A 57,671-nucleotide genomic window follows, 5' to 3' on the forward strand; every position below is an offset into this window, starting at 1 on the left:
GCAGGGGCCGGATGAATGGAGCGAGGATTTTTTGGTGACTTTTTGATCCTTCAAAAAGTTACCCGCCGTAAGGGCGGAAAGGTGAATAAGCGTCAATACAAATAATGAATACGCATACACTTTCAATACAAACAAACAAACAAACAAACCTCAAATCCCAAGAAACTGACACAACTCCCGCTTCTTGGCCAACGCATCCCGCCGCCCCAACTCAATCAACTCACTGCAATAACTCGCCTCGAACAGCAAATAACTCAACACCCCCGCCCCACTGGTCCTGGTAGCCCCCGGCCCACGCAAAAACATGCGCAAGGCAGCCGGCAACTCCCGCCGGTGCCGCGCGGCAATCTCGTCCAGCGGCTGGCTGGGCGCCACCACGAGCACCTCGATCGGCGCCAGCCCCAAGCGCCGCGTATCCAGGTGCGCCGGCAGCAGATGGCTCAGGTGATTGAGCCGCTGCAGCAACTCGATATCGTCCTCGAGGCTGTCGATGAAGGTGCTGTTGAGCATGTGCCCGCCAATCTGCGCCAGGCTCGGCTGCTTGCCACTGAACACCCGCTGGGTCGGCAAGGGCGCCGCCGGGCGCTGCGGGTTGCCACTGACCCCCACCACCAGCACCCGGCTGGCGCCAAGGTGCAACGCCGGGCTGATCGGCGCCGACTGGCGCACCGCACCATCGCCGAAATACTCCTCGCCCAGCAGCACCGGAGCGAACAGCAACGGGATGGCCGAGCTGGCCAGCAAGTGGTCGACCGTCAGTGGCGTCGGCATGCCTATGCGCCGGTGGCGCAGCCAGGGCTCGATGGCGCCCTGGCCCTGGTAGAAGGTCACCGCTTGCCCCGACTCATAGCCGAACGCAGTCACGGCCACGGCGCGCAGCTGGTTGGCCGCCAGCGAGTGGGCGATGCCGTCCAGGTTCAGGTGTTCATGCAACAGGCCGCGCAACGGGCGGCTGTCGAGCAAGGCCACCGGCACCTGGCTGCCCAGCCCCAGCAGGCTGTGGCCGAAGAAGCGGCTGGCCTGGCGAATGACCCCGGGCCAGTCGCTGCGCAGTACCAGGTGGCTCTGAAAGTTCTGCCAGAAGGCCGTGAGCTGGTGTATCGAATCGGCGAAGCGGGTGGCGCCACTGGCCAGCTTGACCGCATTGATCGCCCCGGCAGAGGTGCCGACGATCACCGGGAAGGGGTTGGCAGCGCCGGCGGGCAGCAGGTCGGCGATGCCGGCGAGCACGCCGACCTGGTAGGCGGCGCGGGCACCGCCGCCAGAGAGGATCAGGCCGGTGGTTGGGGTCATGCTTCCTTCCTGGATCATGGTTGACAGGGCCGGCCTCTTTGCGGGTAAACCCGCTCCCACAGTTACAGCGCCGGGCTCAGGGTGTACACGCCCCCTGTGGGAGCGGGTTTACCCGCGAAGAGGCCGGCCCCGCAATAGAAACCGTCAGCGTTTTTTCTTGTCGTACAGCCGCGGTTCACCTTCGGGGCGCGACTTGAAGCGCCGGTGTGCCCACAGGTACTGCTCCGGGCACTCGCGCAGCACGCCTTCGACCCACTGGTTGATGCGCAGGCAATCGGCTTCTTCGGTTTCACCGGGGAAGCCCTCCAGCGGCGGGTGCACCACCAGCCGGTAGCCGCTGCCGTCTTCCAGGCGCTTTTGGGTGAACGGGATCACCCGCGCCTTGCCCAGACGGGCGAATTTGCTGGTGGCAGTGACCGTGGCCGCCTGGATGCCGAACAGCGGCACGAAGATGCTCTGCTTGACGCCATAGTCCTGGTCCGGTGCGTACCAGATTGCCCGGCCCTTGCGCAGCAGCTTGAGCATGCCGCGCACATCGTCACGCTCCACCGCCAGCGAGTCGGGGTTATGGCGTTCACGGCCACGGCGCTGGATGAAATCGAACACCGCGTTGCCATGCTCGCGGTACATGCCGTCGATGGTGTGGGCCTGGCCCAGCAGCGCGGCGCCGATTTCCAGGGTGGTGAAGTGCACCGCCATCAGGATCGCGCCCTCGCCTTCGCGCTGGGCGGCCTGCAGGTGCTCGATGCCCTCGATGTGCGCCAGGCGCGCCAGCCGGGCCTTTGGCCACCACCAGCTCATGGCCATCTCGAAGAAGGCGATGCCGGTAGAGGCGAAGTTTTCTTTCAGCAGGCGCTGCCGTTCGTCGTCGCAAAGCTCCGGGAAGCACAGCTCCAGGTTACGTGCGGCAATACGCCGGCGCTCGCCGGCCAGCCGGTACATCACCGCGCCCAGGGCGCGCCCCAGCCCCAGCAGTGCGCGGTAGGGCAACTGGGCGATCAGCCACAGCAGACCCAGGCCGAGCCACAGGGCCCAGAATCGCGGGTGGAGGTAAAGGGTACGAAAACGCGGGCGTTCCATTGAAGCTTCCGGCAAGACAAGGGCCGGGCATTCTACATCGGTTGCGGGCAATCGGTCTTATCGCTATAAGTCAGGGCACTTTTTTCGCAACAAGCCGTCTATGCAGACCATGAGCCTCAACCAGACACCCGACACCGCCCCCGTGTTCCAGCTCAAGGGCAGCATGCTTGCCATCACCGTGCTGGAACTGGCGCGCAACGACCTCGAGTCCCTCGACCGCCAACTGGCGGCCAAGGTCGTGCAGGCGCCGAACTTCTTCAGCAATACGCCGCTGGTGCTGGCGTTGGACAAGCTGCCTGCAGACGAAGGCGCCATCGACCTGCCCGGGCTGATGCGCATCTGCCGCCACCATGGCCTGCGCACCCTGGCGATCCGTGCCAGCCGCATCGAGGACATCGCTGCAGCGATCGCCATCGACCTGCCGGTGCTGCCGCCTTCCGGCGCCCGCGAGCGCCCGCTGGAGCCCGAGCCCGAGGTGAAAAAGCCAGAACCCGCGCCGCCACCACCCCCTGCCCCGGCCGAACCCGAGGTGCGCCCGACGCGCATCATCACCTCGCCGGTGCGCGGCGGCCAGCAGATCTACGCCCAGGGCGGCGACCTGATCGTCACAGGCTCCGTAAGCCCGGGCGCGGAACTTCTGGCCGACGGCAACATCCATGTGTACGGCGCCATGCGCGGCCGTGCCCTGGCCGGCATCAAGGGCAACACCAAGGCGCGCATCTTCTGCCAGCAAATGACCGCCGAAATGGTCTCCATCGCCGGCCAGTACAGGGTTTGCGAAGACCTGCGCCGCGACCCGCTATGGGGGGCGCCGGTACAGGTCAGCCTGTCCGGCGATGTGTTGAACATCACCCGTCTTTAACGGATACTTGCCGGCATTTTTAGCGCAACTTTCATTACCGTTGCCGTTTTTTGTATTTGCAGGGACGCCTGTCCCGATTATTTAGGGGTGAAACACCTTGGCCAAGATTCTCGTGGTTACTTCCGGCAAGGGGGGTGTGGGCAAGACCACCACCAGCGCCGCCATCGGTACCGGCCTCGCGTTGCGCGGCCACAAGACGGTCATCGTCGACTTCGACGTCGGCCTGCGTAACCTCGACCTGATCATGGGCTGCGAACGCCGCGTGGTGTACGACTTCGTCAACGTGGTCAACGGCGAAGCCAACCTGCAACAGGCCCTGATCAAGGACAAGCGCCTCGAGAACCTGTTCGTACTGGCCGCCAGCCAAACCCGCGACAAGGACGCCCTCACCCAGGAAGGCGTCGAAAAAGTCCTGATGGAACTGAAAGAACAGTTCGACTACGTCATCTGCGACTCCCCGGCCGGTATCGAGAAAGGCGCGCACCTGGCGATGTACTTCGCCGACGAAGCCATCGTCGTGACCAACCCCGAAGTGTCGTCGGTACGTGACTCGGACCGCATGCTGGGCATCCTGTCGAGCAAGTCGCGCCGCTCCGAGAACGGCGAGGAGCCGATCAAGGAACACCTGCTGATCACCCGTTACCACCCAGAGCGCGTCGAAAAGGGCGAAATGCTCAGCATCGCCGACGTCGAAGAAATCCTGGCGATCAAGCTCAAGGGCGTGATCCCGGAATCGCAAGCCGTACTGAAGGCCTCCAACCAGGGCATCCCGGTCATCCTTGACGACCAGAGCGATGCCGGCCAGGCGTACAGTGATACCGTTGACCGTCTGCTGGGCAAAGAAAAGCCCCTGCGGTTCATTGAAGTGCCGAAGCAAGGATTCTTCGCGCGACTGTTTGGAGGCAAGTAAACCATGAACCTTTTTGACTTCTTTCGTGGCAGGCAGAAACAGACCAGCGCGTCGGTAGCGAAAGAGCGTCTACAGATCATCGTGGCGCACGAGCGCGGCCAGCGCAGCACCCCGGACTACCTGCCCGCCTTGCAGAAGGAACTGGTCGAGGTGATCCGCAAGTACGTCAACATCGGCAACGACGATGTGCAGGTGGCACTGGAAAACCAGGGCAGCTGCTCGATCCTGGAGCTGAACATCACCCTGCCGGAACGCTGATTCGCGCCACCGGCCGGGGTCATTGGGGCTGCTTTGCAGCCCATCGCCGGCAAGCCGGCTCCTACAGGTAGCGCATTCCCCTGTAGGAGCCGGCTTGCCGGCGATGGGCCGCAAGGCGGCCCCAGTGTTTTGCAAACGCTAAAAGAGAACCTGCAATGCCGCTGTCGAACATCCAGATCCTTCACGAAGACGCCGCCATCCTGGTGATCAACAAGCCGACCCTGCTGCTGTCGGTGCCGGGCCGCGCCGAGGACAACAAGGACTGCCTGATCACCCGCCTGCAGGAAAACGGCTACCCCGACGCGCTGATCGTGCACCGCCTGGACTGGGAAACCTCCGGCATCATCCTGCTGGCCCGTGACGCCGACAGCCACCGCGAGCTGTCGCGCCAGTTCCACGACCGCGAGACAGAAAAGGCCTACACCGCGCTGTGCTGGGGGCAACCGGCCCTGGACAGCGGCAGCATCGACCTGCCGCTGCGCTACGACCCGCCCACCAAGCCGCGCCACGTGGTGGACCACGAGCAAGGCAAGCACGCCCTGACCTTCTGGCGCATCGTCGAGCGCTGCGGCGATCACTGCCGGGTGGAGCTGACGCCGATCACCGGCCGTTCGCACCAGTTGCGCGTGCACATGCTGTCGATCGGCCACCCGTTGCTGGGCGACCGACTGTATGCCAACCCCGAGGCACTGGCCGCCCATGAGCGGCTGTGCCTGCATGCCTCGATGCTGAGCTTCACTCACCCTGTGAGCGGGGAGCGGTTGAAGTTCGAGTGCCCCGCACCCTTTTAAGCTGCAAGCTGCAAGCTACCAGTTGCAAGAAAAAGCCAGGATAGACCGCTGAGGCGCTTGCCCCGCGGGCTGCCTTTGCTTGAAGCTTGCAGCTTGTGGCTTGAAGCTCGAATTTGGAGTGAGTTATGCGCGAAGCACTGAATACCGGCCTGATCGAATTCCTCAAGGCCTCCCCGACGCCCTTCCATGCCACCGCAAGCCTGGCGCAGCGCCTCGAAGCCGCCGGCTACCAGCGCCTGGACGAGCGCGACAGCTGGGCCACAGTGCCCGGCGGGCGCTACTACGTCACCCGCAACGACTCCTCGATCATCGCCATCAAGCTGGGCAAGCATTCGCCGCTGATCGGCGGTATCCGCATGGTCGGCGCCCACACCGACAGCCCGTGCCTGCGGGTCAAGCCGCAGCCCGAGCTGCAACGCCAGGGCTTTTTACAGCTGGGCGTCGAGGTGTACGGCGGCGCGCTGCTGGCGCCCTGGTTCGACCGCGACCTGTCGCTGGCCGGGCGGGTCACCTTCCGCCGTGACGGCAAGGTCGAAAGCCAGCTGGTGGACTTCAAGCTGCCGATCGCGATCATCCCCAACCTGGCCATCCACCTGAACCGCACCGCCAACGAAGGCTGGCAGATCAACCCGCAGACCGAGCTGCCGCCGATTCTTGCCCAGGTGGCCGGCGACGAGCGCATCGACTTCCGCGCCTTGCTCACCGAGCAACTGGCCCGCGAGCACGAGCTCAACGCCGACGTGGTGCTGGACTACGAGCTGAGCTTCTACGATACGCAAGACGCTGCGCAGATCGGCCTGAACGGCGACTTCATCGCCGGCGCCCGCCTGGACAACCTGCTGTCGTGCTACGCGGGCCTACAGGCCCTGCTGGCCGCCGAAGGCGATGAAACCTGCGTGCTGGTGTGCACCGACCACGAAGAGGTCGGCAGTTGCTCGGCCTGCGGCGCCGACGGCCCGATGCTCGAGCAAACCCTGCAGCGCCTGCTGCCGGATGGCGACGAGTACGTGCGCAGCATCCAGCGCTCGCTGATGGTCTCGGCCGACAATGCCCACGGCGTGCACCCCAACTACGCCGACAAGCACGACGGCAACCACGGCCCCAAGCTCAACGCCGGGCCGGTGATCAAGGTCAACAACAACCAGCGCTACGCCACCAACAGCGAAACCGCCGGCTTCTTCCGCCACCTGTGCATGGCCGAAGAAGTCCCGGTGCAGAGCTTCGTGGTGCGCAGCGACATGGGTTGCGGCTCGACCATCGGCCCGATCACCGCCAGCCACCTGGGCGTGCGCACCGTGGACATCGGCCTGCCGACCTTTGCCATGCATTCGATCCGCGAGCTGTGCGGCAGCCATGACCTGGCACACCTGGTGAAGGTGCTCGGGGCGTTCTACCGCAGCCGCGAGTTGCCTTGATGTAGGCAAGCCCGGCCTCTTCGCGGGTAAACCCGCTCCCACAGGGTCTCCACAGACCCAGGCATTGAGGGAACCTGTGGGAGCGGGTTCACCCGCGAAGAGGCCGGACCTGCTCAAGGTCAATCCGCTTCGCCGGCTACCCGCTATGCTTGTTACATGGCCCCCACGCAGAAGGACCTCTGCCCATGTCCCCGTTCCTCTCGCTGTTCGTCCCGGTGTTCCTGTTCCTCATGCTGCTGACCATCGGCTTCAGCCTGCGCGAGCGCAACATCGGCGTGCTGATGATGTGGATCGGCACCCTGGGCATCTTCGGCCTCACCTGCTGGAAGATCCTGGAGAAACTGCCCACATAAACCTCTACACTCGGTCAATCGTTTGACCTGAGGTAGATTTCCCGGTGCCTGCCCTCCTGCGTTGCCTGACCCTCCTGCTGTTGCTGTTCGTCACCCCGCTGCATGCCGCCGGCCTGCCGGGGCTGCTGGGCAGCAGCGCCCCCGCCCAGCCCGAAGCGACAGAACCGCTGGGCAAGTCGCTGGACGAGGTGATCAAGAACCTCGAGAACGACCAGCAACGGGCCAAGCTGCTGGCCGACCTGAAAAAGCTGCGCGACGCCACCAAGCAATCGCAACCTACCGTCGAACAGGGCGTGCTTGGCCTGATCGGCGGCGCCCTGCATGACTTCGAAAAGCAGTTCAGCGGCGAGGCCAGCCCGTTCATCCGCTGGTCCGCAGAAATCGACCAGGCCCGCGACGAGCTGGCTGCGCTGGTGGTGCCGGTGCACCAGTGGCCGGCGATCCTGTTCGGTTTTGCCGCGATCATTGCGGTGTGGAGCCTGCTGGCCTACGCCTTCAACTGGATCGGCCACCGCGTGCGGGTGCGTTTCGGCCTCACCGAAGAGCTGCCCCAACACCCACGCACCTGGGACCTGGTGCGCTTCGCCCTGCGCAAGCTCGGGCCCTGGCTGGTGGCGCTGGTGTTCACCGTGTACCTGAGCTTCGCCCTGCCCTCCTCGCTGGGCAAGTCGATGGCCATGGTGCTGGCCTACGCGCTGGTGGTCGGCACGCTGTTCTCGGCCATCTGCGTGATTGCCTTCTCGCTGCTCGACGGCCCGCACCGCCACCGCGCCCTGCACATCCTGCGCCACCAGGCGTTCCGCCCGCTGTGGCTGATCGGCAGCTTCGCAGCCTTTGGCGAGGCGATGAGCGACCCACGCCTGACCGCCGCCCTGGGCAGCCACCTGGCCCACGCCCTGGCCACCCTGGCCAACGTCATCGCCGCGCTGTGCACCGGGCTGTTCATCCTGCGTTTTCGCCGCCCCATCGCCCATCTTATTCGCAACCAGCCGCTGTCCCGGCGCCTGACCCGGCGCACCTTGAGCGACACCATCGAGATCCTCGGCAGCTTCTGGTTCATCCCGGCGTTGATCCTGGTGGCGATTTCGCTGTTCGCCACCTTCGTCTCCGCCGGCGACACCAGCACCGCCCTGCGCCAGTCGCTGATGTGCACGGTGCTGGTGGTGGTGTGCATGGTGCTCAACGGCCTGGTCCGGCGCCACGCCGCCAACCCCAAGCGCGCCAACAAGCGCCAGGCGGTGTACGCCGAACGCTTGCGCAACTTCGGCTACCTGCTGCTGCACCTGTTCATCTGGCTGGTATTCATCGAGCTGGGCCTGCGCGTGTGGGGCCAGTCGATGATCAGCTTCGCCGAAGGTGACGGCCACGAGATCAGCCTGCGCCTGCTGGGCCTGGCCGGCACCCTGATCGTCGCCTGGCTGGTGTGGATTCTCGCTGACACCGCCGTGCACCACGCCCTGGTGCGCTCGCGCCGCGGGCTGGCCAACGCCCGGGCGCAGACCATGATGCCGCTCATCCGCAACGTGATGTTCGTGGTGATTTTCATCATTGCGGTGATCGTCGCCCTGGCCAACATGGGCATGAACGTCACCCCGCTGCTGGCCGGTGCCGGCGTGATCGGCCTGGCCATCGGCTTTGGCGCGCAGTCGCTGGTGGCCGACCTGATTACCGGGCTGTTCATCATCATCGAGGACAGCCTGGCCATCGACGACTACGTCGATGTGGGCGGCCACCTGGGCACGGTCGAGGGCCTGACCATCCGCACCGTGCGCCTGCGCGACATCGACGGCATCGTGCACACCATCCCGTTCAGCGAGATCAAGAGCATCAAGAACTACTCCCGCGAGTTCGGCTACGCGATCTTCCGGGTGGCGATCCCCCACAGCATGAACATCGACCAGGCCATCACGCTGATCCGCGAAGTGGGCCAGAAGCTGCGCAGCGACCCGCTGATGCGTCGCAACATCTGGTCGCCGCTGGAGCTGCAGGGGGTGGAGAGCTTCGAGTCGGGCTCGGCAATCTTGCGCGCCCGCTTCAAGACCGCGCCGATCAAGCAGTGGGAAGTGTCGCGGGCGTTCAACCTGGCGCTCAAGCGCCAACTGGACGAGGCCGGGCTGGACCTGGCGACGCCGAGGTTGTCGGTGCAGGTGGTGACGGCGGGTGGTGCCACAACAGCCGAAAAAGATTCCCTGTAGGAGCCGGCTTGCCGGCGATAGGGCCGGCACAGGCGACACCTTTGCTGAGCTGTTACTCCCAGGCCCGGCCTCATCGCCGACAAGCCGGCTCCTACAGGTATAGTGCAGGCCTGGGACTTATGCGATCAGGCCCTAGCCCGCCTGCGCCTGAATGCAGATCGCATCGTGGCGCCAATACGCCAGATCACAGGTGATCAAGCGCCTATGACGGTAAAACTTCCTACTTAATAATATTATTTTTCGCACAAACTTAGAACTTGTACATCTTTCAACCACATCTATCATTGAGACGAACCACGACAGCGCAACAACATTAGATAATAAAGTGAAAAACACTCACCACTTGCACAGCAAACCCCACCTTCAGAACCACAGTTAAAACCGAGTCGCCAAAAACTAACCATCACTTAAAATACTTCAGACGTAGTGACGTAGCCCCATGAGTCGAAATTATCCTCACACAGATAATGCAATGCGAGTAACGTTGCTCTTGCTCATGTGCCTGCTCGGCGTTTTCCCCCTGGACGTCATTCTTCCCTCCTTCCCTGCAATCGCCTCTTCCTTCCACGTTGCAACCAGTAGCGTTGCGTACTCCGTGAGTCTCTTTGCTATCGGCGTGGCGCTTTCACAATTATTCATCGGCCCTCTGTCCGATGCCATTGGCCGAAAGCGGCTCTTGCTGGCCGGTCTCTTGATCTCTGCTCTCGGTGCCACTGGATGCCTGTTGTCATCCAGCTTCGAGGCTTTTATCTTCTTCCGTTTGCTACAGGCGATCGGATGTGGCTGCTTCGTGCTCAGCCATGCGTTGGTGCAGGATCTGTATACAGGCAAACAGCAAAACAACATGCGCATTCTACTGACCGGCGCAAGTGGCGTTTTTATTTCACTATCCCCCCTTGCCGGCAGCATTCTTCAACACCACTTCAACTGGCAAGGCAGCTTCATTCTATTTACGTCATTAAGCGCATGCTGCGCACTCATCACCGTCGTCTTTCTCCAGGAGAAAGCTGGTAATTTCAGCCCAAGGGGTACTCTTTCAAGCTACCAAGTATTAATGAAAGATTCTGGCTTTCTAACACTTACGTCGTTTTCGTGCTTGGCCTTTACCTGCCATTTCTCATTTATCGTCAGTTCTCCTTTACTTTTCATGGACCGCCTGGGCCTCTCAGCAAAAACCTTCGGCCTGGTATTCACAGGCTATGGCCTGGCCTATGTTCTGGGCGGCGTGGTAGCCCATTGGCTAAATGAACGCATCCCTCCAAGGAAACAGATCGGATTGGGCTTCACCTTGATCGGCACCTCCGGCATCGCGTCGTTCATCTGGGGACTGCTTGCAGAGCCCTCCATTGCGAGCACCTTGCTGCCGATGATCATCTGCACGATGGGCATCACGATCATTCGCCCTACAGCGACCACTCAGGCATTGGCCAGGCATCCAACCCGGGCGGGAGCTGCGGCAGCTTTGAACAACACGTTGCTGTTCGCTTGCGCAGGGTTGGCCAGCGCTTTGATCGCGGCTACCGGCAGCCTGTTATCCGTAACGCTAGCCGCATCGTTCATCCTTACAGGCTTCCTGGGCTGGGTGCTGCTTGCCCGGATGCCGCAATTGGGTGAGGAGACTCACTAGGTTTTAAGGGCATCCCTTTCAAGGTGTTCGTGTCAGGGCTGACAGGTGTTCGCCACAAACCTTGCAGCGCCTATGAGATCGAGCGCCGCCCGCGCGGCGCATCGCGGCGCAAGGCCGCTCCTACATCTGTTTCGGGCCAGTCTGTTCTGTGCCATTACCTGGTCCGCCTTGTTGGCTCGACGCGGTTTCAGCGTGGGCGTTGCTGCCGCCCCACATGACTCAAGGCATGCACCAAGGCAGGCGCTGGTACCGGCACAGGAATAACTGGCCCGAAACAGACGGTAGGAGCGGCCTTGCGCCGCGATGCGCCGCGCGGGCGGCGCTCGATCTGATAGGCGCTGCAAAACCTTCGGCGAACACTTGGCAGCCCGGACGCGAACACCTCGAAAGGGATGGGTTTTAAGGGGGGAGGTGAAACCAGATCATCGTCTAGCCCGCCTCAGCGCGAATTCGTATCGCATCATGCCGCCAATACTCCAGGTCACAGTCGATCAAGTGCCCATGCTGGTCGCTGTTGACCCGAGTGATATGCAGCCCGGGGCTGCCCGCCGAGACCTTCAGCGCACTGGCGGCCTCGGCCGGCAAGGCGGTGGGCAGGATCTCGAAGCACACCTGGCCGTATTGAATGCGGTATTCCCGGGCGTAGATCTCGGTCAGTGACTGGGCCAGGTCCAACTCCAGAATGCCCGGGAAGTACTTCGGGTTGAGGTAGTGCTCGGCATACAGCACCGCGCGCCCGTCGATGCGCCGTAAACGGCAGATGCGCACCACGCTGGACAGCGCCGGCAGGCGCAGCCGTGCGCAGATGGCCGCCGAGGCTGGTTGCAGGCGCGCCGACAGCAGCTCGGTAGTGGGCACCCGCCCCTGGTCGCGCACCATGGCATGGAAGTGGCTACGCTCGATCAGGTCGTAGGTCAGGCGCTGGGGCGCAACGAACCAGCCACGCCGTTCCTCGCGGTAGATCAGGCCCTGGGCCTCCAGCTGCACCAGCGCTTCGCGCAGGGTGATGCGCGTGGTGTCGAACACCTCGCTGAGCTTGCGCTCGGCCGGCAGCTTGCCGCCGGGGGCCAGCAGGCCGTGTTCGATCTGCTCCTGCAGGGCATGGCAGATGGCTGTTACCGCGCGCGGTGGCGTCGCTTGCATCAAAGGTTACCTATCTGGACTAGTCCAGCCCTATAACAGGGCAGGTGGAGAATAGAGCAAGCCTAGGCAGGGCTGATGAACATCCTGTGACAAAGGCCTTTGCCAGTGCCTGCCAGATCCGGGCCAAGGCCCGGAGTTCAAGGCCTTGCCCGTGGTCTACGCTGTATCTTCAGGGCCTGCGCGGCCCGCCCCTTACATCAAATTGTCACGCAACCGGCCTACCTTGGCTCAAGGTTTGCTGACCTAGACCAACGTCAGGCAGGCACGGCTCACTCTCATAACAACGAATGCAAGGCACCCACCAAAGGAGCTTCGGATGAAAAAGTTGTTCATGGCGTCACTGCTCGGTTCGGCCATCGCTTTTTGCACCTCGGCCATGGCCGCCCAAGACCTCAACGCCCTCAAGGCCCTTGAAGACGCCGCCCGCAAGGAAGGCACGGTCAACAGCGTGGGCATGCCCGATGCCTGGGCCAACTGGAAAGGCACCTGGGAAGACCTTGCGAAGAAGTACGGCCTCAAGCACAGCGACACCGACATGAGCTCGGCCCAGGAAATCGCCAAGTTCGATGCCGAAAAAGACAACGCCAGCGCCGACATCGGCGACGTCGGCGCAGCCTTCGGCCCGATCGCGGTAACCAAAGGCGTCACCCAGCCGTACAAGCCCAGCACCTGGGACCAGGTACCGACCTGGGCCAAGGACCAGGACGGCCACTGGGCCCTGGCCTATACCGGCACCATCGCCTTCATCATCAACAAGGACCTGGTCAAGGAAGGCGAGCGCCCGAAAACCTGGCACGACCTGGAAAAGGGCAAGTACAAGGTTGCCATCGGTGACGTCGGCACTGCGGCCCAGGCCGCCAATGGCGTGCTGGCCGCGGCCATCGCCTACAAGGGCGACGAAAGCAACATCGAGCCGGGCCTGCAGCTGTTCACCAAGCTGGCCCAGCAAAAGCGCCTGTCGCTGGCTAACCCGACCATCCAGACCCTTGAGAAGGGCGAGGTGGAAGTGGGCGTGGTGTGGGACTTCAACGGCCTGAGCTACCGTGACCAGATCGACCCGAAACGCTTCGAGGTGCTGATCCCCTCGGACGGCTCGATCACCTCGGGCTACACCACCATCATCAACAAGTACGCCAAGCACCCGAACGCCGCCAAGCTGGCCCGTGAGTACATCTTCAGCGACGCCGGGCAGACCAACCTGGCCATCGGCCACGCCCGCCCGATCCGCGCCGAGCACCTGAAACTGCCGGCCGACGTGCAGGCCAAGCTGCTGCCCAACGAGCAGTACAAGGCCGCCCAGCCGATCAAGAACGCCGAAGCCTGGGAAGCGACCTCCAAGGCCCTGCCGCAGAAGTGGCAGGAGCAGGTGATCATCGAGATGGAATAAAGGGCTGGCTTTTGTAGCGCCTGATCCGGCCCTTTCGCGGGTAAACCCGCTCCCACAAATGCATCACAGGTATTAAGACTTGTACCGCCCCTGTGGGAGCGGGTTTACCCGCGAAGAAAGCAACGCGGTTTTTGACTGGAGCCACCATGCAACACAACGTCATCCTGGTCCTGCTCGACGGCCTCAACCACCAGGTCGCGCACCACGCCATGGGCCACCTGCACGCCTATGTCGAAGCCGACCGCGCTGCGCTGTACCGAATGGAATGCGAGCTGCCGTCGCTGTCGCGGCCCTTGTACGAATGCATCCTCACCGGCGTGCCGCCGATCGACAGCGGCATCGTGCACAACAACGTCAACCGCCTGTCCAACCAGCGCAGCGTATTCCACTACGCCCGCGAGGCCGGGCTGGGCACCGCTGCCGCGGCGTACCACTGGATGAGCGAGCTGTACAACCGCTCGCCGTTCGACCCGCAGCGCGACCGCCACACCCATGCCCCCAAGCTGCCGATCCAGCATGCCTTGTTCTACTGGGACGACCGCTACCCCGATTCGCACCTGCTGGCCGACGCCGAATACCTGCGCCGCCGCCATGCCCCCAACTTCCTGTTGGTGCACCCGATGAGCATCGACGACATCGGCCACCGCCACGGCCTGGACAGCAGCCAGTACCGCAACGCCGCACGCAGCGCCGACATCCTGCTGGCCGACTACCTGCCGCGCTGGCTCGAAGAGGGTTACCAGGTACTGGTGACCGCCGACCACGGCATGAACAACGACCGCTCGCACAATGGCCTGCTGGCCGAGGAGCGCGAAGTGCCGCTGTTCGTATTCGGCGACGCATTCAGCCTGGACCCGGCAGCCAAACCGCTGCAGACCGAACTGTGCGGCACCATTTGCGAGCTGCTCGGCGCGGCCCACGACAAGGCGGTTTGCCGGGAGCTGCTCAAGTGAGTTCGAAACCCCGTGGCCGCTACCTGGCCCTGCTCTGCCTGCTGCCGTTCGCCGTGTTCTTCATCATCTTCCAGATCGCCCCGCTGGCCTGGGTTGCCCTCAACAGCCTGCAGAGTGACGGCGGCTGGGGCCTGGCCAACTTCGCCAAGGTGTTCGCCTCCAAGTTCTACCTGCAAGCGCTGGAACGCAGCCTTGAGATCAGCTTCTGGTCGAGCCTGTTCGGCATCGTCATCGCAACCCTGGGCGCCTACTCGCTGCGCCAGGTGGACTCGAGGCTGCGCGACTTCGTCAGCGCCTTTGCCAACATGACCAGCAACTTCGCAGGTGTGCCCCTGGCCTTCGCCTTCATCATCCTGCTGGGCTTCAACGGCGCGCTGACCCTGCTGCTCAAGCAAATGGGCCTGCTGGGGGATTTCAGCATCTACTCCAAGACCGGGTTGATCCTGGTGTACACCTACTTCCAGATCCCCCTTGGCGTGCTGCTGCTGTACCCGGCCTTCGATGCCCTGCGCGAAGACTGGCGCGAGTCCGCCGCATTGCTTGGGGCCAGCCACTGGCAGTTCTGGCGGCATATCGGCCTGCCGGTGCTCACCCCTGCCCTGCTCGGCACCTTCGTCATTCTGCTGGCCAACGCCCTGGGCGCCTACGCCACGGTCTACGCCCTGACCACCGGCAACTTCAACGTGCTGCCGATCCGCATTGCCGCGCTGGTGGCCGGCGACATCACCCTCGACCCGAACCTGGCCAGCGCCCTGGCCATGGTGCTGGTGGGGCTGATGACGGTGGTCACGGTGGTCCATCAATGGCTGCTCAAGAGGAGCTACCATGCGCGCTGAAAAAACCTCGGCCAGCCTCTACCACCGGGTGGTGGTGTACCTGCTGTTTCTCATCCTGCTGCTGCCGCTGGCCGGCACCCTGCTGTACTCGTTTGCCACCAGTTGGTCGGCGACCCTGCTGCCCAGCGGCCTGACCTTCAAGTGGTACGTCGCGCTGTGGAGCGAGCCGCGCTTTCTGGCCGCCTTCGGCCAGTCGCTGCTGGTGTGCGTGGGCGCGCTGGTGCTTTCAGTAGTGCTGATCCTGCCGCTTTTGTTCGTGGTGCACTACCACTTCCCCAAGCTCGACGCGCTGATGAACGTGCTGATTCTGCTGCCGTTCGCAGTGCCGCCGGTGGTGTCGTCGGTGGGGCTGCTGCAACTGTACGGCAGCGGGCCGATGGCCATGGTCGGCACGCCGTGGATCCTCATCGGCTGCTACTTCACCATCGCCCTGCCGTTCATGTACCGGGCGATCACCAACAACCTGCAGGCGATCAACCTGCGCGACCTGATGGACGCCGCCCAACTGCTCGGTGCCAGCACCTGGCAGGCGGCGTTGCTGGTGGTGCTGCCCAACCTGCGCAAGGGCTTGCTGGTGGCGCTGCTGCTGTCGTTCTCGTTCCTGTTCGGCGAGTTCGTCTTTGCCAACCTGCTGGTGGGCACCCGCTACGAAACCCTGCAGGTGTACCTGAACAACATGCGCAACAGCAGCGGCCACTTCAACAGCGCACTGGTGATCTCCTACTTCGCCTTCGTGCTGGTACTGACCTGGGTCGCCAACCGCCTGAACAAGGACAAAACCTGACATGAGCTTCGTCAGCGTACAGAACCTGCAAAAAAGCTACGCCGGCAGCCCGGTGTTCGAGAACATCGACTGCCAGATCGAACGCGGCGAGTTCGTCACCCTGCTCGGCCCTTCGGGCTGCGGCAAGTCCACCCTGCTGCGCTGCATCGCCGGGCTGACCCCGGTGGACGCCGGGCAGATCCTGCTGGATGGCCAGGACATCGTGCCGGTAAGCCCGCAAAAACGCGGCATCGGCATGGTGTTCCAAAGCTACGCGCTGTTCCCCAACATGACCGTGGAGCAGAACGTCGCCTTCGGCCTGCGCATGCAGAAGGTCAAGAGTGATGAAAGCCAAGCACGGGTGCGTGAAGTGCTGGAGCTGGTAGAGCTGGCCAGCTTCGCCGCACGCTACCCGCACCAGTTGTCCGGTGGCCAGTGCCAGCGCGTGGCCCTGGCCCGCTCGCTGGTCACCCGCCCGCGCCTGCTGCTGCTCGACGAGCCGCTGTCGGCGCTGGATGCGCGCATTCGCAAGCACCTGCGCGAACAGATCCGCGCCATCCAGCGCGAGCTGGGGCTGACCACCATCTTCGTCACCCACGACCAGGAAGAGGCGCTGACCATGTCGGATCGCATCGTCCTGATGAACCAGGGGCGCATCGTGCAAAGTGGCGATGCCGAAACCCTCTACACCGCCCCGGTCGACCTGTTCGCCGCGGGTTTTATCGGCAACTACAACCTGCTCGACGCCGACAGCGCCAGCCGCCTGCTGCAACGCCCGGTGGCCAGCCGCCTGGCGATCCGCCCGGAGTCGATCACCCTGGGGCTGAACGGCGAACTGGACGCCGAGGTGCGCAGCCACAGCCTGCTCGGCAACGTGATCCGCTACCGGGTGCAGGTGCGCGACGTGGAACTGGTGGTGGACGTGCTCAACCGCTCGGCGGCCGACCTGCACGCCGACGGCCAGCGGGTATCCTTGTCGATCGACCCCACGGCGCTACGGGAAGTGGCCTAAGGAGAAGCAACACATGGCACTGGCAATTTTCGATCTGGACGAAACCCTGATCCACGGCGACTGCGCGTCGCTGTGGAGCGAGCAGATGGCCCGGCTGGGCTGGGTCGATGGCAAAAGCTTCCTCAAGCGCGACCACGAGCTGATGGAGGCCTACGGCAAGGGCCACCTGCAGATGGAGGACTACATGGCTTTCAGCCTGGAACCGATCGCCGGGCGCACGCTCGAGGAGGTCGAGCACCTGGTGGAGCCTTGGGTTGAGGACGTGATCGAGCCGATCATCTTCGGCGACGCCTGCCGCTGCATCGCCGAGCACCGCAAGCAAGGCGACCGCATCCTGATCATCTCGGCCAGCGGCACCCACCTGGTGGGGCCGATCGCGGCGCGGCTGGGGGTGGACGAGTACCTGGCCATCGAGCTGGAGGCAGTGAACGGGGTGTACACCGGCAGGACCCACGGGGTGCTGACCTACCGCGAAGGCAAGATCACCCGGCTGCTGGAATGGCTGGATCAGGAGCAGGAAAACCTGGAGGGGGCGAGTTTCTATTCCGACTCGCGCAATGACTTGCCGTTGCTGCTGAAGGTGGATCGCCCGTTTGCGGTGAACCCGGATGCGGTGTTGCGTGAACATGCCCAGACCAATGGCTGGCCCGTTTTGAACTGGAGCTGAGCTGGAGCTGAGGGCCTCATCGCCGGCAAGCCGGCTCCTACAGGGTGGGCAGGTATCCCTGTAGGAGCCGGCTTGCCGGCGATGAGGCCAGGCCTGCTTACACCAGGCTCGAATCGATCACCATCACCAGCTTGCCCGACACCTGGTTGCTCTCAAGCTCGGCATACGCCGCCTGGGCAAACTCGACGGGGTAAGTGTCGACCAGTTGCGCCGACAACCGCCCTTCACTGAACAGCGGCCATACCTGCTGCTTCAGGTCACGCAAAAGTTCAGCCTTGAAGCCATCGTCACGGTTGCGCAGGGTGGAGCCGGTAATCTGCAGGCGCTTGCCCATCACCACCGCCAGGTCCAGCTCGAACTTGCGCCCGCCCATCAGGCCGATGATCACCCAGCGCCCGTCACGGGCCAGCAGTTCAAGGTTCAGCGGGCCGTAACCGGCGCCCACCGGGTCGAGGATCACATCGAACGGCCCCAGCGCCTTGAGCGCATCGAGGTTCTCGTTGCGCACCACGCCACCGGCCGCACCCAGCGCCTCACAGTAAGCCAGGCGCTCCTGCGAACCGACGCTGACCCACACCGGGCTGCCGAACGCCTTGCACAGCTGGATGGCCGCCGAGCCAACGCCGCTGGCACCGGCATGCACCAGCACCTTCTCGCCGGCCTTCACCCCACCCAGCTGGAAGATGTTCAGCCAGGCCGTGGCATACACCTCGGGCAGCGCCGCCGCCTCGTGCAGGCTCAGGCCCTCGGGCACCGGCAGCACATGGCGGGCATCGACCACCACCTGTTCGGCCATGGCGCCGCTGGCCAGCAGCGCGCAAACCCGGTCGCCAACGCGCCAGTCGGCGCCTGCGCCCACCTCCTCGACTATGCCTGCGCACTCCAGGCCCATGTACGGGCTGGCACCCGGCGGTGGCGGGTACAAACCCTTCATTTGCAGCAGGTCCGCACGGTTCAGCCCCGCGGCGGCCACTCGAATGCGTACCTGCCCTGCGTCGCAGGCCGGGCGTTCGGCTTCGACCCAGGCCACATGTCCGTCAACGCCTTGCAATGCCTTCACAGTGCCTCCATAGTGATTCACATGACTGAGCCTGGGATCCCATGTCCCAGGCTTTTTGCAGTATTTGCCCGGCTCCATGGAACCGGCGAACGGAAAAGACGGCCTACTATGCGTGATCAATTGCCCCCACGTCGAATCAGCATGAAGCATTTCACTAGCAGCACCGCCCTCGCCCTCGTCATCGGGCTCGGCAGCCTCACGCTCGGTGGCAATGCGGCCGCCGCCAACAAGTGGGACAGCCTGCAGCCAGACCGTGACGAGATCGTCGCCAGCCTGAACGTGGTCGAGTTGCTCAAGCGCCACCACTACAGCAAGCCGCCGTTGGACGACGCCCGTTCGATCATCATCTACGACAGCTACATCAAGCTGCTCGACCCCTCGCGCAGCTACTTCACCGCAGCCGACATCGCCGAGTTCGACAAGTGGAAGACCCAGTTCGACGATTTTCTCAAAAGCGGCAACCTCGACCCCGGCTTCACCATCTACAAACGCTACCTTGACCGCGTGAAGCAGCGCCTGGACTACGCCTTGGGCGAGTTGAACAAAGGCGTCGACAAGATCGACTTCAGCGTCAAGGAAGACCTGCTGGTCGACCGCAAGGACGCCCCGTGGGTGAAGGACCAGGCCGCCCTCGACGAGCTGTGGCGCAAACGCGTCAAGGACGAGGTGCTGCGCCAGAAGATCGCCGGCAAGGACCCCAAGCAGATCCAGGAAACCCTGATCAAGCGCTACAAGAACCAGCTGGCGCGCCTGGACCAGACCCGTGCCGAAGACATCTTCCAGGCCTACATCAACACCTTCGCCCAGTCCTACGACCCGCACACCAACTACCTGTCGCCGGACAACGCAGAAAACTTCGACATCAACATGAGCCTGTCGCTCGAAGGCATCGGTGCGGTGCTGCAAAGCGACAACGACCAGGTCAAGATCGTGCGCCTGGTACCGGCCGGCCCTGCCGCCAAAACCAAGCAAGTGGCCCCGGCCGACAAGATCATCGGCGTGGCCCAGGGCAACAAGGAAATGGTCGACGTGGTCGGCTGGCGCCTGGACGAAGTGGTCAAGCTGATCCGCGGCCCGAAAGGCTCGGTGGTGCGCCTGGAGGTGGTGCCGGCCAGCAATGCGCCGAACGACCAGACCAGCAAGATCGTCTCGATCACCCGCGAAGCGGTCAAGCTCGAAGAGCAGGCAGCGAAAAAGTCGGTGCTCAAGCTCAAGCAGGATGGCCGCGACTACAAGCTCGGCATCATCGAGATCCCGGCCTTCTACCTGGACTTCAAGGCCTATCGCGCCGGTGATCCGGACTACAAGAGCACCACCCGCGATGTTAAAAAGCTGCTGACCGAACTGCAAAAAGAGAAGGTCGACGGCGTGGTCATCGACCTGCGCAACAACGGCGGCGGCTCGCTGCAGGAAGCCACCGAGCTGACCAGCCTGTTCATCGAGAAAGGCCCGACCGTGCTGGTACGCAACAGCGACGGCCGCGTAGACGTGCTCGAGGACGAGAACCCCGGCGCCTTCTACAAAGGCCCGCTGGCGCTGCTGGTCAACCGCCTGTCTGCCTCGGCTTCGGAGATTTTCGCCGGCGCCATGCAGGACTACCATCGCGCGCTGATCATCGGTGGCCAGACCTTCGGCAAGGGCACCGTGCAGACCATCCAGCCACTCAACCATGGCGAGCTGAAGCTGACCCTGGCCAAGTTCTACCGGGTATCCGGGCAGAGCACCCAGCACCAGGGCGTGCTGCCGGACATCGACTACCCGTCGATCATCGACACTAAAGAGATCGGCGAAAGCGCCCTGCCCGAAGCCATGCCGTGGGACACCATCCGCCCGGTGGTCAAGCCAGCCGCAGACCCGTTCAAGCCGTTCCTCGCCGACCTCAAGGCCAAGCATGACGCGCGCAGCGCCAAGGATGCCGAGTTCACCTACATCCGTGACCGCCTGGCCCTGACCCAGAAGCTGATGGACGAGAAAACCGTCAGCCTCAACGAACAGGAGCGCCGTGCCCGCCACGACGACGTCGAAGCCAAGCAACTGGCCATGGAGAACATCCGTCGCAAGGCCAAGGGCGAGGAGCCACTCAAGGAGCTGAAAAAGGTCGACGAGGACGCCCTGCCGGACGAAGACGACAAGACTAAACCGGAAGACGACGCTTATCTTGCCGAGACCGGTCGTATCCTGATCGACTACCTCAGCGAAAGCGCCAAGATGGCCAAGAAGTAATCCGACCGAGTGATGGCAGAATAATGTGACCTGTCATCAAACAGTCATCGCACTGTCGTGAAATAGAAGGGCCGGGCATGCAGATGCCCGGCCTTTTTTCATTCAGGAAAGCAGTCCATGACCGTCACCGAACAGCTCAGCGCATTGAGCGCCATTCTGGCTCAACGTAGCGTCCACAGCCTGTTCCAGCCCATCGTCTGCCTTTCCGAACGGCGCATTCTCGGCTATGAAGCCCTGAGCCGCGGCCCGTCCAACAGCCCGCTGCACTCCCCCCTGAACCTGTTCGCCATCGCCCGCCAGGCCGGCCGCCTGAGCGAGCTGGAAGTGCTCTGCCGGGAAACCGCCTGCCGGCGTTTCAGCGAGCAGGGGCTGTCCGGCAAGCTGTTCCTCAACGTGTCACCCGAGTCGCTGCTCGAACCGCAGCACCCTTCCGGGCGCACCTTGAAAATGCTCGAGCAGGTTGGCCTGTCGCCCAGCCAGGTGGTGATCGAGCTGACCGAGCAGACCCCCACCGAAGACTTCCAGCTGCTGTTCAACGCCCTGCACCATTACCGCGACATGGGCTTTTCCATCGCCCTGGACGACCTGGGCGCGGGTTATTCGAGCCTGCGCCTGTGGTCGGAGCTGCGCCCGGATTACGTGAAGATCGACCGCCACTTCATCGACGGCATCCACCTGGACCCGCTCAAGCGCGAGTTCGTCGGTTCCATCCTGCAAATCGCCCGTGCCTCCCGCGCCCAGGTGATCGCCGAGGGTATCGAGCTGAACGACGAGCTGACAGTGCTCAGCGAAATGGGTGTCGACCTGGTACAGGGCTACCTGCTGGGCCGGCCCCAGGAGTTCCCGGCCCGTGAAGCCCTGGGCCTGTTGCCCAAGGCCAGCAGCACCAGCGTGGCCCTGGTCGAGGACGGCGGCGACCTCAGCGCCCTGCTGATCCAGCAGCCGGCAGTGCCACTGACCACCGCCACCCAGCAGGTGCTCGAAGCGTTCCGCCGCCAGGCCAACCTCAACTCGCTGGCGGTGCTGGATGAAGACGGCCGGCCGTGCGGCATCGTCCACCGCCATTCGTTGTCCGATGCGCTGCTGCAGCCATTCGGTACCGACCTGTTCGCGCGCAAGCCGATCAGCCGGCTGATGAGCCAGGACTTTCTGGCCGTGGAGCGCGGCCAGTCGCTGCAACAGGTCAGCCGGCTGATCACCAGCCGCGCCCGGCAGCGTATCGAGGAAGATTTCATCATCACCCAGGGTGGCCGCTACCTGGGGCTGGGGCGGGTGATCGACGTGCTCAAGCTGATCACCGAGCAGAAGATCCAGCAGGCCCGGCACGCCAACCCGCTCACCCTGCTACCTGGCAACGTGCCGATCCAACAGTGCCTGGCGCGGCTGCTGGAGCAACGCCACGCTGCAGCGGTGTGCTACGTCGACATCGACAGCTTCAAGCCCTTCAACGATATCTACGGCTATGCCCGGGGCGATGAGGTGCTGCTGTGCCTGGCGCAGTGCCTGAACGACTGCGTCGACCCCAGCCGCGACTTCGTCGGGCATATCGGTGGCGATGATTTCATGCTGGTGCTGGGCTCGGGCGACTGGCGCGAGCGCCTGCAGGCGCTGGTGCAGGCCTTTGCCCAGGAGTGCCTGCGTTTCTACCGCAGCGAGCATATCGAGGCCGGTTGCTTCATTGCCCATAACCGCCAGGGCCTGCGCGAAACCTTCGCGCTGCTGTCGCTGTCGATCGGGGTGGTGTGGCTGGAGCCGGACAGCGCCGCACACCTGGATGCCGGGGGCCTTGCCGACCTGGCCTCGCAGGCCAAGCGCCAGGCCAAGGAAACGCAAGGGTCGAGCCTGAGCCTGATCGATACGCGCATACCGGCTTGAACATCACGACGCGTTGATTGACGCTCTCTGCGTAGGAGCGGCCTCGTGTCGCGAAAGGGCTGCGCAGCAGCCCCCGCCGATCTTGCATGATGCCGATATCCCGGGGCCGCTACGCGCCCCTTTCGCGACACAAGGCCGCTCCTACAGGGGGCGATGTCAGGCCTGCTCCGGGTACCGGTACTCGAACACCCGCACCACTTCCGAGGCATGCCAGGACGCCGCCTCCATGCCGTCCACCGGCCCGGAAAACCGCCCCAAGCGCTCCACGCACTCGAAGAACCCGGTACGCGGCAGGCGGCTGGCGCCCTGGCTGATCACCAGCGAGCTGCGCAGTGGCTGCTCGGCGCGGGCGTCGAGCAGCGCCAGGTACTCCAGGGCGGCGGTGAGGGTCTGCATGGCCGGGCTGGGCAGTTGCAGGCGCTCCAGCAGAGCGCGGTAAGTGAGCAGGTGGCGTTGACGGCGGGCCAGGTCGAGCTCGGTCAGCAGGTTCTCCCATTGCTGGCGGCTGATCCTGACCTGGCTCATGACAGCTCGCTCCAGCCAGCCACACCCAGGTGCCAGGCCAGCGCCCGGCGGATCGCGGCATCCGGCTGGCGCTCACCGGACTCGATCATCGCCAGGTACGCCGGGCTGATCCCCACGTTGCGCGCCAGCGCCGCCGGCTCCACGCCCTTGGCCTGGCGCAGCGCTGCCAGCTCGCTCAGCGCGTGCAGGCGGGTGCTGCTGTCTTCTTCGATGGCTGCCGCGCTGGCCGGCGCGGGGGCCGGTGCCTGGCCTGCCGCAACCAGCAAGGCCTGATATTGCTCCCAGGGAACCACTGCGTACTCGGGCTGACCGTCCCGGCTTATGACCTGAATACCCATTACAACCCCCTTAACGTAGGATTACGGCATGTAATCCGTAGGCATAACCCTTATGCCAATTATATTACCAACCTCGGGGGTTCGCCGGGAATCACTGCCCCGGGCGTTCCAGGCGCAGCGCTTCGGGGGTGTCGGGCAGGCGCTCGACCACGCGCAGCTTTTCCGGCGCTTGGCTTGCGCGCCAGGCCTTGAAGCGGGCCAGTTCGTCGGCCACGGTCTTCAGCACCCAACCCAGCACGGCGATGTCGTCGAGAAAGCCCACCCCCAGCAACCAGTCAGGGATGGCGTCCAGGGGGCTGACGAAGTACAGCAGCCCGGCGACGATGGTCACCAGCGCCTTGGGGCTGACCGCACGGTATTCGCCGCGCCACCATGCCAGGCACAACGCCTGCATCAAGCGCACGTCCTCGCGCAACTGGCCGAGTTTCGGGCCCTTGCGCGCAACGGCGAACAACAGCGCCGGCAAGCGCCCGCGGCTTAGCAGGCGTTCGGCCAGGGGCAAAAAGCGGGTGAAATTCCAGGGAGCGCTCATGAAACCTCCAGAGCAGCAGGCAGGTTATCCACAATAATTGTGGATAACCTTGTGAACAGGACCGGCTTTGCGCCGTTTGGCGCCCGCCGGGCAAGGGCCGGGCACGGATCGGGCGTTTTTTACACAACCGTTTCAGAGTCGCAAACGTTTTGCGACAGGGAAGTGCTTGGCCGTGCGTTGCATGCATTGCTTGCGACAGTGAATGACGCCCACGGTTCGCGTCAAGCCACCCCGGAAACGACAACGCCCCGTCGAAACGGGGCGTTGTTGTGCTTCAGGCGTTTGCCTTACTCGGCAGGAGCCGGCTCGACGTCCTGCTTGCTCGGGTCCTTGATGCCCAGCAGTTCAAGGTCGAACACCAGTACCGAGTTGGCCGGGATCAGCGGGCTCGGGCTCTGGGCGCCGTAGGCCAGTTCTGCCGGGATGTACAGCTTGTATTTTTCGCCGACGTGCATCAGTTGCAGGCCTTCGACCCAGCCTGGGATCACGCCGCTGACCGGCAGGTCGATCGGGCTGCCGCGCTCGACGGAGCTGTCGAACACCTTGCCGTCGGTGAGCTTGCCTTCGTAGTGGACGGTGACCACGTCAGTCGCTTTCGGCTGCGGGCCGTCGGCCTTCTTGACCACTTCGTACTGCAGGCCCGAGGCGGTGGTGACCACGCCAGGTTTCTTGGCGTTTTCCTCGAGGAATTTCTTGCCAGCGGCAGCGGCTTCTTCGCTGGCCTTGGCCAGGCGTTCTTCGGCACGCTTTTGCAGGGCGGTGAAGGCTTCTACCAGCTCTTCATCCTTCAGGCGCTGTTCTTTCTTGCCTACGGCGTCTTCGATACCTTGGGCGACGGCTTTGGAGTCCAGGTCGTCCATGCCTTCTTGGGCCAGGCTCTTGCCCATGTTCAGGCCGATACCGTAGGAGGCTTTCTGGGCCGGAGTCTTCAGCTCGACGCTGCTGGTCTGGGCGTCGCAGCCCGCCAGCACCAGACCTACCAGGGCAACCGCGGCCGCCAGACGATGTTGTTTCATGCTGATTCCTTGTTCATGCGCCATAAGGGCAAATCAGGGTAAAGCCGCGAGCTTAGCAGGCGGTCGGGACCAATGGCTACCGGCATGAGAGCAGGTTTGTGGCGGGAAGTTCCTGGGTGAAAGGTTGTTCATGGAGGGGTGTGGGGGTGGGGGGTGGAGAAGGAAGGCCCTTTGGTTACGGCCAGGTGTTCGGCGAAGGCTGCATCAAGGCTGCCAAGTGTTCGCCACAACCCTTGCAGCGCCTATGAGATCGAGCGCCGCCCGCGCGGCGCTTCGCGGGCAAGCCCGCTCCCACAGTTTATTTCGGGCCAGTCTCTCCTGTGCCGGTACCGGGTCCCCCTTGTTTGTACGCCGCGGTTTCAGCGTGGGCATCGCAGCCGCTCCACATGACTCAAGACATGCACCAGGGCAGGCGCCGGTACCTGCACAGGAATAATTGGCCCGAAACAAACTGTGGGAGCGGGCTTGCCCGCGAAGCGCCGCGCGGGCGGCGCTCGATCTCATAGGCGCTGCAAAGGTTGTGGCGAACACCCCACAGGCGCTGCAAGGGTCATGGCGAACACCTGCCAGCCCTCACGCAATCCCCATCAAGGGTAACTCCCCGCCCGATAAAGCTCGGCCACCTCGCGCAACACCTCGCACACCCACTGCGCCGGCAAGCTCTGCGCCAAGGCGGCATTCCGGCAGATCCCCACCGAGCCCCCAGGTTCGCGAACCCCAAGGTCCAGCTCGGCCAACTCCCCACGCCCCAGGTCGATCAGCACCGCATCGCGCGGCGCCACCCACACCGCATCACTGCCCAGCAAATAGCGCCGACTCAACGCCAAAGAAAGTGTTTCCAACCGTTGCGCCGGCATCTGCATGCCGCCCTGCACGAACAGACTGTCGGCATGCTGGCGAATGGTCGTGCCCGCCGGCGGTAACACCAGCGGGTAGCGCCCCACCTGCGCCCGGTCCACCGGCTGGCGCGCCAGCAGAGGGTGCCCCGGCCGCACCACCAGTGCCATCGATTCGCTGTACAGGTGCTCGAACGAAAGCCCCTGAATCTGCGGGCTGTCGGTCATGCGCCCGACCACCAGTTCCAGCTCGCCCAGGTGCAACTGCCCGAGCAACTGCGCACTGACCCCGGTGACCACGCTGATCACCAGCGCCTCATGGCGCTGGTGCAGCCGGCACAGTACTTCGGGCATCAACAGCCCCTCGACCGTGGACAGCACACCGATGCGCACCTGCGACGGTGCCCGCGCCTCGCCGCGCACGCTGCCCACGCCATCGCGCAGGGCCTGCACACTGGGCCCGGCATAACGCATGAAACGCGTGCCCGCTTGGGTCAGCTCGACGCCTTGGCGAGTGCGTTCGAACAATCGCGCCTCCAGCAGCGCTTCCAGCTCCTTGAGGGTCTTGGAAATGGCCGGCTGGCTGATGGCGAGCACGTCGGCAGCCCTGGCCAGGCTGCCCTGCCGGGCAATCTCCAGAAAGCACAACAGGTGGCGGTACTTGATGCGGGTATCGAGGTTCATGCCCGGCAGTTTATCCGTGCGCGCCAACCCTGCAAGCCGCGTCGTCCAGGGTGATCGCCTGGGGCGTGTCCGGGTCGCGCTGCTGGCGGCGGAACTGGCCCGGCGGCAGGCCATGAATCTGCCGGAAGCGCCGGCTGAAATAGGCCTCGTCGGCAAAGCCGCACAGCCGCGCCACCTCCCCCACCGGGCGGCTGCCATTGAGCAGGTAGTTGCGCGCCGCGTGCATGCGCCGCTCCAGCACCAGCTCGCTGAAGGTCTTGCCCACTTCCTTGCGCAGCCAGTGGGTCAGGTAGCTGGGGGCCAGATACGTGGCCGCCGCCACCTTGGGCAGGTTCAGGTCAGGGTCGTCGATGTGCCGGCGCAGGTAGTCGCTCATCCGCCCGAGGGCCGCGCGCCGGCTCTGCTCGGCGGCGTTGCTCTCAGCCAGCTGACGCAAGGGTTCTGCGTACAGGCTGCACACCGTGCCGATCAGTTGCAGCAGCAAGCCCTTGAGGATTTCGCGGCTGCCGAAGCCGCGGTTGGCATCCAACGCACGCATCTGCTCCAGTAGCTGCAGCACGTTGGCGAATTGCGCCTCGTCGAGGTGGAAGTCCAGGTGCTCCTGGAAGCGGAACGGCGACAGCTCCGGGGCCAGCGCAATCGACACGTCCTCCAGGTCCATCGGGTCGCAATCCAGGTGCGGCAGCAAGAAGGTCTGGGAGAAGTTGATCACCACAAAGTCGCTTTCGGGCGGGTGCGGAATCACATGCACCCGGTGCGGCAGGATGAACGCCAGGGTGTGGCGGGTGAACGGGCGCTGAACGGCGCCGATGTGCTGCACCGTGTCGCCACCCAGGTTGATCTGCACCTGGAAGTACTCGTGGCGGTGCGGCGCGGTTTCTGCCGGCCGGCCGCGGGCGTCGCGGATATGGAAGTCCATCAGCTCGCTGCGCTGCTGCATGACATAGGTGGGGACCTGGCGCTTGGGCGGCATGGTGGGGGCTCCTGTTGTTCTTGTTGCTTGCCCCGCGATTCTGACCACCCATCCAAAGCAAGGCAATAAGTTGTACGACGTCCAAACTCTAAGCCAACCTCTTCTTTTCAAAAAGCTCCCCGTACAACAGCCGCCGCAGCCCTTTATTTTCAAGACATACAGCCAATAACCCGGACAAAACCCCGCCTGGCAGATTTCTTGGACAATCCTTCAGCACCCCGCCTGCATTGAAAAAAACGGTCTAAAAACCCCGTTGATCCAAACCAGTTGTACGACCACTCTGAATAAGGACTGCAGCCCAACCTCTCCAAAAACAACAAACGAGGTCGACTCAATGTCGAGCACGCCCACTCCCCGCACCGCGTCTGCGCCTTTCGCGCTGGACGCCGCTCCCGCACAGCGCCTGCCCACCCGCCGCCGCTGGTTCATGCTCGCTCTGCTGTTGGTGGCGACCATCATCAACTACGTCGACCGGGTCAACATCTCCATCGCCGCGCCCTTCATGGCCAAGGACCTGGGCCTGGACAAGGTCGAGATGGGCCTGATCTTCTCGGCCTTCGCCTGGACCTACGCCCTGGCCCTGGTGCCGGCCGGCTTCATCGCCGACCGCTTCGGCTCGCGCCTGACCTATGGCGTGTCGCTGATCAGCTGGTCGGCGGTTACCGTGGCCCAGGGCCTGGCCAGCGGCTTTGCCTCGCTGTTCGGCCTGCGCCTGGCGGTCGGCGCGATGGAGGCACCGGCCTTCCCGGCCAACAGCCGCGCGGTCACCGTGTGGTTCCCTGCCCGCGAACGCGGCATGGCCAGCAGCATCTACGTGTGCGGCCAGTACCTGGGCACCGCGCTGTTCACCGGCGCCCTGCTGTGGCTGGCCACCACCTACGACTGGCGCCACGTGTTCTACAGCACCGGCATTGTCGGCATTGTGTTCGGCGTGGTGTGGCTGTTCCTGTACCGCGACCCGCTCAGTTGCAAGAAGGTCAGCAAGGAAGAGCTGGCCTACATCGAACAGGGCGGCGGCCTGGTCAAGAGCAGCCAGCAACGCACCCGCTTCGACTGGCGCCAGGTGGCCGAGCTGTTCCGCTACCGCCAGGTGTGGGCCATTTGCCTGGGCAAGTTCGCCAGCACCTCGGCGCTGTACTTCTTCCTCACCTGGTTCCCCACCTACCTGATCGAAGAGCGCCAGCTCACCCTGATCAAGGTCGGCATCTTCGCGGTGATGCCGTTCATTGGCGCCACCGTCGGCATCCTGCTGGCGGGCATCGTTTCAGACCTGCTGATCCGCAAGGGCTACTCGCTGTCGTTCGCCCGCAAGCTGCCGCTGGTGGTGGGCTCGATGCTGGGCATGTCGATCGTGCTGGTGAACTTCACCGACTCCAACGTGCTGTGCATCGCCGTACTGACGTTGGCGTTCTTCGCCCAGGGCATCGCCTCGTCTTCATGGGCGGCGGTGTCGGAGGTGGCGCCCAAGGAGCTGATCGGCCTTACCGGCGGCATTACCAGCCTTGCGGCCAACATCGGCGGCATCGTCACCCCCATCGTGATCGGCGCCATCGTGCATGCCAGCGGCTCGTTCGCCATGGCGTTCTGGTTCATCGGTGGTGTCGCACTGATGGGCACGCTTTCTTACTCGCTGCTGCTGGGCAAGCTGTACCGGATCGAACTGAAGACCACGGCCTGACGCTGCAACTGCGCTGCCTGCCATGGCCTCTTCGCGGGTAAACCCGCTCCCACAAGCCATGCGCAGGCACTGTGGGAGCGGGTTTACCCGCGAAAGGGCCGGCACAGCCACCACAGATGCCGGATTTGTCCAAAAGCCCCCCGCTTTCGTCCAACTTCCAGCGGCCAGCGCTGATTACGCTGGCCACTCGCAACCAGAGGATCCACCCCATGACGTACCTGTTCAGCCCACCGGCCATCGTCAGCCTGCCGATCCAGGGCAGCGACGCGCGCTTCCCCGTCGGCCGGGTGTTCTGCCTGGGCCGCAACTACCCCTGGCCGCAGGCCAGCGACCCGGCGCCCAGCGAGCCGGTGTTCTTCATGAAGCCCGCCTGCAACGTGGTCGAGGCCAGCGGCGAGCTGCCCTACGCCCCGGCCACCGAAGAGTTCTGCCACGAAATCGAACTGGTGGTAGCCATCGGCAAGGGCGGCGCCAACATCGCCCCGGCCGATGCCCTGGAGCACGTGTACGGCTACGCCGCAGGCCTTGACCTGACCCGCCGCGACCGCCAGCGCCAAGCCAAGCAGCAGGGCCTGCCCTGGGAAGGCGCCAAGGTGTTCGAGGCCGCCGCGCCGATGACCGCCATCGTTCAGGCCAGTTGGCCACTGGACGCCGAGCTGTGGCTCAAGGTCAACGGCCAGGAGCGCCAGCGCGCCCACCTGTCGCAGCAAACCTGGCCGCTGGACGAGGTCATCGCCCGCCTGTCACGCCTGCTGCCGCTGCGCCCGGGCGACCTGATCATGACCGGTAGCCCGCCCGGCGTGGCGCCACTGGAACCCGGTGATGTGATCCACGCCGGCATCGACGGCATCGCCGAACTGACCCTGCAGGTGGGCCCGCGCCCCGCCTCCCAAGCTGCCTGACCCCGGAGCCGAATATGTCGCAAACCCAGAACAAGAAAGTTGCATTGGTCACCGGCGCCGGCAGCGGCATCGGCCGCGCCGTGGCCCTGGCCCTGCTCGAGGACGGCTTCAGCCTGGTGCTCGCCGGGCGCCGCGCCGAACCGCTCGAGGCCCTGGCCGAACAGGCCCGCGCCGCCGGCCGCGAGGCCATGGCGGTGCCCACCGACGTGCGTGACGAGCACAGCGTCGCGGCGCTGTTCGCCGCCATCGAAGAGGTGCACGGGCGCCTTGACCTGATATTCAACAACGCCGGCATCAACGCCCCGGCGGTACCCATCGACGAACTGCCGCTGGAGAACTGGCGCAACGTGGTGGCCACCAACATCGACGGCGTATTCCTGTGTGCCCGCGCCGCCTTCGGCCTGATGCGCCGCCAGCAGCCCCAGGGCGGGCGAATCATCAACAACGGCTCGATCTCGGCGCACACCCCGCGCCCGTTCACCGGCCCCTACACCGCCAGCAAGCACGCGGTGCTGGGCCTGACCAAGGCCCTGGCGCTGGACGGCCGACCGTACAGCATCGTCTGCAGCCAGGTGGACATCGGCAACGCCCTGACCGAGCTGTCCGAACGCATGACCCGCGGCGTGCGCCAGGCCAACGGCGACATTGCCCCCGAACCGATGGTGGATGTACGCCACGTGGCCGACGCGGTGCGCTACATCGCCGCCCTGCCGCTTGAGGCCAACGTGCTGAACATGACCGTGATGGCCAGCAACATGCCGTTTGTGGGGCGTGGCTGAGCTGCCCGTGCACACATGAAACCCTGTGGGAGCGGGCTTGCCCGCGATACCGGCGCAGCCGGTGCCATCCATCGCGGGGCAAGCCCGCTCCCACGCCCTATTTCCCATCGCCCTACAGGTGGAGTGCCCCATGAAACCCGAAGTCCTGCAACTAAGTCCGATCCTCATCCCACAAATCCGCCAGCGCCTGGAAACCCTGTTCACCGTCCACCGCTACTACGAACAAAGCAACAAGGAGGCCTGGCTCGACGCCCACGCTGCCAGCATCCGCGGCGTCATCACCGGCGGCCATACCGGCATCAGCCAGGCCCTGATGGCGCGCCTGCCCAATATTGAAATCATCACCGTCAACGGCGTGGGCACCGATGCGATAGACCTGGCCTACGCCCGCGATCGCGGCATCCCGGTGTGCGCCACCATCGGCGCGCTCACCGAAGACGTGGCCGACCTTGCCATCGGCCTGTTGATCGGCGTGTGCCGCGGCATCTGCACGGGCGACCGTTTCGTGCGTGCCGGCCACTGGGCCACCAGCCCTACCCCGCTGGCGCCCTTGCCGCTGGCGCGCCAGGTGTCGGGCATGCGCGTGGGCATCGTCGGCATGGGCCGGGTCGGCCGCGCCGTGGCGCAACGCGCCGCCGCCTTCGGTTGCCCGATTGGCTACACCGACCTGCAGGCACAGGATGTGCCCTACAACTTTGAAGCCGACCTTGTGCAACTGGCCAAAAACAGCGACGCGCTGATTCTCGCCGCCGCCGCCGACAAGGGCGAGGCGCTGGTTACCCGCGAGATCCTCCAGGCCCTGGGCCGCGACGGCTACCTGATCAACATCGCCCGCGGCAAGCTGGTGGACGAGCCGGCGCTGCTCGCCGCCCTGCAGGCCGGCGAAATCGCCGGCGCCGCCCTGGATGTATTCGCCGACGAACCGCGCGCCCCCGAGGCGCTGTTCGAACGTGAAGATGTGGTGCTGCAACCGCACCGCGCCAGCGCCACGGTGCAAACCCGCACGCGCATGGGCGAAATGGTAGTGGCCAGCCTGGTGGACATCTTCGCCGGGCGCAAACCCCAGGGCCTGGTGCAGTAACCAGGGCAAAATGCCAGCACGGGCGATTCGGTGAACCCCGTCACCGCCGCGTCGCCCGGCGCTTGCAGCCTGTGCAGCGAAGCTTTAGCGTGTGCCGCTTCGACGCAAGGAGCAGCGCCATGGCCGCCTACCTCACCCACGACCTGACCCTGGAACTGGGCGATGAAACGCCCGAAGACACCAGCATGAACATGCTCGCCTTCCGCGAGCGCGGCACCAGCCTGGTGATCGCCCGCAGCGCGCTGCCGCCAGGGCAAACCCTCGAAGACCTCTACCAGCAGCAACTGGCCCAGTTGCGCGAACGCCTGGGCGCGGTCATCAGCGAGCCACACGCGACGGTAACCGGCGCCGCCGGCGACATCATGGGCCTTGAAGTCAGCCTGCAGTTCAAGCGTGGCGAGGTACTCTCCTACCAGCGCCAGCTGGCCTATACCCCGCCCGGGCAAGCGCGTTTCGTGGTCATGAGCTACTGCAAGCCATCGCCGCTGGCCGACGACGACCTTGCCCACTGGCAAGCGATCAAAGCCAACCTGCGCCTGAACTAACGCCTCACCCCTCGATACAGGAAGCAGTTCATGGATCAGAACCTGCACGCTGCGCGCCTGGGCGACTTGATCGTGCACCCCCCGCTGGCGGCCGAACTGGCCAGTGCCCTGACCGAGGCCATCATCTATGGCGCCGCAGCCATCGCGGTGGGTGCAGCCATCGGTGGCGCGGTCGTTGCGGTCGTCGGCACAGGCGGCGCGGCAGCCTTTTTGACGCCAGTGATCGCCGGCGCCATCGTTGGCGCAGCCAGCATGTTGCCTGGAGGGGAGGACAAATCGGTCGGCGATCGTATCTCCGATTTCAGCGATGCGGTCGGCAATGCACTGTGGCCACCGGTTCCGTGCGGCAGCATCGACAGCGGCTCGCACAACACCCGCATCAACGGCATCGCCGCCGCCCGCGCCGCCGGTATCAGCCTCGGTCGCCCGGATGACGAGCCTGCAACTGCGCAAGAGCCTGCCTTCGCGGAAAACGTCGCGTCCTACGCAATGGCCGCCGCCAGCTTTTTCATCCCTGTGATAGGCCTGGCCGAGGAAGTGCGTAACATCATCAACCCACCGGTCACGACGCCCGCTGATCCAGGCACCCAGGCCGCGACCAAAGATACCGTCAAGTGCGACAAGCACCCGGCCCCGACCTTTTTGGCGCAGGGTTCCGACAAAGTCTTCATCAATGGCCAGCCGGCCGCACGGGTGGGTGACAAGACCACCTGCGACGCGCCCATAGATGTGACCTTCTCGCCGAATGTGCGCATCGGCGGCGGGACCCTGACGGTCCAGGACATCCGCGATGGCAAAAGCGCGCTGTCGAAATGGATCGGCCTGATCTCCGGGATGCTCATTTCGCGCCGGGTCAAGACACGCACCCGCCCACGCAAGGCTCCGCGGCCGGGCAAGGGGCCACGCAAACCGTACATTTCCTGCCATATCGGTTCGCCGGTGATGGTGGCTACCGGGGCCAAGCGTCTGACCGGTGGAGTGGACACCGATTTCAACCTGCCCGGTTTGATCCCCATCGACTGGGCTCGCCAGTACCACAGCCTCGACCTGCGCAGCGACGGCGTCTTTGGCCAGGGCTGGAGCCTGCCCTACGAAGTCGAACTGCGACGGGTGCGACATCCCGAAGGGGGCGAGCTGTGGATCTATGTGGACGACGAAGGGGCGCGTCTGGAACTCGGGCAGCTACGTCCAGGCCACGCGCTGGTCAGTACCCTGGATGGTCTGGCCTTCTATCTGCAGGATCACGGCATCACTGTCGTGGAGGATATCTTCAGCGGTGAGTACCAGGTGTTCGAGAGCGACCCGCACGACGCCTGCCGTTCACGACTGATCCAGTTGGGCGACCGCAACCTCAACCGGCTGGACGTGCGCTACGACCAGCAGGGTCGGCTCGCCAGCCTTGTGGACCCCGTAGCCCTGAGTGCGGTCGAGCTGTACTACCCGGATGCCCAGGCACGCCAGGTGACTGAAGTGCGGCGGCTGTACCTGGCCAGCGCGGACGGTTTGGCCGTGGCACGGCGGGAGTGCCTGGCCTGCTACACCTACACGGCCAACGGTCAGCTCAGCGAGGTACGCGACGGTCAGGGCCAGGTACTGCGACGTTTTTCCTATACCGAGCAACGGCTGATGGCCAGCCATACCCTGCCGACCGGTGCGGTGATGCACTACCAGTGGCAGTGCTTCGAGGTGCCGCAGGCCGGCCCTGCGTGCACCAGCATCCATGCCGCCGATGACCTGCCCGCGCTGCTGGAACAACGCCCAAGCCAGGAGTGGCGAGTTATCCGGCACTGGTGCGACGGGGCCGAGGACTATCACTTCGCTTACGATATCGCCGAAGGGCAGACCCAGGTGACCGACAACCTCGGGCGGCAACGTCGTTACTACTGGGGGCATCACTACGAGCTCTATCGCTACATCGACCCAACGGGCGGCGTGTGGCAGAACCACATCCGCGCAGGCCAACTGGTCGCCACCTCCGACCCGCAAGGCAACCAGTGGCAGTACCAGCATGACGAACTGGGCCGTGAAATCAGTGCCAGCGACCCCCTCGGGCGGACCACCTTCATCCGCTATACCCCTCATTGGGCACTACCGACCCAGGTCGTCGACGCCGATGGCCGGTGCAGCCGCAATACCTACGACCGGCATGGCAACTTGCTGTCCACCACCGACCCGCTCGGACAGACCACGCGTTATCGCCATGATGTGCATGGCCGGGTCGAACAGATCACCGACGCGCAGGGCAAACACAAGTACCTGCAGTGGAACGGCCGTAACCAACTGCTTCGCTACCGCGATTGCTCGAACCAGCAGACGCGCTACACCTATGACGAAAACGGCCAGCTGAGTGCACGCTTCGATGCCCGGGGTGCTTGCACCAAGTTCCATCACGATGCAAAGGGTCACCTGCAGCAAAGCCGGCGCGCCGACGGTAGCATCGATCGCTTCGAGGTCGATTCGCAAGGTCGCCTGCTAAGCCATACCGATCCGGCCGGGCAGATGACGCAATGGACCTACGACGCCCATGGGCGTCTGGTGCAACGGACCGATACGCTGGGGCTGACCCTGTGTTTTGCCTGGGACGCCTATGGCCGCCTGTCTCGGTTGGTCAATGAAAACGGTGAAGCCTACCGCTTCGAATGGGACGCCCTTGACCGCCTGTGCGCCCAGAGAAACCCTGACGGTGGGGCGCGCAGTTACCGCTACGATGCCATCGGCAACCTGCTGCAGACCCAATTGCACCCGGCAAGCGAAGCCGAGCCATCGTTTCCCGACAGTCCGCCGGAACCACCGGCACAGGTGCACAGCTGGTACTTCGAATACGACTCGGTCGGCCGCCTGCTGCGCAAGCGCAACGACGATGGAAACACCGAGTACGCCTACAATCTGGCAGACAACCTGGTGTCGATTATTCAGACCGATCACGCAGGCGGCCAGCAGTCCCTGGCGTTCGGCTATGACCTTGCAGGCAGGCTGAACAGCGAAACCAGCGCTGCCGGCACCTTGCACTACAGCTATGACGCTTTGGGCAACCTGCAGACATGCACCTTGCCCGACCTGCGTCAGATCAACCACCTGTACTACGGAAGTGGCCACCTTCATCAACTCAACCTCGACGGCCGGCTGATCTGCGACTTCGAACGTGACGAGCTGCACGCCGAAACCCTGCGTACCCAAGGCCGCCTGGTTACCCGCAGGCGCTATGACGGCAACGGCCGCCTGGTGCAGAAGCACCTGAGTGCCGCCGGTGCCTCACTGGCGCAATTGCCCCTGCTGCAGAAGGACTACCACTACGACCCCTGCGACAACCTGATCCGTGAAGTGCTGACCCAGGCCCAGCATGGCGCCGAAGACCACGGCATCGGTGGCGAACAGCGGATGGGGCACTTGCACCCAGGCGCACACCAGACCGGTAGTTATCAGAGCACCGTCCACTACGCCTACGGCCCCACCGAGCGCATTCACGGGGCAACCCGCGAGATGTCGGGCCAGGCTCAGCGTACCGAGCAGTTCGGCTACGACAAGGCCGGTAACCTGCTCGACAGCCAGCGTGGCGGCCCGGTCCGCCACAACCGGGTCAAGGTGTATCAGGACAAGCGCTATCGCTACGACCGCTTCGGCAGGCTCAGTGAAAAGCGCAGTGCCCAGCAGTTGATCCAGCGCTTCCATTACGACGCCGAGCACCGCCTGACCCGTATCGAACAACAACGGGGGCCTGTGCGTGAGCGCATCGAATTCACTTACGACCCACTGGGCCGGCGTACGTCCAAACGCCTCTGGCGCGACGGCCACGCCGAGCCGCTCAGCCGCACCGACTTCAGCTGGCAAGGCCTGCGCCTGCTGCAGGAGTGTCAGGACGGCAAGCCAAGCCTGTATCTGTATGCCAGTGCCACTGACCATGAGCCCCTGGCGCGGGTCGACGGGGCTCCAGGGCAGGCGCAGATCTTCTACTTCCATGGCAACCTCGCCGGCCTGCCCGAGCAACTCACTGACCACGATGGCCAGACGGTCTGGCGCAGCGACTACGAGGTGCTTGGCAAGCACCGCGACGAATGGCATTCGCCGAGGCACAGCCAGCAACAGAACCTGCGTTTCCAGGGGCAGTACCTGGATCGTGAAACCGGTCTGCACTACAACACGTTCCGCTTCTATGACCCGGATATCGGGCGCTACACGCAACCTGACCCGATCGGCCTGGCCGGCGGCATCAACCTGTATCGCTACGCACCCAACCCTCTGCAGTGGGTCGACCCACTGGGGCTCACGGCGCTCAACGGGGCCCAGCAGCAGGTAGATGCGATCCTGATGGAACACCTGCCGGCGATTCAGGCCATCGATCCTAACGCCAGCATCGGCTACCGCGGCAGCATGGCCAGCGGCATGAGCAAGGTCCACGACCCCGCCCTGACAAGGCCCATCAACTTCAAGGACTTCGATGTGGACGGGTTCATCATTTCCGACCACCTGGCCCAGGACCCCGCATTCACCAACCGCAGGCGCGACGCCAAGATGATCGGTGGCATGCAGGAGATCGAAGCCTCCATCGACGCCAAACTCAGAAAAGCCTTCCCGGGCTTGAGAGACGAACCCTTTGGCTTCAGGATATTCCACACCCACGAAATGGACGACCTACGCCGCAAAGGCGACGTCCAGCGCAGACTAGGCTGTTGATACCCATGACTGGAAAAGACCGGTGGTTGATTTTCGTTTTGCTTGAGGACTGCCCGTTCGAGCAGCTGCTGCGCCGCACGCAACAGGCGTTCGGCCAACCCTTGCAGTGCAAGGATGACGAAGGCCGCTATGTGGCCAGCGCACAGCTTGGCGAGTTCGAGGTGCAAGTGATCGACAAGGAGGACCGCCTGGGTGAGTTCCTCAGCGACGATCACTACACCCTGCGTGTCGCCATCCATGGCGATGATCACTTTACGCTGAGCTTCGAAAACCGCATCAAGGCGCTGCTGGCGCAAGCCGACCTGAAATGGCAGCGGTTCGTGTGGGCTCCGGACAGGACCCCTGCGCAGGCATGAGCCTGAGGCCCTGAGCCACTCCGCCAAGCCCGCACACCGACCGGCGCAATCCTGTAGGAGCCGGCTTGCCGGCGATGAGGCCGGAACTGCAACACAAAGCCTGGCCCTTTTATCGCGGCCCATGGCCCCATCACCGGCATGCCGGCCCGCCATCACCGCGGCAAAGAGCACGGTGCCGCCATGCACCCCCATGGCAACAAAAAAGGCGCAGGTATCAACAACCGAGCAGAATTCAACCTGTGGAAAAAAGAGTTCTGGGCAGATCAGGCCCGCAAGGCGCTTGATCGCAAAGTTGGCAAAACCTCCAGTGGAGCATGTGAACTATGAACCCGGTAATTGAAGGAAAGCTTCAGCAGTTGTTCAACGACCACCCCGGCCTGCTGGGAAAACCCGCGAGCGACGAACAAATCAACAACGCGCAGCACGTGCTGGGCATTACTTTTCATCCAGACTACGTCGAATTCATCAAACGCTTCGGCGGCTCGTTCGCCGGCATCGACATCCATGCATTCGAAAATGGCAGCCTGATCGGCAAGCAATCCGTCACCGAACTGACGGCGAACTTTCGCGATAGACACGACACTTGCGGATTGCCGGAACTGCAAGGAGCATTCGTCATATCAGGCGACGGCAGCGGCAACCCGATCCTCATGAACAGCCAGGGGCAGCTTTACCTGTACCTGCACGATGAAGGAGAAGTCGAACTGCTGGCACCTTCGCTAGAAGCATTGTTGACGTCCTCGTTTCCCTGAGCGGGCTCATTCGCACAACGGACTGCAACATCGAGCACCGAATACACGGATGACCATTGGTTACACTCAGGACGACCCGACAATGATCAGCAGCAACCTCATCAACCAGCCGGCCTATCTAAACTTTCTCGACACGCTGCAACAGCGGCTCGGCCAGCCGGTGGGTAAAACGCCGCTGGAGCAGGGCCTGACCGACTTCTACGACCACTGCCTGGCACTGGCAGGGCTCGACGCCAGTCCGCTGCTGGCGCTCATCCAGCAACAGCCGCAGGCAACCCAGAACTACATCTGCGCCAAGCTCGACGCCTTTTCCGAGCCCGAAGGTGGCGAGGACAATATCGTCGACGAGCCCCTGCCTTCGACAATGCCGCTCGGGCACCTGATCGAGTTCGCCCTGCTTGGGCAAGACGACGGTATCGCCAACTACCTCGAGCAATTGCGCGTGCCCAAAGCCAGGCAATATCAGAAACAGATCGGCGAACTGTTCGCCGGATGCTTCGCCTGAACCTGGCACATTCACCTGCACCAAACGGGAAACGACATGCTGCTTTCAACCGGCCAGATCGAACAGGCGCTGCACCAACGCTTTACCCCATTGCTGGAGGAAATGCCTGAGCTGGAGGTCTACCTGCTCAAGCCACGCTGTGCGCCCTGCCCGGTCGGCCAGCTGGAGCGAAGGTTGAACGTGCAACTGCCGCCTGCGTTCACAACGTTTCTTGAGCAGTACGATCTGGATGATTTCACCTTGGGGCCGATCACGTTCGGTATTGCCGGCGACTATCTCGAACACCTGATCGCGCTGAACCACGAGCAGGCTGAAAGCCCCTGGTGGAGCACGCCACAACGCCCGGCGCAGCAGTTGGTGATCGCCACCTCAGACCCTTACGCCATCGTGCTCGACTGCAACGATCAGCAGGTCTACGCCATTACCTACACACCCACTGCTCAAGACGGCCTGCCGGTCGCGGCCAACTTCGAGTTGTTCGTTCAAGGCATTGCCAGCGGGTTTCTGCACGCAGCGGATGCAGAGGTTATTCAACGCCTGGTGCAATCACGGCACCCGGATTTCTGGCAACAGATCTGAAGCTCAATACAGCCCATGAAGACATTCGCCAACCTCACCCTCTACGCCCCCGGCATCGTGCTGTTCGACCCGCAGACCCTGCTGGCTTTCCTGCAACGCCTGGGTATCGAGCCCAGCAATGTGTTCGAGTTGTTCATCAACGATCAGGCGATCGGTAACCAGGCTATCCGCCAGGGGGTGATCTTCCCCCTCTACGAGATTGCAGAAGACGACTACGCGGTGTTTTGCGAAGCGGGCCAGACCGTGCCCAAAGGCGCCTGCCCACACTTCACCTATACCGGCGCGCCGTTGCACATCACGTCCGGGGTACTGATTACCGCCGACCTGGGGGCACTGATGGAATGGGACCCGCAGTACTTTGGCAATTACCTGGCCAACTACGAAGACCGCCTGAACAACAACAATTACCTCGAGGTGCCCACAGGCAAGTATCTGGTGAGCATCAGCGGCTACAGCGGGCTCGAAGCGCCGCTGCATCCACGCGGGTACGGCTTGCGCTTCAACTCTGTACAGCAGTTGCCTGACACCCTGCCAGATGAAGATTTCGACTTCGCCCTAAAAGGGGCCATGCAATGACCAACGCCACCCATTCATCACTCGAGCCCACCCATGACACCTGAACAATTCCTCGCCAAAGTCGCGTTCGTGAAGCAGCGACAACCTGCCTGGTTCATGGCCCAAGACCCTGACTGCGCAACCCTGCAGGCCGTGCATGACGCCGAGCAGTCACTTGGGGTGAAACTGCCTGCGCCCTACGTGCTGTTTGCTACCCGTCTGAATGCCGGGTATTTCGCCTTCATCAACCTGTTTTCCGTCGCCCCGGACAGCGACTGGAACATCGTGGCCCGCAACGCCGAGTTTGATCTTCCGGATGACATCGTGGCGTTCAGCGACGATGGAACAGGCGGCTACTATGCCTTTCGAATCGACAATGGTCGCTGCCTCGAGCAGGTGGTCTACCACGATACCGATACCGGCGAAACCCAGGACACCGGGCAGGGCTTTTTCGATTTCGTGATCGAGCACGCCTTCCAACCGGAATACTTCGGCCTGCAGCTGCCCTGATCACCCCGTCACTTTGCACGGCGCAACTGACCAATCCACGCGGGAAACGCCCCCACATGAGCAACGCTGCCACAGCGGTATGGAACGCCAGAGTCGCCATCGAACAGCACGACCTGGGTCAACTGCAACAGATCCTTGCTCCGCAGCCCGAACTGGCCACGCTGTCGATCAACACCGAGCCCGGCTACCGCAGCCTGATGCACATCGCCGCCGCCAGCGGCAACCTCGAGGCCTGCCTGTACCTGCGCGAGCTGGGCGTTGCAGTGGACGCGGCGGCCCGCCGGGAAGCCCGCGCCACCCCGCTGGGCGAAGCGGCCGCCAGCGGCCAGCTGGCCACCGTAACCTGGCTTATGCAGCAAGGCGCCCGGGTCGATGGCGCGCCGGAGGCGGTGGCCAACCCGCTGCTCAATGCGGTGCGCTTCGGCCACCTGAGTGTGGCCGAGCAGCTGCTGCAGGCCGGGGCGGACGTCAATCGCCTGCATGCCAACCTGCACCAGACACCGCTGGATCTGGCCAAGGTCTGGAAGCACGTGGAGCTGCAGCAACTGCTTCAACGCAGCGGCGCCCAGGCAATGCTCGACAACAGCATCGACTGGTCCACACAGCACCTGGGTGCCATCGGCCATTACGTCAGCCAGACGGCCGGCCCGGTGTTGCCCATCGCTTACTGCCACGACGTGCAGGGGCACGCGGTGCAACTGCGCCTGGCCAACGTCGAAAACAAATGGCGCTACAAGTTGCTGTTCACCCTGGGGCTGGCCGACTTCGAGCCGCGCACCGAACTGTTCTTCTGCCTCACCGACAACTGGCCGGTCAGCGCCAGCGCCGCGCAGTCGGGTGCACCGCTGTCGTTTCCCATGAAGCTGCTGCTCAGCCTCGCCGGGCATGTGGTGGGTGGCGCTAGTATCGAAGAAGGGCTGGTACTGACAACGCAGAGCGAATTGGCCAGCACCCTGGCTTGGCCCAAAGGCATCGGCGCCGTGGTGGTGGTCGACTACGTCTGGAACCCGCAGGGGGCCGCCGACAGTGAAGCGATCAGCGACCCGGTCAAACTACTGATGCTGGTACCGGTGGCTGATAGCAAGCTCGGCAGCATCGCCACAGCGGCCAAGCTGGCCAAGTTCGTGGAAACAAAGCGCAGTGCACGCTGGAACGCCATCGCCCTGCCGTTTGAGGCATAAGCCTGTATGGCGTGGATGGCACCGGCTGCGCCGGTGCCATCCACCGCGTCGCCTGCTTCGCGGCTAAAGCCGCTCCCACAGGAACGGCGCTTGGTTCAGGCTTCGCGCGATCCTGTAGGAGCCGGCTTGCCGGCGATCACCGGCACAGCCGATGCCAGCATTCGCCTGTGCCGGCCCTATCGCCGGCAAGCCGGCTCCTACAAGGACTGCGTTTGGTTCGGGCTTTGCGCGGTCCTGTGGGAGCGGGCTTGCCCGCGATGCAGGCGGCGCGGTGGATGGCACCGGCTGTGCCGGTGATCGCCGGCAAGCCGGCTCCTACAGGGACCGCGTTTGCTTTGCGCTTCGCGCGGTCCTGTGGGAGCGGGCTAGCCCCGCGATGCAGGCGGCGCGGGGTTCGGGCTTTGCGCGCTACCGATTACCCGCGGGCAATCTCAACCTGCCCGTCGCTGATCCGCGCCGGCCACACCGGCAGCGCCTGCTGCGGGTCTTCCAGGCAGCGGCCGCTGGCCAGGCAGAAGTGCTGCTTGTACAGCGGCGCGGCCACCACTACCTCGCCGCCCAGGCTGCCCACCAGCCCGCGGCCGATGATGTTGGCGCCCGAGCGCGGGTCGCGGTTGCCCACCGCGTACAGCTCGCGGCCCTGGCCTGGCAGGTAGAACAGCGCCACCTGCTGGCCCTGGTGCCACACCACCACGCCGGAGTCGGCGACCAGGTCGTCGGCGGCGCATACTTCCAGCCAGTTCGTCTCAACCTTCACAGCAGCATTGGACAGGTTCATCACACAGCCTCCTCATGGGTGGGGATCAGGTGCAGCGCCGCCGCCGGGCGGCGCTGGCCGCGTTCGCGGACAAAGTGCACATCGGGGTCGGCGCGCTTGTCATTGACGAAGGTACGGAAGCGCTTGAGTTTTTCCGGGTCGCTCAGGGCATTGGCCCATTCGCATTCGTACTGCTCAACCACGTGCTGCATCTGCGCCTCAAGCTCGGCGGCCAGGCCCAGGCTGTCGTCCAGCACCACCTGTTTGAGGTAGTCCAGGCCGCCTTCGAGGTTCTCGCGCCATACCGAGGTGCGCTGCAGCTTGTCGGCGGTGCGGATGTAAAACATCAGCACACGGTCGATCAGGCGTACCAAGGTTTCGTCGTCAAGGTCGGTGGCAAACAACTCGGCGTGACGCGGGCGCATGCCGCCGTTGCCGCACACGTAGAGGTTCCAGCCCTTGTCGGTGGCAATCACGCCAATGTCTTTGCTTTGCGCCTCGGCGCACTCGCGGGTGCAACCCGACACCGCGAACTTGAGCTTGTGCGGGCTGCGCAGGCCCTTGTAGCGGTCTTCCAGGCGCAGGGCCATGGCCACGCTGTCCTGCACGCCGTAGCGGCACCAGGTGCTGCCCACGCAGGATTTCACCGTGCGCGTCGACTTGCCGTAGGCGTGGCCGGTTTCGAAGCCCGCCTCGATCAGCTCGCCCCAGATCAGCGGCAGCTCGTGCAACTGGGCGCCGAACAGGTCGATGCGCTGGCCGCCGGTGATCTTGGTGTAGAGGTCGTATTTTTTCGCCACCTGGCCGATGACGATGAGTTTTTCCGGGGTGATTTCGCCACCCGGGATGCGCGGCACCACCGAGTAGGTGCCGTTTTTCTGCATGTTGGCCATGAAGGTGTCGTTGGTGTCCTGCAGCGGCACCAGCGCCGGGTCCATGATCGGCTGGTTCCAGCACGAGGCGAGGATGTTGCCCACCGCCGGCTTGCAGATGTCACAACCCACATGCCCCTTGCCATGGCGCTCGAGCAGCTCGGCGAAGGTGCGGATGCCTTCCACCCGCACCAGGGCGTAAAGCTCCTGGCGGGTGTAGGCGAAGTGCTCGCACAGGCTCTTGTCCACGGTCACGCCACGGGCGGTGAGCTCGTGTTCGAACACCTGCTTGAGCAGCGCCGCGCAACCGCCGCAGCCGCTGGCGGCCTTGGTGCAGGCCTTGACCGAGGCAAGGTCGCCGCAGCCGCTGTCGATGGCCGCGCACACCGCGCCCTTGCTGACGTTGTGGCACGAGCAGATGGTCGCGCTGTCGGGCAAGGCATCGGCCCCCAGGGCCGGCGCGCCACCGCCTTGCGGCAGAATCAGTGCGGCCGGGTCGGCGGGCAGCTTGATGCCGTTCTGGGCGTACTGCAGCAGGGTGTCGTAGTAGCTGTTGTCGCCCACCAGCACCGCGCCGAGCACGTGCTTGCCGCTGGCATCCACCACCAGGCGGCGGTACGAGGCGTTGGCCTCGTCGATGAAGCGGTAGCTGCGCGCGCCGGGGGTGGCACCGTGGGCGTCGCCGATGGAGCCCACGTCCACGCCCAGCAGCTTGAGCTTGGTCGACATGTCGGCGCCGGTGAAGGCCTGGGCCTGCTCGCCCATCAGCAAGGCGGCCAGGTTACGGGCCATGGCATAGCCCGGGGCGACCAGGCCGAACACGCTGCCGTTCCACGAGGCGCACTCGCCGATGGCGAAGATGCGTGGGTCGCTGGTGGTGCAGTGGTTGTCGATCACCACCCCGCCACGGGCGGCGATGTCCAGGCCGCAGGCGCGGGCCAGGGCGTCCTGCGGGCGAATACCCGCCGAGAACACCACCAGGTCGGTTTCCAGGTGTTCGCCGCCGTCGAAGTTCATGCGGTAGCGGTAGTCGGCACCGGCGCTGATCGACTGGGTGGCGCGGGACAGGTGCACGCCCACGCCCAGGGCTTCGATCTGCGCCTTGAGCGCGGCGCCACCTTCGCTGTCCAGCTGCACCGGCATCAAGCGTGGGGCGAACTCCACCACATGGGCTTCCAGGCCCAGGGACTTGAGCGCGTTGGCCGCCTCCAGCCCGAGCAGGCCACCGCCCACCACCACGCCGCGGCGGGCCGAACCTGCGGCGGCGCGGATGGCGTCGAGGTCATCGAGGGTGCGGTAGACCAGGCGGGCATCGCCGGCCGAGCCTTCGATTGGCGGCACGAAGGGGTAGGAACCGGTGGCCAGTACCAGCTGGTCGTAGCCGTAGCGGCCCTCGGCGGTGACCACCTCGGCGCGTTCGCGGTCGATCTCCAGCACCGCCTCGCCCAGGTGCAGGTGCACGCCGCTACCGGGGTAAAACGCCTGGTCGCACAGGGCCAGGGTTTCGGCGCAACTGCCGGTGAAGTACTCGGACAGGTGCACGCGGTCGTAGGCGCGCTGGCGCTCTTCGCCGAACACATGCAGCTCGAAGCGCTCGAGCGCGCCGCGGGCCACCAGTTGTTCGACACAGTGGTGGCCGACCATGCCGTTGCCGACGATGACCAGTCGCCCTTTGGGTGCACCGCTCGCTGTTGCGTTCATAGCCGATCCTCGATCACGGAAAACAAAAAGGCGCCTGGAGCCGAAGCTCCAGGCGCCTTTGCCTGTACTCATCAGTGTGAGGCCCCTGGGCGATCGCCGTTGATCGGTGGGGCTGTTGTGCAGGTAACAAAGCAGGGAGTGTGCCAACACCCCTGCCGTTGCTGCCGGTGTCGCAGCTACAAGGCTATCGGTGAAGCTCGCAGGTTCACCGCAACCCCTGTGGGAGCGGGCTTGCCCGCGAAACAGGCGACTCGGTGGATGGCACCGGCTGTGCCGGTGTTCGCGGGCAAGCCCGCTCCCACAGGGGCCTGCTACTCATTCAAAAGGGGCTGCTGCATGAACACTGGCGAACCAACCCGGTGCAACCTTCCCCACTCTGGTGCACGTATCAATACACATCACGCCGATAACGCTTGTCCCGCCCCAGGGCTTCGACATAGGCCGCCGCCGCGTCGGCATCCATGCCGCCTTGCTCGGCCACCACCTGGCGCAGCGCGGCGTCGACATCCTTGGCCATGCGCTGGGCATCGCCGCACACATAAACGTATGCGCCTTTTTGCAACCAGTTCCACAACTCGGCGCCGTGCTCCAGCAGGCGATGTTGCACGTAGATCTTCTCGGCCTGGTCACGGGAGAACGCAGTGCTCAGGCGCAGGTGGCCGCTGGCTTCCCAGGCCTGTAGCTGCTCGCGGTAGTAGAAGTCGCAGGCAGCCTGCTGCTCGCCGAAGAACAGCCAGTTGCCGCCGCTGGCCCCACGCACTTCGCGCTCTTCCAAAAACCCCTTGAACGGCGCGATGCCGGTGCCGGGGCCGATCATGATGATCGGCGTGCTGTCGTCTTCGGGCAGGTGAAAATGCTTGGATGGCTGCGGAAAAATCGCCACCTCCAGTGCCCCGGCGCGGTCGGCGAGAAACGCCGAGCACACGCCCTTGCGCTCGCCGTAGCGCACGGTCGAGGTGGTCAGGTGCACCTGGCCTGGGTGGGCGGCGGGGCTTGAGCTGATGGAGTACAGGCGCGGCTGCAATGGCTTGAGCAGGGTCAGCCAGGTGGCCAGCGGCAGTTGTTGGGGGAAGGCGCGCAGCACATCAGCCAGTTGCCGGCCCCACAGCCAGTCCTTGAGTTCGGCCTTGTGCTCGGGCTGCAGCAAGCGCTGCAACTGTTCGTGGCCCTGGCTGAGCAGTTCGAGCTGCGCGGTGCTCACCCGGGTGATTTCCAGGTGGCGCTCCAGGGCGCTGGCCAGCGGCGTCGCTGCCTGGCCCTTGAGCTCGACCCTGGCCTCGCCGTCCAGTTGCATCAGCTCGAGCAGCTCTGCCACCAGCGCCGGGCAGTTGCGCGGCCACACGCCCAGGGCATCACCGGGCTGGTAGGTGAACCCGCTGTCGCGCAGGTCGAACACCATCTGCCGGGTTTCCTTGCTCGACCCTGGGCCATTGAGCAGGCGGTTTTCCAGCAGCGGCGCCAGCCAGGGCTGCTGCTTGCTGTAGCTGACGGTTTGCTCAAGCTGCGCAGGCGCAGCCTCGGTGCTGCCCAGTTGCCCGAGCAGTGCCTCCAGCCAGGCATTGAAGGCGTCGTCGAAATCCGGTTCGCAATCGACCCGCGCCAGCAACCGCTTGGCGCCGAGGTCGGCCAGGCGCTGGTCGAGCTTGCGGCCAAAGCCGCAGAACTGGTCGTAGCTCGAATCCCCCAGCGCCAGCACGGCATAAGGCAGCGTGGCGCAGTGCCCGCCCTCCTCGCCCTGCAATGCCTGCCAGAACGCCGCGCCGCTGTCGGGGGCCTCACCGTCACCGAAGGTGCTGGCGATCAGCAGCACGCTGGCGGCGCCCTGCAATTGCAACGGGCTCACTGCCTCCATGCAGCTCAGTTCCACGGCCAGGCCGGCACCGCGCAGCCGCTCGGCGCAGCGTTCGGCCAAGGCCTCGCCATTGCCGGTTTGCGAAGCCCACAGCACCCGGTGCGGCGGCGCCTGCTGCAACACCTCCTGTACCGCCGGCGCCGGTTGGGCGAACAGCCCGGCCAGCAGGCCATCGACGAACAACCGCCGGCTGGGCACCAGCGGCGCACTGGCCGGCAGGCTCGGCACGCCCTCGGCGCGGGCCTGGCCCAAGCCCAGCAGAAAGCCTTGCAGGTAATGGCGCTCGTCCTCGGCCAGCACCGGGGCCGGCAAGGCGTCCAGGCCGAGCAGGCGGGACAGGGTGGCGGTCGGCATGCTGGTGGGCTCCGAAGGGGTGGCGGTGGTCAGGTCGAGGGTGTCGATGCGTTCGCCGGCCACCCGCTCCAGGGCCACGGCGCAGTGCTTGAAGGCCGGTTGCAGCGAGGTGGGGTCGACGGCATCGCAGGTCACGGCGTTGATCGCCCATTGCTCGCCGTACAGGTCGTTCCAGTGAAACGGCGCGAAGCAGCCGCCGGGCAGCACACGGTCGCTGAGCCGGGCCGGCAACACGGCCTGGCCGCGGCGCGAGCGGATCGCCACCTGGTCTTTGTCGCGCACGCCCAGGCGGCGGGCATCATCGGGGTGAAGCTCGACGAAGGGGCCGGGCTCAAGCTTGTTCAGGCTCGCCACCTTGCCGGTCTTGGTCAGGGTGTGCCACTGGTGCTGCACGCGCCCGGTGTTGAGCACGAAGGGGAAGGCCTCGTCCGGCAGCTCGGCTGGCGGCAGCCAGGGCCGGGCGAAGAAGCGCGCCTTGCCGCTGGGGGTGGGGAAAGCCAGCGCCGGCTGTGTGCCATCGGCCTCCTGCAGCAACTGCTGGCTGACACCATCGTTGTGGTAACGCTGCGGGCTGCGGTCATCATCACGCCCAGGGGCGCACGGCCATTGCCGGGGTTGCTGACGCAGCTCGGGGTAGCCGATGCCGCGCAGGTCGTAGCCGGTGGCCGGGTTCCAGAAGCGGCGGATTTCGTCGTACACCGCTTCGGCGTCGGGGTAGTCGAAGGCCTCGCTGTAGCCCATGGCGCAGGCGATGCGGGCGATGATGCGCCAGTCCTCCAGGCTGTCGCCGGGGGGCTCGACGGCGCGTGGCATCAGGGTGAGGTTGCGCTCGCTGTTGATCATCACCCCCTCGCCCTCGGCCCACAGCGCGGCGGGCAGCAGAATGTCGGCGTAGCGGTTGGTCTCGCTGTCGAGAAAGGCATCCTGGCAGATCACCAGTTCAGCCTGGGTGAGGCCGTCGATCACCTGCTGGCGGTTGGCGACACTGGCCACCGGGTTGCTGCAGATGATCCAGCAGGCCTTCACCTCGCCGGCTTTCATCTGCTCGAACAGCGCCACGGTGCCCTCGCCGCCTTCGCTGCGCAGGCTGCCAGCCGGCAACTGCCACTGCTGCTCGACGAACGTCCGGTCAGCCTCGACCTGCGCCGAGCGCTGCCCCGGCAAACCCGGCCCCATGTAGCCCATCTCGCGCCCGCCCATGGCGTTGGGCTGGCCGGTAAGCGAAAACGGCCCGCTGCCAGGGCGGCAGATGGCGCCGGTGGCCAGGTGCAGGTTGCACAGCGCGTTGCTGTGCCAGGTGCCGTGGATGCTCTGGTTCAGGCCCATGGTCCAGCAGCTCATCCACTCGCCGGCCGCGCCGATCAGCCGGGCAGCCTGTTCAATGGCTTCGGGCGCAAGGCCGGTGATGGCCGCGACGCGCTCGGGGGTGTAGTCGGCAAGAAACGCCGGCATGTCATCCCAGCCTTCGGTATGCCGGGCGATGAACGCGGCGTCGGTATGGCCGTTCAGGTGCAGCAGGTGCAGCAGGCCGTTGAGCAGCGCCATGTCGGTGCCCGGGCGCAGTTGCAGGAACAGGTCGGCCTTGTCGGCGGTGGCACTGCGCCTGGGGTCGACGACGATCAACTTGGCCCCGGCCTTGAGCCGGTCGAGCAGGCGCAGAAAGAGGATGGGGTGACAGTCGGCCATGTTCGCGCCGATCACCAGAAACACCTCGGCGCGCTCGAAATCCTGGTAGCTGCCGGGCGGGCCGTCGGCGCCCAGCGACTGCTTGTAGCCGCTGCCGGCACTGGCCATGCACAGCCGCGAGTTGGACTCGATATGGCGGGTGCGAATAAACCCCTTGGCCAGCTTGTTGGCCAGGTACTGGGCCTCGAGCGACATCTGCCCGGACACGTACAGGGCCACGGCGTCAGGGCCGTGCTGGTCGATGATCGCGCGCAGGCGCGCGGCCGCCTCGTCGATGGCCGCCGGCATGGCGCTGCGCACCGGCTGCTGCTGGCGCTGGCGGCGCACGAAGGCCTGGGCCATGCGCCCGGCGTCCAGCGGCACATGGGCGGTAAGGCCCTTGGTGCACAGGCGGCCGAAGTTGCTGGGGTGCTGCTTGTCGCCGCTGACCTTGACCACCTTGCCGTCGCGCACGCTCATGACGATGCCGCACCCGACCCCGCAATACGGGCAAACGCTGCGTACCTCGCTGCTGCTCATCGACGATCTCCTGCAGAAACGGCAAAGGCGCCGGCTGCCCCGCCTGCTGATGGCAAGCGGGGCAACACGGCGCCTTCGTCGTGATGAATAGCGGCCATCGTCGTTGATGGCCTGGATACCTGAGCGAGAGCAAATCCCGGGCCAACCCCATTCCCCTGTAGGAGCCGGCTTGCCGGCGATGGGGACGGCTGCCCTCATGCACCTCAATGGTGAATCACGCACCAACAGGTGGCACTTGCTCACCCCAAGACGATATGATCCATATACGTTTCATATACAAAGGTACCCCCCAATGGGCATCGTCAAGATCTGCGACGACCTCCACGAAGACCTGCGCATCGCCAGCGCCGCCCTGTCGCGCTCGATCAACGCCCAGGCCGAACACTGGATCCGCATCGGCATGCTGGCCGAGCTGCACCCCCAGGCCACCTACCAGGAACTGCTGCGCCAGCTGCTGCGTCAGGAGCAGGCCAAGCTCAAGGAACTGCTGCAATGAGCAAGGTGATTCTCAAGGGCCCCGCCGAGCTTGCCCTGATGCGCCGTGCCGGCGACCTGCTGGCCCAGGTGTTCGCCCACCTGGACGGTTTTATCCGCCCCGGGGTGAGCACCCTGCAGATCAACGACTGCGCCGAGGCGTTCATCGTCGAGCAGCTCAAGGCACGGCCGGCGAGCAAGGGGCAGTACGGTTTCCCCTACGCCCTGAACACCTCGGTGGACCATGTGGTGTGCCATGGCATGCCGAGGGCTGACGAGGTGCTGGCCGAGGGTTCGATCGTCAATGTGGATATCACCCTGGAACAGGGCGGCTACATTGCCGACTCGTCGAAGATGTACTGCATCGGGCAGATCAGCGCGGACGCGCAGCGGCTGGTGGACACCACCTACCAGGCGCTGTGGAAAGGCATCGAGCAGGTACGCCCGGGGGCGACCCTCGGGGACGTCGGCCATGCCATTCAGGTGCATGCCGAGGCGGCGGGCTACAGCGTGGTGCGCGAGTACTGCGGGCATGGCATCGGCCAGCAGATGCACGAGGCGCCCGAGGTGCTGCACTTCGGTGAGCGCGGGATGGGGCTGAAGCTGCAGCCGGGGATGGTGTTTACCATCGAGCCGATGATCAACCAGGGCGGGCGCGGGACCCGCGGGTTGCGCGATGGGTGGACGGTGATTACCCGGGACCGGAGTTTGTCGGCGCAGTGGGAGCATACGGTGGCGGTGACCGAGAGCGGGTATGAGGTTTTGACCTTGCGGGGGGAGGAGCGGGGGTAGGGTTTGGGGTTTATCTTTGCCATCCCTTTCAAGGTGTTCGCGTGAGGGCTGGCAGGTGTTCGGCGAAGGTTCGCGTCAGGGCTGACAGGTGCTCGCCACAGCCTTTGCAGCGCCTATGAGATCGAGCGCCGCCCGCGCGGCGCTTCGCGGGTAAACCCGCTCCCACAGTTTGTTTCGGGCCAGTCTCTCCTGTGCCGGTACCGGGGCCGCCTTGTTTGTACGACGCGGTTTCAAGGTGGGCCCCACATGACTCAAGACAGGCGCCAGGGCAGGCGCTGGTACCTGCACAGGAATAATTGGCCCGAAACAAACTGTGGGAGCGGGTTCACCCGCGAAGCGCCGCGCGGGCGGCGCTCGATCTCATAGGCGCTGCAAGGTCTGTGGCGAGCACCTGTCAGCCCTGACGCGCCCCCCCGCCGAACACCTACCAGCCCCGCCCCCGATTACCCCGCCACACCCCATTGCATTACAATCCCCAGCGCCCCAGCAAGGACCCCATCATGGACGAACCCGCACAAAACTGGCTGCATGCCCTGTCAGCCCCCATGGCCGCCCTGAACGGCGCCAGCTACACCGCCCCCGACTACTACGAAGACGAAGAGCAAGCCGACCTCGAACGCTGGTGGGGCATCAGCAACCGCGCCCAGTTGCTCGGCATGCTGGGCATGGCCGACACCGGCCACGCCACCGAGCTGGCCGGCGCCTACTGGCAATACCAACGCTGCCTGCCCAGCCAGTGGCAAGCCCTGCTCGACAGCCTCGAACCGCGCCAGCGCATCCTGCACCAGTACGCCGCCCACACCTTCCCCGACTGCGGCCCCGGCGGCACCCGCGCCTGGGACCTGGCGCGCATGGGCTACCTGCTGCGCGCCGGGCTGAAAAAAGGCTACATCAGCCTCGACGAAAGCCTCTACCTGCATTACCGCCTGGCCCTGCGCGCCCGCCACTACTACAACCGCTGGGACCGCTACCTGGCCGGCTACCTGTTCGGCAAGGCGCTGTGGAACATCGCCAACGACAGCAGCGACGAGCAACTGGCCGCAGGCCTGGAGCGCCAAGGCAGCGACCACTGGAACCGCTGCATCGTGCTCAACCTGCGCCACGGCGCCCAGGACCTGCTGGCCGGGCTGCCATGGGACATGGAGCTGCCCGAACCACCCCGCCCCGCCACGCTGGAAGAGGACTGCTGGTCATGAGCTGCTGGATTCGCCTGGGCATCGAACCGACCCAGGACCTCGATGCCATTCGCCTGGCCTACCGCGGCCGCTTGCCGGCGCACCACCCCGAGACCGACCCGGAAGGCTTCCAGGCCCTGCGCGAAGCCTACGAACAGGCTCTGCGCCTGGCCCGCGAGCCTGATGCCGCGCAAGAAGCGCAGCCAACGTCGCAACCAGAAGCCACCCCCCCTGCCCTGCAGCGCTTCTACGACCTGCTCGAAGACCCGGCCCAGCGCTTCGACCCGCAGGCCTGGCAAAGCTACATCGCCGCGCTGGACGACCTGCCGCTGGACGAACTCGACCAGCTCAGCGGCCAGTTGCTGCACACCCTGTACGACTGCGGGCCGTTGTCCCACCACTGCGCCGGCCTGCTGGCCCGACGCCTGGCCTGGGCCGACCAGCTGTTGCGCCTGGACCACCCGCAACACGCCGAAGCCCTGCTCGACCGCCTGGAGCAGCCCGACCCGTTCGACACCGCGCTGATGCGCGACTGGCCGGCCACCGCGCAGATGGAAGCGCTGTGGTACCTGCGCAGCCTCGAATTCTGCTACCAGCAACGGCCGCTGTTCGAGTACGAAGAATTCGCCAACGAGCACACCTGCCTGGCACTGCCCGATGACCCGGCGCTGATCCAGCGCCTGATGCAGCAGTTCTGCCACGCCGGCGTGGCCAGCCCGAGCTTTTACGAGCAGTTGCTGGAGCGCCAGGCCCAGGGCGAAGACAGCGCCGACCTGCTCTACCTGCTGGCCCGCCAGGCCAGCGCCCTGGGCGCCGAGCAGGATGCCCTGGGCTACTGGCTGCGCCTGTACCGCGAGCACCAGCACCCGCAGGCCGAACGCTGGCTGATCGACATCTGCTCGCGCGACCAGCCACTGCGCCTGCCGCTGCTGATCCAGGCCCTGGACCGCCAGCAAACCCCGACCAACTGGCCAACCGACCTGGCTGACCCGGCCCAGGCCTGGGGCAGCCCCGGGCAATCGCCGCAAACCTTGATGCGCTGGTCGGCGGCGGCACGCCTGCAACTGGACGGCATCGCCGGGCTGTTCATCGACTGGCGCCTGGACGGCGATGACGAACTGCCGTTGCTGGCCTGGCTGCTGCAGGAACAGGACGACCGCGAACTGCAGCAGTTGTATTGGCATGCCTGGGCCTTGCAACGCGGTGAAACCGGGCTGCTGCGCCTGGTGCTCGCCCACCGCCCGGGCGAGCACCCGCTCGATGCACTGATCGTCGAAGGCCTGCAGCGCCAGGCCACCCAGCAAATCCACTGGCTGGAACAATCCCCGGTGGCCCAGGCGCTGCAGCACTACTGCCTGAGCGTCACCCCCGAGGCGCCACTGCCCGCCGGCCTGCTCGAAGACGCCACCCGCCCGCTGTGCCGCGAATGGCTGCGGCGCATGCGCCGCTACACCGCCCAGGCCATCTACGAGCTCAACTGCAACTTCGAGATGCAGCGCATGTTCACCGTGCCCTTCGCCATGCACATGCAGGGCCGCATCGCCGAGGACGGGATCATCCTGCCAACGATGCCCAAGGGCGAGGAGCTGTGGGAATGGCACCGCCAGCAGCTGTTCATGCTGGCGATGATCGAACAGCCTACACGCTGGCTGGCGCTGATCGACCCGGCCGTTACCTGCCAATTGCAGTACCCCGATGACCACCCGTTCGCCGCCACCCACGCACGCCTGCTGCAGCACCAGGGCGGCGGCCTGCTGGGTAGCCTGGAGCGCCAGGACCCGGTGCAGGCGATTATCGCGGCACGCCTGGCGACCCTTGAGCAGGCCTTGAAAAGCGCACGGCTGCCCGGCGCGGCGCAGTTGCTCGACTGCCTGGACAACGATGACGGCAGCCTGAGCGAGCGCAACACCCTGAGCTACGTACTGCTGTGCGCGGTGCTTTACCACGACCGCTCGCTGGACGAAGCCCAGCACGCCTCGTTGCACCAGCGCCTGATGGCGGTATCAGTGCCAGGCGACTGGTTCGAGCCTTGGCGCCAAGGGCTGCTCGAAGGCAAGATCCGCCGCCCCCCGGCTCAGGCCCTGCGCGAGCTGGGCATGGAGCAGCGATTGGTGCGTAATTTGCTGGAAGCACTGGAGTCGCTGCTGGTTCATTGCACCCCGCCCAAGACCCGTGTGCTGCTTGCGCTGCAGCGAGTCAAGGATGAGCCACGGGAAAACCCGGCCCTGCGCTGCGCGATCATGGCCGTGCTTGGCTGGGCCGAGCGCATGCTGGCCAACGACCTGAGCGAGCCACCGGCCAAGGTGTGGGAATTCTGGAAGCTCAAAAGCCGCCTGAACCGCACGGGCTTTGCCTTGCACCTGCTGGCCGCGATCCTCAGCGGCTTTTTGCTGAAGCTGCTGCCGGCGATGATGGCGGTGACGGTGATATTGGTGATCAGTGGCGCCCTGCGCCGCCTGCGTGACTGCGGCCAGGGCGTGCCGTCACTGCTCGGGGTGCTGGTGCTCAGCCGGGTGTTCCCGGGGCTGGCGCTGGTGCTGCTGGCAGTGCCCGGCAACAAGCTGCCCAACCGCTATGGCCCGGTACCCGGCGAAGCCACCCCGCTGCAAGGTGGCCTGCAGGCCACCTTGCGCCGCCTCAACGGTCAGTAGCGCAGTTCGTCGAGCGCCTGGCTCAGGGCCTGGCGCTCGCGGCTGATCTCTGCGGCCTGCTGCCCGGACAACACCTGGTTGAAGGCATCCAGCCAACTGGCGATCAGCTCGCGCTCATCGCCCAGGCTCTGCATCCAGGCCCGCTCGAGGCGTGCCAGCAGGGTGCGGTTGGGCAGCGTGTCGCGGGGGTGGATCTTGAGCTTGGCCAGGCGCTCCTGACTGGCCTGGCGCGCCTCGGCATCCAGCCCGGTGGGGCTGCGGTCGATGCTGTGGCTGTGCTTCTGGCCGCTCTCGATGAAGGTGACGTCCACTTCCAGCAGGCCGTTGATGTCGTAGCTGAAGCGCACGTCCAGCGACTGGATTTCACCGGTGGGCTGCAACGGGATCTCGAAGCTGTCCACCAGGATGTTGTCGCGCACCCAGGGCCGCTCGCCCTGGTACACGGCGATGCGCACCACCTTTTGCTCGGCATGGCCGCTGTAGAAGCGCTGCACCCGCGACGTCGGGATCACCGTGTTGCGCTCGATGATCGGCGAAAACGCCCCGCTGACTTCTTCGCCGCGGCTGGAGGCGATGCCCAGGGTGTAGGGGCAGACGTCGGTCAGGATCAACTCGTCGATGGCCGAGTCGCGGGCCTTGCAGGCGGCCTGGCTGGCGGCGCCGAGGGCGACGATGGTGTCTGGGTCCAGATGGCGGTACGGCAGGCGGCCGAACAGCTTGGCCACCAGTTGCTGCACCTGCGGCATGCGCGTGGCGCCGCCCACCAGCACCAGGCTGTCCAGCTCTTTGGGGCTCAGCCGCGCATCGCGCAGGGCCTGCTCGATGGGCGCGCGCACCCGCGCCAGCAGCGGCGCCCAGATGGACTGCAGCTTGAGTTCGTCGACCTGCCATTCACGGGGCTGGCCATCGCCGTTCCAGCGCAAGCTGCCAGTGCCCTCGCCCGCCTGGCGCTTGAGCTGCTCGACGGCGTCGTACAGGCTGGCCAGGGCCTGGGGCTCCAGCGCTTCGGCCTTGAGCTCCCAATCGCGCAGGCAGGCCTGCAGCAGTGCCTCGGTGAAGTCTTCACCGCCCAGGTAGTTGTCGCCGGTGGAGGCATGCACCTCGATCAGCGGCAGGGCGTATTCCAGCACGGTGACGTCGAAGGTGCCGCCGCCTAAGTCGAACACCAGGGTGCGCTCGAACTTCTGCTCGTGCAGGCCGTAAGCCATGGCGGCGGCGGTCGGTTCGTTGATCAGCCGCTGCACCTTGAGCCCGGCAAGCTCTGCGGCGAACACCGTGCGCTTGCGTTGCTCGTCGCTGAAATAGGCCGGCACCGAAATCACCGCCTCGTTCACCGGGCAGCCGAGATAGGCTTCGGCATCCTGCTTGAGCGCGCCCAGCACCAGGGCCGAGAGCTCTTCAGGGGTGAAGCGGTGTTCGCCCAGGGCATAGCGCTTGTCGCTGCCCATGAAACGCTTGAAGGCGGCGGCGGTAAGCTGCGGGTGGGTGGTCAGGCGGGCCCGGGCGGCCTGGCCGACCAGAATGCTGCCGTCGTCGTCGACACTGACCACCGAAGGGGTCAGCACGTCGCCCAGGGCATTGGGGATCAGTTGCGCCTGCCCATCACGCCAAACGGCGATCAGGCTGTTGGTGGTGCCCAGGTCGATACCCAGGAGCGGAGGCGTTGCGGGGGGAGAGAGGCTGGCATCCTGCATGGTCGGTCTCTTGCTTGCGGAAAGACCCGACGCCCGGCCTGGCGGCCTTGGCGGCGGACAGGGGCATTCTGACGCAATGCCGGAAACAAAAAAAGCGACCCTAAGGTCGCTTTTTCTGTTGCCTCAAGGTGTTCAGTGGGCCTTGAAGCATAATATGGCGCGGCGGACGGGACTCGAACCCGCGACCCCCGGCGTGACAGGCCGGTATTCTAACCGACTGAACTACCGCCGCGCTATACATCGAGTGGTGGGTGATGACGGGATCGAACCGCCGACCCTCTGCTTGTAAGGCAGATGCTCTCCCGGCTGAGCTAATCACCCTTCGTCTCGGTGTGGCGCGCATTCTACGGAGGAGCCCCCACCCTGGCAAGCACTTTTTTCAAATTATTTTGAATATTTTTCAAAGACCTAGCGCACCCCCGGTTTTCCTCCTTATTAGTACGCTGCTGGCCCTCTGACAGGGTTGGCCTGGAAGCACTGCTCGGAGAATAATGCCCGCCTTATGTATTAAGGAGAGATTCCCCCCCATGTGGTTCAAGAACCTGCTGCCCTACCGCCTGACCCAGGATGTCCCGTTCGAGCCTGAAGCACTGGAAGCCGCCCTGGCCAGCAAGCCGGCCCGCCCCTGCGCCAGCCAGGAACTGACCACCTATGGTTTCGTCGCCCCGTTCGGCAAGGGCGAAGACGCGCCGCTGGTACACGTCAGTGGCGAGTTCCTGCTGATTGCTGCACGTAAGGAAGAGCGCATCCTGCCCAGCAGCGTGGTCAACGACGCGGTGAAGGAGAAGGTCGAGGAGATCGAGACCGAGCAGATGCGCAAGGTCTATAAGAAGGAGCGCGACCAGATCAAGGACGAGATCATCCAGGCCTTCCTGCCGCGCGCGTTCATCCGCCGCTCGATGATCTTCGCCGCCATCGCCCCGCGCCAGGGCCTGGTGCTGGTCAACTCGGCCAGCGCCAAGCGCGCCGAAGACCTGCTGTCGACCCTGCGCGAAGTGATGGGCTCGCTGCCGGTGCGCCCGGTCAGCGTGAAGATCGCCCCGGTGGCGACCATGACCGACTGGGTCAAGTCGCAAAGCCCGGCGCCGGACTTCTTCGTACTGGACGAGTGCGAACTGCGTGACACCGCCGAAGACGGCGGCATCGTGCGCTGCAAGCGCCAGGACCTGACCGGCGAAGAGATCCAGCTGCACCTGAGCACCGGCAAGGTGGTCACCCAACTGGCCCTGGCCTGGCAGGACAAGCTGTCGTTCGTGCTGGACGACAAGACCGTGATCAAGCGCCTGAAGTTCGAGGAGCTGCTGCAGGAGCAGGCCGAGCAGGACGCAGGCGATGAAGCCGCGCAGCAGTTCGATGCCAGCTTCCAGCTGATGATGATGACCCTCCGCGAGTTCCTGCCGGCGCTGTTCGAGGCGCTGGGTGGCGAGGAGATCCCGCAGGGGG

General features: G+C 64.8%; 49 protein-coding genes and 2 tRNA genes (1 of these 51 running past the window's edge). 35 read left to right on the forward strand and 16 right to left on the reverse strand.

What is annotated here, in order from left to right:
- Positions 1-150 precede the first annotated feature (150 nt).
- Together ACI2KK_RS21935 and ACI2KK_RS21940 are read right to left on the reverse strand one after the other, a co-directional pair.
- Entirely contained in the window at positions 151-1,293 is a 1,143-nt protein-coding gene (locus ACI2KK_RS21935; RefSeq protein ID WP_404670574.1) for a patatin-like phospholipase family protein, read from the reverse strand.
- 144 nt (positions 1,294-1,437) lie between these two features.
- Positions 1,438-2,373, reverse strand: coding sequence for a lipid A biosynthesis lauroyl acyltransferase (locus ACI2KK_RS21940; RefSeq protein ID WP_404670575.1), 936 nt, complete (start codon positions 2,371-2,373; stop codon positions 1,438-1,440).
- 100 nt (positions 2,374-2,473) lie between these two features.
- On the opposite strand from ACI2KK_RS21940, the gene minC reads away from it, so the two are divergent.
- The 8 genes from minC to ACI2KK_RS21980 all read left to right on the forward strand — a co-directional run bounded on the left by minC (position 2,474) and on the right by ACI2KK_RS21980 (position 10,784).
- Positions 2,474-3,235, forward strand: coding sequence for a septum site-determining protein MinC (gene minC / locus ACI2KK_RS21945; RefSeq protein WP_404670576.1), 762 nt, complete (start codon positions 2,474-2,476; stop codon positions 3,233-3,235).
- 97 nt (positions 3,236-3,332) lie between these two features.
- Positions 3,333-4,145 (forward strand): septum site-determining protein MinD, encoded by an 813-nt coding sequence (gene minD, locus ACI2KK_RS21950; RefSeq protein WP_054893840.1) that lies wholly within the window; start codon positions 3,333-3,335, stop codon positions 4,143-4,145.
- A 3-nt stretch (positions 4,146-4,148) separates the two neighbouring features.
- Complete coding sequence (minE, locus tag ACI2KK_RS21955; protein ID WP_011532731.1) at positions 4,149-4,403, forward strand: cell division topological specificity factor MinE; 255 nt, start codon at positions 4,149-4,151, stop codon at positions 4,401-4,403.
- A gap of 155 nt (positions 4,404-4,558) precedes the next feature.
- Entirely contained in the window at positions 4,559-5,194 is a 636-nt protein-coding gene (locus ACI2KK_RS21960) for an RluA family pseudouridine synthase (protein WP_019472567.1), read from the forward strand.
- 125 nt (positions 5,195-5,319) lie between these two features.
- On the forward strand, positions 5,320-6,609 hold the full coding sequence (locus ACI2KK_RS21965; protein ID WP_404670577.1) for a M18 family aminopeptidase: 1,290 nt from the start codon (positions 5,320-5,322) through the stop codon (positions 6,607-6,609).
- A gap of 185 nt (positions 6,610-6,794) precedes the next feature.
- Complete coding sequence (locus tag ACI2KK_RS21970) at positions 6,795-6,962, forward strand: hypothetical protein (protein ID WP_011532728.1); 168 nt, start codon at positions 6,795-6,797, stop codon at positions 6,960-6,962.
- Between the two features lie 44 nt (positions 6,963-7,006).
- Entirely contained in the window at positions 7,007-9,157 is a 2,151-nt protein-coding gene (locus tag ACI2KK_RS21975; protein WP_404670578.1) for a mechanosensitive ion channel family protein, read from the forward strand.
- 472 nt (positions 9,158-9,629) lie between these two features.
- Positions 9,630-10,784, forward strand: a complete 1,155-nt coding sequence (locus ACI2KK_RS21980) for an MFS transporter (protein WP_404670579.1) — start codon at positions 9,630-9,632, stop codon at positions 10,782-10,784.
- A gap of 429 nt (positions 10,785-11,213) precedes the next feature.
- On the opposite strand, the gene phnR is transcribed toward ACI2KK_RS21980, so the two are convergent.
- A complete protein-coding gene (gene phnR / locus ACI2KK_RS21985) occupies positions 11,214-11,927 on the reverse strand; it encodes a phosphonate utilization transcriptional regulator PhnR (protein ID WP_404670580.1) in 714 nt (237 codons plus the stop codon).
- Between the two features lie 316 nt (positions 11,928-12,243).
- On the opposite strand from phnR, the gene ACI2KK_RS21990 reads away from it, so the two are divergent.
- The 6 genes from ACI2KK_RS21990 (at position 12,244) to ACI2KK_RS22015 (ending at position 17,545) form a co-directional block, all read left to right on the forward strand.
- A complete protein-coding gene (locus tag ACI2KK_RS21990) occupies positions 12,244-13,314 on the forward strand; it encodes an ABC transporter substrate-binding protein (protein ID WP_404670581.1) in 1,071 nt (356 codons plus the stop codon).
- Between the two features lie 146 nt (positions 13,315-13,460).
- A complete protein-coding gene (locus tag ACI2KK_RS21995; RefSeq protein WP_217842268.1) occupies positions 13,461-14,267 on the forward strand; it encodes an alkaline phosphatase family protein in 807 nt (268 codons plus the stop codon).
- Positions 14,264-15,103: an ABC transporter permease gene (locus tag ACI2KK_RS22000; protein ID WP_404670582.1), complete on the forward strand. Its 840-nt coding sequence runs from the start codon at positions 14,264-14,266 to the stop codon at positions 15,101-15,103. Before ACI2KK_RS21995 ends, ACI2KK_RS22000 begins: the two co-directional genes overlap by 4 nt.
- Positions 15,093-15,887 (forward strand): ABC transporter permease, encoded by a 795-nt coding sequence (locus ACI2KK_RS22005; RefSeq protein ID WP_404670583.1) that lies wholly within the window; start codon positions 15,093-15,095, stop codon positions 15,885-15,887. Before ACI2KK_RS22000 ends, ACI2KK_RS22005 begins: the two co-directional genes overlap by 11 nt.
- A 1-nt stretch (position 15,888) precedes the next feature.
- Entirely contained in the window at positions 15,889-16,878 is a 990-nt protein-coding gene (locus tag ACI2KK_RS22010) for an ABC transporter ATP-binding protein (protein ID WP_404670584.1), read from the forward strand.
- A gap of 13 nt (positions 16,879-16,891) precedes the next feature.
- Entirely contained in the window at positions 16,892-17,545 is a 654-nt protein-coding gene (locus ACI2KK_RS22015) for an HAD family hydrolase (RefSeq protein ID WP_404670585.1), read from the forward strand.
- 97 nt (positions 17,546-17,642) lie between these two features.
- On the opposite strand, the gene ACI2KK_RS22020 is transcribed toward ACI2KK_RS22015, so the two are convergent.
- Positions 17,643-18,605: an NAD(P)H-quinone oxidoreductase gene (locus ACI2KK_RS22020; protein WP_404670586.1), complete on the reverse strand. Its 963-nt coding sequence runs from the start codon at positions 18,603-18,605 to the stop codon at positions 17,643-17,645.
- A gap of 141 nt (positions 18,606-18,746) precedes the next feature.
- On the opposite strand from ACI2KK_RS22020, the gene ACI2KK_RS22025 reads away from it, so the two are divergent.
- Positions 18,747-20,828 carry a carboxy terminal-processing peptidase gene (locus ACI2KK_RS22025; protein ID WP_404670587.1) on the forward strand — a complete coding sequence of 694 codons (2,082 nt, stop codon included), beginning with the start codon at positions 18,747-18,749 and terminating at the stop codon, positions 20,826-20,828.
- Positions 20,829-20,945: 117 nt separating this feature from the next.
- A complete protein-coding gene (locus tag ACI2KK_RS22030; RefSeq protein WP_404670588.1) occupies positions 20,946-22,703 on the forward strand; it encodes a GGDEF domain-containing protein in 1,758 nt (585 codons plus the stop codon).
- A gap of 156 nt (positions 22,704-22,859) precedes the next feature.
- Here the strand turns inward: ACI2KK_RS22030 and ACI2KK_RS22035 are convergent, their stop codons facing one another.
- From ACI2KK_RS22035 to ACI2KK_RS22060, 6 genes are all read right to left on the reverse strand, one after another.
- Entirely contained in the window at positions 22,860-23,228 is a 369-nt protein-coding gene (locus tag ACI2KK_RS22035; RefSeq protein ID WP_217842260.1) for a hypothetical protein, read from the reverse strand.
- Entirely contained in the window at positions 23,225-23,566 is a 342-nt protein-coding gene (locus ACI2KK_RS22040) for a multiprotein-bridging factor 1 family protein (protein ID WP_404670589.1), read from the reverse strand. The genes ACI2KK_RS22035 and ACI2KK_RS22040 overlap by 4 nt, the downstream gene beginning before the upstream one ends.
- A gap of 91 nt (positions 23,567-23,657) precedes the next feature.
- On the reverse strand, positions 23,658-24,098 hold the full coding sequence (locus ACI2KK_RS22045; protein WP_369990269.1) for a YkvA family protein: 441 nt from the start codon (positions 24,096-24,098) through the stop codon (positions 23,658-23,660).
- Between the two features lie 287 nt (positions 24,099-24,385).
- Positions 24,386-25,114, reverse strand: a complete 729-nt coding sequence (locus tag ACI2KK_RS22050; RefSeq protein ID WP_404670590.1) for an FKBP-type peptidyl-prolyl cis-trans isomerase — start codon at positions 25,112-25,114, stop codon at positions 24,386-24,388.
- A 587-nt stretch (positions 25,115-25,701) separates the two neighbouring features.
- The gene (gene pcaQ / locus ACI2KK_RS22055) at positions 25,702-26,634 is read right to left on the reverse strand and encodes a pca operon transcription factor PcaQ (RefSeq protein WP_404670591.1); all 933 of its coding nucleotides are present in this window, start codon (positions 26,632-26,634) and stop codon (positions 25,702-25,704) included.
- Positions 26,635-26,644: 10 nt separating this feature from the next.
- On the reverse strand, positions 26,645-27,607 hold the full coding sequence (locus ACI2KK_RS22060; protein WP_217888146.1) for an AraC family transcriptional regulator: 963 nt from the start codon (positions 27,605-27,607) through the stop codon (positions 26,645-26,647).
- 334 nt (positions 27,608-27,941) lie between these two features.
- On the opposite strand from ACI2KK_RS22060, the gene ACI2KK_RS22065 reads away from it, so the two are divergent.
- From ACI2KK_RS22065 to ACI2KK_RS22130, 14 genes are all read left to right on the forward strand, one after another.
- Entirely contained in the window at positions 27,942-29,285 is a 1,344-nt protein-coding gene (locus ACI2KK_RS22065; RefSeq protein WP_217842254.1) for an MFS transporter, read from the forward strand.
- 209 nt (positions 29,286-29,494) lie between these two features.
- Entirely contained in the window at positions 29,495-30,187 is a 693-nt protein-coding gene (locus ACI2KK_RS22070; RefSeq protein ID WP_404670592.1) for a fumarylacetoacetate hydrolase family protein, read from the forward strand.
- A gap of 14 nt (positions 30,188-30,201) precedes the next feature.
- Positions 30,202-30,966 carry an SDR family oxidoreductase gene (locus ACI2KK_RS22075; RefSeq protein WP_217888144.1) on the forward strand — a complete coding sequence of 255 codons (765 nt, stop codon included), beginning with the start codon at positions 30,202-30,204 and terminating at the stop codon, positions 30,964-30,966.
- Between the two features lie 130 nt (positions 30,967-31,096).
- Entirely contained in the window at positions 31,097-32,047 is a 951-nt protein-coding gene (locus ACI2KK_RS22080; RefSeq protein ID WP_404670593.1) for a 2-hydroxyacid dehydrogenase, read from the forward strand.
- Between the two features lie 119 nt (positions 32,048-32,166).
- Positions 32,167-32,592: a DcrB-related protein gene (locus tag ACI2KK_RS22085; protein WP_404670594.1), complete on the forward strand. Its 426-nt coding sequence runs from the start codon at positions 32,167-32,169 to the stop codon at positions 32,590-32,592.
- 30 nt (positions 32,593-32,622) lie between these two features.
- Positions 32,623-37,263 carry an RHS repeat-associated core domain-containing protein gene (locus ACI2KK_RS22090; RefSeq protein ID WP_404670595.1) on the forward strand — a complete coding sequence of 1,547 codons (4,641 nt, stop codon included), beginning with the start codon at positions 32,623-32,625 and terminating at the stop codon, positions 37,261-37,263.
- A gap of 5 nt (positions 37,264-37,268) precedes the next feature.
- Positions 37,269-37,619: a hypothetical protein gene (locus ACI2KK_RS22095; RefSeq protein ID WP_369990260.1), complete on the forward strand. Its 351-nt coding sequence runs from the start codon at positions 37,269-37,271 to the stop codon at positions 37,617-37,619.
- 180 nt (positions 37,620-37,799) lie between these two features.
- Positions 37,800-37,946: a hypothetical protein gene (locus ACI2KK_RS22100; protein WP_369990259.1), complete on the forward strand. Its 147-nt coding sequence runs from the start codon at positions 37,800-37,802 to the stop codon at positions 37,944-37,946.
- A complete protein-coding gene (locus ACI2KK_RS22105) occupies positions 37,943-38,371 on the forward strand; it encodes an SMI1/KNR4 family protein (protein WP_404670596.1) in 429 nt (142 codons plus the stop codon). Before ACI2KK_RS22100 ends, ACI2KK_RS22105 begins: the two co-directional genes overlap by 4 nt.
- 82 nt (positions 38,372-38,453) lie before the next feature.
- Positions 38,454-38,876, forward strand: coding sequence for a hypothetical protein (locus ACI2KK_RS22110; protein ID WP_404670597.1), 423 nt, complete (start codon positions 38,454-38,456; stop codon positions 38,874-38,876).
- Positions 38,877-38,912: 36 nt separating this feature from the next.
- Positions 38,913-39,455 carry a hypothetical protein gene (locus tag ACI2KK_RS22115; RefSeq protein ID WP_404670598.1) on the forward strand — a complete coding sequence of 181 codons (543 nt, stop codon included), beginning with the start codon at positions 38,913-38,915 and terminating at the stop codon, positions 39,453-39,455.
- A 15-nt stretch (positions 39,456-39,470) separates the two neighbouring features.
- Positions 39,471-40,031, forward strand: coding sequence for a hypothetical protein (locus ACI2KK_RS22120; RefSeq protein WP_404670599.1), 561 nt, complete (start codon positions 39,471-39,473; stop codon positions 40,029-40,031).
- 33 nt (positions 40,032-40,064) lie between these two features.
- Positions 40,065-40,520 carry an SMI1/KNR4 family protein gene (locus ACI2KK_RS22125; protein WP_404670600.1) on the forward strand — a complete coding sequence of 152 codons (456 nt, stop codon included), beginning with the start codon at positions 40,065-40,067 and terminating at the stop codon, positions 40,518-40,520.
- A 56-nt stretch (positions 40,521-40,576) separates the two neighbouring features.
- Positions 40,577-41,701, forward strand: a complete 1,125-nt coding sequence (locus ACI2KK_RS22130) for an ankyrin repeat domain-containing protein (RefSeq protein WP_404670601.1) — start codon at positions 40,577-40,579, stop codon at positions 41,699-41,701.
- 415 nt (positions 41,702-42,116) lie between these two features.
- Here the strand turns inward: ACI2KK_RS22130 and nirD are convergent, their stop codons facing one another.
- The 3 genes from nirD to ACI2KK_RS22145 all read right to left on the reverse strand — a co-directional run bounded on the left by nirD (position 42,117) and on the right by ACI2KK_RS22145 (position 49,442).
- The gene (gene nirD, locus ACI2KK_RS22135; protein ID WP_404670602.1) at positions 42,117-42,479 is read right to left on the reverse strand and encodes a nitrite reductase small subunit NirD; all 363 of its coding nucleotides are present in this window, start codon (positions 42,477-42,479) and stop codon (positions 42,117-42,119) included.
- Positions 42,479-45,031, reverse strand: coding sequence for a nitrite reductase large subunit NirB (gene nirB, locus ACI2KK_RS22140; RefSeq protein WP_404670603.1), 2,553 nt, complete (start codon positions 45,029-45,031; stop codon positions 42,479-42,481). The genes nirD and nirB overlap by 1 nt, the downstream gene beginning before the upstream one ends.
- 388 nt (positions 45,032-45,419) lie before the next feature.
- Positions 45,420-49,442 (reverse strand): molybdopterin-dependent oxidoreductase, encoded by a 4,023-nt coding sequence (locus ACI2KK_RS22145; protein WP_404670604.1) that lies wholly within the window; start codon positions 49,440-49,442, stop codon positions 45,420-45,422.
- 292 nt (positions 49,443-49,734) lie between these two features.
- On the opposite strand from ACI2KK_RS22145, the gene ACI2KK_RS22150 reads away from it, so the two are divergent.
- The 4 genes from ACI2KK_RS22150 (at position 49,735) to ACI2KK_RS22165 (ending at position 54,534) form a co-directional block, all read left to right on the forward strand.
- On the forward strand, positions 49,735-49,938 hold the full coding sequence (locus ACI2KK_RS22150; RefSeq protein ID WP_217842241.1) for a ParD-like family protein: 204 nt from the start codon (positions 49,735-49,737) through the stop codon (positions 49,936-49,938).
- On the forward strand, positions 49,935-50,708 hold the full coding sequence (map, locus tag ACI2KK_RS22155) for a type I methionyl aminopeptidase (RefSeq protein ID WP_404670605.1): 774 nt from the start codon (positions 49,935-49,937) through the stop codon (positions 50,706-50,708). Before ACI2KK_RS22150 ends, map begins: the two co-directional genes overlap by 4 nt.
- Before the next feature lie 500 nt (positions 50,709-51,208).
- A complete protein-coding gene (locus ACI2KK_RS22160) occupies positions 51,209-51,904 on the forward strand; it encodes a DUF1266 domain-containing protein (RefSeq protein ID WP_404670606.1) in 696 nt (231 codons plus the stop codon).
- Complete coding sequence (locus ACI2KK_RS22165) at positions 51,901-54,534, forward strand: molecular chaperone DnaJ (protein WP_404670607.1); 2,634 nt, start codon at positions 51,901-51,903, stop codon at positions 54,532-54,534. The genes ACI2KK_RS22160 and ACI2KK_RS22165 overlap by 4 nt, the downstream gene beginning before the upstream one ends.
- On the opposite strand, the gene ACI2KK_RS22170 is transcribed toward ACI2KK_RS22165, so the two are convergent.
- The 3 genes from ACI2KK_RS22170 to ACI2KK_RS22180 form a co-directional block, all read right to left on the reverse strand.
- Positions 54,528-56,228 (reverse strand): molecular chaperone HscC, encoded by a 1,701-nt coding sequence (locus ACI2KK_RS22170; RefSeq protein WP_404670608.1) that lies wholly within the window; start codon positions 56,226-56,228, stop codon positions 54,528-54,530. The genes ACI2KK_RS22165 and ACI2KK_RS22170 overlap by 7 nt on opposite strands.
- Before the next feature lie 155 nt (positions 56,229-56,383).
- Positions 56,384-56,460, reverse strand: a tRNA-Asp gene (locus ACI2KK_RS22175).
- Positions 56,461-56,473: 13 nt separating this feature from the next.
- Positions 56,474-56,549: transfer RNA gene (locus ACI2KK_RS22180), tRNA-Val, on the reverse strand.
- A 206-nt stretch (positions 56,550-56,755) separates the two neighbouring features.
- Between ACI2KK_RS22180 and rdgC the strand changes: the two genes are divergently transcribed.
- Positions 56,756-57,671: the 5' portion of a recombination-associated protein RdgC gene (rdgC, locus tag ACI2KK_RS22185; RefSeq protein ID WP_404670609.1), read on the forward strand. Its footprint extends 5 nt past the window's final position; 916 of the gene's 921 nt are visible here — the first part of the coding sequence; its start codon is at positions 56,756-56,758; its stop codon lies off the right edge, out of view.

It is taken from the genome of Pseudomonas sp. NPDC089406 (assembly GCF_044900265.1).
Lineage (GTDB): Bacteria > Pseudomonadota > Gammaproteobacteria > Pseudomonadales > Pseudomonadaceae > Aquipseudomonas > Aquipseudomonas fakonensis.

Bases quoted from the DNA above. Each gene is read 5' to 3' on its own strand.
- ACI2KK_RS21935 (WP_404670574.1), bottom strand. From the start codon at position 1,293: ATGACCCCAACCACCGGCCTGATCCTCTCTGGCGGCGGTGCCCGCGCC.
- ACI2KK_RS21940 (WP_404670575.1), bottom strand. From the start codon at position 2,373: ATGGAACGCCCGCGTTTTCGTACCCTTTACCTCCACCCGCGATTCTGG.
- minC (WP_404670576.1), top strand. From the start codon at position 2,474: ATGCAGACCATGAGCCTCAACCAGACACCCGACACCGCCCCCGTGTTC.
- minE (WP_011532731.1), top strand. From the start codon at position 4,149: ATGAACCTTTTTGACTTCTTTCGTGGCAGGCAGAAACAGACCAGCGCG.
- ACI2KK_RS21960 (WP_019472567.1), top strand. From the start codon at position 4,559: ATGCCGCTGTCGAACATCCAGATCCTTCACGAAGACGCCGCCATCCTG.
- ACI2KK_RS21965 (WP_404670577.1), top strand. From the start codon at position 5,320: ATGCGCGAAGCACTGAATACCGGCCTGATCGAATTCCTCAAGGCCTCC.
- ACI2KK_RS21970 (WP_011532728.1), top strand. From the start codon at position 6,795: ATGTCCCCGTTCCTCTCGCTGTTCGTCCCGGTGTTCCTGTTCCTCATG.
- ACI2KK_RS21980 (WP_404670579.1), top strand. From the start codon at position 9,630: ATGCGAGTAACGTTGCTCTTGCTCATGTGCCTGCTCGGCGTTTTCCCC.
- phnR (WP_404670580.1), bottom strand. From the start codon at position 11,927: ATGCAAGCGACGCCACCGCGCGCGGTAACAGCCATCTGCCATGCCCTG.
- ACI2KK_RS21990 (WP_404670581.1), top strand. From the start codon at position 12,244: ATGAAAAAGTTGTTCATGGCGTCACTGCTCGGTTCGGCCATCGCTTTT.
- ACI2KK_RS21995 (WP_217842268.1), top strand. From the start codon at position 13,461: ATGCAACACAACGTCATCCTGGTCCTGCTCGACGGCCTCAACCACCAG.
- ACI2KK_RS22005 (WP_404670583.1), top strand. From the start codon at position 15,093: ATGCGCGCTGAAAAAACCTCGGCCAGCCTCTACCACCGGGTGGTGGTG.
- ACI2KK_RS22010 (WP_404670584.1), top strand. From the start codon at position 15,889: ATGAGCTTCGTCAGCGTACAGAACCTGCAAAAAAGCTACGCCGGCAGC.
- ACI2KK_RS22015 (WP_404670585.1), top strand. From the start codon at position 16,892: ATGGCACTGGCAATTTTCGATCTGGACGAAACCCTGATCCACGGCGAC.
- ACI2KK_RS22025 (WP_404670587.1), top strand. From the start codon at position 18,747: ATGAAGCATTTCACTAGCAGCACCGCCCTCGCCCTCGTCATCGGGCTC.
- ACI2KK_RS22030 (WP_404670588.1), top strand. From the start codon at position 20,946: ATGACCGTCACCGAACAGCTCAGCGCATTGAGCGCCATTCTGGCTCAA.
- ACI2KK_RS22035 (WP_217842260.1), bottom strand. From the start codon at position 23,228: ATGAGCCAGGTCAGGATCAGCCGCCAGCAATGGGAGAACCTGCTGACC.
- ACI2KK_RS22040 (WP_404670589.1), bottom strand. From the start codon at position 23,566: ATGGGTATTCAGGTCATAAGCCGGGACGGTCAGCCCGAGTACGCAGTG.
- ACI2KK_RS22045 (WP_369990269.1), bottom strand. From the start codon at position 24,098: ATGAGCGCTCCCTGGAATTTCACCCGCTTTTTGCCCCTGGCCGAACGC.
- ACI2KK_RS22050 (WP_404670590.1), bottom strand. From the start codon at position 25,114: ATGAAACAACATCGTCTGGCGGCCGCGGTTGCCCTGGTAGGTCTGGTG.
- pcaQ (WP_404670591.1), bottom strand. From the start codon at position 26,634: ATGAACCTCGATACCCGCATCAAGTACCGCCACCTGTTGTGCTTTCTG.
- ACI2KK_RS22060 (WP_217888146.1), bottom strand. From the start codon at position 27,607: ATGCCGCCCAAGCGCCAGGTCCCCACCTATGTCATGCAGCAGCGCAGC.
- ACI2KK_RS22065 (WP_217842254.1), top strand. From the start codon at position 27,942: ATGTCGAGCACGCCCACTCCCCGCACCGCGTCTGCGCCTTTCGCGCTG.
- ACI2KK_RS22070 (WP_404670592.1), top strand. From the start codon at position 29,495: ATGACGTACCTGTTCAGCCCACCGGCCATCGTCAGCCTGCCGATCCAG.
- ACI2KK_RS22075 (WP_217888144.1), top strand. From the start codon at position 30,202: ATGTCGCAAACCCAGAACAAGAAAGTTGCATTGGTCACCGGCGCCGGC.
- ACI2KK_RS22080 (WP_404670593.1), top strand. From the start codon at position 31,097: ATGAAACCCGAAGTCCTGCAACTAAGTCCGATCCTCATCCCACAAATC.
- ACI2KK_RS22085 (WP_404670594.1), top strand. From the start codon at position 32,167: ATGGCCGCCTACCTCACCCACGACCTGACCCTGGAACTGGGCGATGAA.
- ACI2KK_RS22090 (WP_404670595.1), top strand. From the start codon at position 32,623: ATGGATCAGAACCTGCACGCTGCGCGCCTGGGCGACTTGATCGTGCAC.
- ACI2KK_RS22095 (WP_369990260.1), top strand. From the start codon at position 37,269: ATGACTGGAAAAGACCGGTGGTTGATTTTCGTTTTGCTTGAGGACTGC.
- ACI2KK_RS22100 (WP_369990259.1), top strand. From the start codon at position 37,800: ATGCACCCCCATGGCAACAAAAAAGGCGCAGGTATCAACAACCGAGCA.
- ACI2KK_RS22105 (WP_404670596.1), top strand. From the start codon at position 37,943: ATGAACCCGGTAATTGAAGGAAAGCTTCAGCAGTTGTTCAACGACCAC.
- ACI2KK_RS22110 (WP_404670597.1), top strand. From the start codon at position 38,454: ATGATCAGCAGCAACCTCATCAACCAGCCGGCCTATCTAAACTTTCTC.
- ACI2KK_RS22115 (WP_404670598.1), top strand. From the start codon at position 38,913: ATGCTGCTTTCAACCGGCCAGATCGAACAGGCGCTGCACCAACGCTTT.
- ACI2KK_RS22120 (WP_404670599.1), top strand. From the start codon at position 39,471: ATGAAGACATTCGCCAACCTCACCCTCTACGCCCCCGGCATCGTGCTG.
- ACI2KK_RS22125 (WP_404670600.1), top strand. From the start codon at position 40,065: ATGACACCTGAACAATTCCTCGCCAAAGTCGCGTTCGTGAAGCAGCGA.
- ACI2KK_RS22130 (WP_404670601.1), top strand. From the start codon at position 40,577: ATGAGCAACGCTGCCACAGCGGTATGGAACGCCAGAGTCGCCATCGAA.
- nirD (WP_404670602.1), bottom strand. From the start codon at position 42,479: ATGAACCTGTCCAATGCTGCTGTGAAGGTTGAGACGAACTGGCTGGAA.
- nirB (WP_404670603.1), bottom strand. From the start codon at position 45,031: ATGAACGCAACAGCGAGCGGTGCACCCAAAGGGCGACTGGTCATCGTC.
- ACI2KK_RS22145 (WP_404670604.1), bottom strand. From the start codon at position 49,442: ATGAGCAGCAGCGAGGTACGCAGCGTTTGCCCGTATTGCGGGGTCGGG.
- ACI2KK_RS22150 (WP_217842241.1), top strand. From the start codon at position 49,735: ATGGGCATCGTCAAGATCTGCGACGACCTCCACGAAGACCTGCGCATC.
- map (WP_404670605.1), top strand. From the start codon at position 49,935: ATGAGCAAGGTGATTCTCAAGGGCCCCGCCGAGCTTGCCCTGATGCGC.
- ACI2KK_RS22160 (WP_404670606.1), top strand. From the start codon at position 51,209: ATGGACGAACCCGCACAAAACTGGCTGCATGCCCTGTCAGCCCCCATG.
- ACI2KK_RS22165 (WP_404670607.1), top strand. From the start codon at position 51,901: ATGAGCTGCTGGATTCGCCTGGGCATCGAACCGACCCAGGACCTCGAT.
- ACI2KK_RS22170 (WP_404670608.1), bottom strand. From the start codon at position 56,228: ATGCAGGATGCCAGCCTCTCTCCCCCCGCAACGCCTCCGCTCCTGGGT.